The sequence below is a fragment of the Oceanobacillus caeni genome, assembly GCF_019037185.1.
GTDB classification, from domain to species: domain Bacteria; phylum Bacillota; class Bacilli; order Bacillales; family Amphibacillaceae; genus Oceanobacillus; species Oceanobacillus caeni.
Map to the genome: position 1 here is coordinate 57,672 of NZ_JAHHXM010000009.1, position 40,687 is coordinate 98,358.

At 36.4% G+C, this 40,687-nt stretch carries 36 protein-coding genes and 1 riboswitch (1 of these 37 running past the window's edge); of the genes, 13 read left to right on the forward strand and 23 right to left on the reverse strand.

From position 1 onward, the window contains the following. The 3 genes from KM885_RS07500 to KM885_RS07510 form a co-directional block, all read right to left on the reverse strand. Positions 1–682 carry the 5' portion of an MFS transporter gene (locus KM885_RS07500; protein ID WP_216883740.1) on the reverse strand. The gene continues 503 nt to the left of window position 1, outside the view, so only the first 682 of its 1,185 coding nucleotides appear in the window; it begins with the start codon at positions 680–682; its stop codon lies beyond the left edge, outside the window. A 979-nt stretch (positions 683–1,661) separates the two neighbouring features. After that, positions 1,662–2,243: a superoxide dismutase family protein gene (locus KM885_RS07505; RefSeq protein WP_216883741.1), complete on the reverse strand. Its 582-nt coding sequence runs from the start codon at positions 2,241–2,243 to the stop codon at positions 1,662–1,664. A 131-nt stretch (positions 2,244–2,374) separates the two neighbouring features. Further along, complete coding sequence (locus KM885_RS07510; RefSeq protein ID WP_216883742.1) at positions 2,375–2,893, reverse strand: DoxX family protein; 519 nt, start codon at positions 2,891–2,893, stop codon at positions 2,375–2,377. 235 nt (positions 2,894–3,128) lie between these two features. On the opposite strand from KM885_RS07510, the gene KM885_RS07515 reads away from it, so the two are divergent. The 6 genes from KM885_RS07515 to KM885_RS07540 all read left to right on the forward strand — a co-directional run bounded on the left by KM885_RS07515 (position 3,129) and on the right by KM885_RS07540 (position 8,773). Further along, positions 3,129–4,061 (forward strand): ABC transporter ATP-binding protein, encoded by a 933-nt coding sequence (locus tag KM885_RS07515; RefSeq protein WP_047185151.1) that lies wholly within the window; start codon positions 3,129–3,131, stop codon positions 4,059–4,061. Next, positions 4,045–5,295, forward strand: coding sequence for an ABC transporter permease (locus tag KM885_RS07520; protein ID WP_338113672.1), 1,251 nt, complete (start codon positions 4,045–4,047; stop codon positions 5,293–5,295). The genes KM885_RS07515 and KM885_RS07520 overlap by 17 nt, the downstream gene beginning before the upstream one ends. Before the next feature lie 88 nt (positions 5,296–5,383). Then, positions 5,384–6,292, forward strand: a complete 909-nt coding sequence (locus tag KM885_RS07525; RefSeq protein WP_047185153.1) for a DMT family transporter — start codon at positions 5,384–5,386, stop codon at positions 6,290–6,292. A gap of 324 nt (positions 6,293–6,616) precedes the next feature. After that, positions 6,617–7,150, forward strand: a complete 534-nt coding sequence (locus KM885_RS07530) for a flavodoxin family protein (RefSeq protein WP_047185154.1) — start codon at positions 6,617–6,619, stop codon at positions 7,148–7,150. A gap of 240 nt (positions 7,151–7,390) precedes the next feature. Beyond that, positions 7,391–8,503, forward strand: a complete 1,113-nt coding sequence (locus KM885_RS07535) for an N-acetylmuramoyl-L-alanine amidase family protein (protein WP_244986944.1) — start codon at positions 7,391–7,393, stop codon at positions 8,501–8,503. Positions 8,504–8,614: 111 nt separating this feature from the next. After that, positions 8,615–8,773, forward strand: a complete 159-nt coding sequence (locus KM885_RS07540; RefSeq protein WP_165589182.1) for a hypothetical protein — start codon at positions 8,615–8,617, stop codon at positions 8,771–8,773. Between the two features lie 130 nt (positions 8,774–8,903). Here the strand turns inward: KM885_RS07540 and KM885_RS07545 are convergent, their stop codons facing one another. From KM885_RS07545 to KM885_RS07575, 7 genes are all read right to left on the reverse strand, one after another. Next, positions 8,904–9,083, reverse strand: coding sequence for a hypothetical protein (locus tag KM885_RS07545; protein ID WP_047185156.1), 180 nt, complete (start codon positions 9,081–9,083; stop codon positions 8,904–8,906). Positions 9,084–9,191: 108 nt separating this feature from the next. After that, the gene (locus KM885_RS07550) at positions 9,192–10,235 is read right to left on the reverse strand and encodes a ribonucleotide-diphosphate reductase subunit beta (RefSeq protein ID WP_047185205.1); all 1,044 of its coding nucleotides are present in this window, start codon (positions 10,233–10,235) and stop codon (positions 9,192–9,194) included. Then, a complete protein-coding gene (locus tag KM885_RS07555) occupies positions 10,207–10,662 on the reverse strand; it encodes a flavodoxin (protein WP_047185157.1) in 456 nt (151 codons plus the stop codon). The genes KM885_RS07550 and KM885_RS07555 overlap by 29 nt, the downstream gene beginning before the upstream one ends. Further along, a complete protein-coding gene (locus KM885_RS07560; protein WP_420874570.1) occupies positions 10,647–12,968 on the reverse strand; it encodes a ribonucleoside-diphosphate reductase subunit alpha in 2,322 nt (773 codons plus the stop codon). The genes KM885_RS07555 and KM885_RS07560 overlap by 16 nt, the downstream gene beginning before the upstream one ends. Before the next feature lie 32 nt (positions 12,969–13,000). Then, positions 13,001–13,192, reverse strand: a riboswitch (cobalamin riboswitch). A gap of 257 nt (positions 13,193–13,449) precedes the next feature. After that, positions 13,450–14,244, reverse strand: coding sequence for an ABC transporter ATP-binding protein (locus KM885_RS07565; RefSeq protein WP_204798380.1), 795 nt, complete (start codon positions 14,242–14,244; stop codon positions 13,450–13,452). Continuing rightward, entirely contained in the window at positions 14,237–15,223 is a 987-nt protein-coding gene (locus tag KM885_RS07570; protein WP_204798381.1) for an ABC transporter permease, read from the reverse strand. The genes KM885_RS07565 and KM885_RS07570 overlap by 8 nt, the downstream gene beginning before the upstream one ends. A gap of 108 nt (positions 15,224–15,331) precedes the next feature. Continuing rightward, positions 15,332–16,369, reverse strand: coding sequence for an ABC transporter substrate-binding protein (locus tag KM885_RS07575; RefSeq protein ID WP_216883745.1), 1,038 nt, complete (start codon positions 16,367–16,369; stop codon positions 15,332–15,334). 295 nt (positions 16,370–16,664) lie between these two features. Between KM885_RS07575 and KM885_RS07580 the strand changes: the two genes are divergently transcribed. Continuing rightward, the gene (locus KM885_RS07580) at positions 16,665–17,972 is read left to right on the forward strand and encodes a M48 family metallopeptidase (RefSeq protein WP_244986945.1); all 1,308 of its coding nucleotides are present in this window, start codon (positions 16,665–16,667) and stop codon (positions 17,970–17,972) included. Between the two features lie 36 nt (positions 17,973–18,008). On the opposite strand, the gene KM885_RS07585 is transcribed toward KM885_RS07580, so the two are convergent. From KM885_RS07585 to rlmN, 3 genes are all read right to left on the reverse strand, one after another. Further along, positions 18,009–18,578 (reverse strand): hypothetical protein, encoded by a 570-nt coding sequence (locus KM885_RS07585; RefSeq protein ID WP_047185163.1) that lies wholly within the window; start codon positions 18,576–18,578, stop codon positions 18,009–18,011. Positions 18,579–18,587: 9 nt separating this feature from the next. Then, positions 18,588–19,757 (reverse strand): ParM/StbA family protein, encoded by a 1,170-nt coding sequence (locus tag KM885_RS07590; protein ID WP_060668109.1) that lies wholly within the window; start codon positions 19,755–19,757, stop codon positions 18,588–18,590. 1,973 nt (positions 19,758–21,730) lie between these two features. Next, positions 21,731–22,798 (reverse strand): dual-specificity RNA methyltransferase RlmN, encoded by a 1,068-nt coding sequence (gene rlmN / locus KM885_RS07595; protein WP_060668107.1) that lies wholly within the window; start codon positions 22,796–22,798, stop codon positions 21,731–21,733. Between the two features lie 204 nt (positions 22,799–23,002). Between rlmN and KM885_RS07600 the strand changes: the two genes are divergently transcribed. Both KM885_RS07600 and KM885_RS07605 read left to right on the forward strand, forming a co-directional pair. Then, positions 23,003–24,040 (forward strand): YecA family protein, encoded by a 1,038-nt coding sequence (locus tag KM885_RS07600; RefSeq protein WP_216883746.1) that lies wholly within the window; start codon positions 23,003–23,005, stop codon positions 24,038–24,040. Between the two features lie 191 nt (positions 24,041–24,231). Next, positions 24,232–25,251 carry an LLM class flavin-dependent oxidoreductase gene (locus tag KM885_RS07605; protein WP_216883747.1) on the forward strand — a complete coding sequence of 340 codons (1,020 nt, stop codon included), beginning with the start codon at positions 24,232–24,234 and terminating at the stop codon, positions 25,249–25,251. A gap of 113 nt (positions 25,252–25,364) precedes the next feature. On the opposite strand, the gene KM885_RS07610 is transcribed toward KM885_RS07605, so the two are convergent. The 7 genes from KM885_RS07610 to KM885_RS07640 all read right to left on the reverse strand — a co-directional run bounded on the left by KM885_RS07610 (position 25,365) and on the right by KM885_RS07640 (position 32,160). Continuing rightward, the gene (locus tag KM885_RS07610) at positions 25,365–26,159 is read right to left on the reverse strand and encodes a carbon-nitrogen family hydrolase (RefSeq protein WP_216883752.1); all 795 of its coding nucleotides are present in this window, start codon (positions 26,157–26,159) and stop codon (positions 25,365–25,367) included. Between the two features lie 75 nt (positions 26,160–26,234). Beyond that, positions 26,235–26,834 (reverse strand): response regulator transcription factor, encoded by a 600-nt coding sequence (locus KM885_RS07615; RefSeq protein ID WP_047185168.1) that lies wholly within the window; start codon positions 26,832–26,834, stop codon positions 26,235–26,237. After that, complete coding sequence (locus KM885_RS07620; RefSeq protein WP_216883748.1) at positions 26,831–27,964, reverse strand: sensor histidine kinase; 1,134 nt, start codon at positions 27,962–27,964, stop codon at positions 26,831–26,833. Before KM885_RS07620 ends, KM885_RS07615 begins: the two co-directional genes overlap by 4 nt. Positions 27,965–28,295: 331 nt before the next feature. Beyond that, positions 28,296–29,348, reverse strand: coding sequence for a Delta(5) desaturase DesA (desA, locus tag KM885_RS07625; RefSeq protein WP_047185170.1), 1,053 nt, complete (start codon positions 29,346–29,348; stop codon positions 28,296–28,298). 204 nt (positions 29,349–29,552) lie between these two features. Beyond that, positions 29,553–30,233 carry a phosphoribosylaminoimidazolesuccinocarboxamide synthase gene (locus tag KM885_RS07630; RefSeq protein ID WP_216883749.1) on the reverse strand — a complete coding sequence of 227 codons (681 nt, stop codon included), beginning with the start codon at positions 30,231–30,233 and terminating at the stop codon, positions 29,553–29,555. Positions 30,234–30,516: 283 nt separating this feature from the next. Then, on the reverse strand, positions 30,517–31,608 hold the full coding sequence (locus tag KM885_RS07635) for a copper resistance D family protein (protein WP_047185172.1): 1,092 nt from the start codon (positions 31,606–31,608) through the stop codon (positions 30,517–30,519). 3 nt (positions 31,609–31,611) lie between these two features. Next, entirely contained in the window at positions 31,612–32,160 is a 549-nt protein-coding gene (locus tag KM885_RS07640) for a copper resistance CopC family protein (RefSeq protein ID WP_052771710.1), read from the reverse strand. Positions 32,161–32,355: 195 nt separating this feature from the next. On the opposite strand from KM885_RS07640, the gene KM885_RS07645 reads away from it, so the two are divergent. The 3 genes from KM885_RS07645 (at position 32,356) to KM885_RS07655 (ending at position 34,505) form a co-directional block, all read left to right on the forward strand. Beyond that, the gene (locus tag KM885_RS07645; RefSeq protein WP_047185173.1) at positions 32,356–33,183 is read left to right on the forward strand and encodes a sensor histidine kinase; all 828 of its coding nucleotides are present in this window, start codon (positions 32,356–32,358) and stop codon (positions 33,181–33,183) included. Beyond that, on the forward strand, positions 33,184–33,825 hold the full coding sequence (locus KM885_RS07650) for a response regulator (RefSeq protein ID WP_047185174.1): 642 nt from the start codon (positions 33,184–33,186) through the stop codon (positions 33,823–33,825). It abuts the gene before it with no gap. 62 nt (positions 33,826–33,887) lie between these two features. Next, the gene (locus KM885_RS07655) at positions 33,888–34,505 is read left to right on the forward strand and encodes an NUDIX hydrolase (protein ID WP_047185175.1); all 618 of its coding nucleotides are present in this window, start codon (positions 33,888–33,890) and stop codon (positions 34,503–34,505) included. A 40-nt stretch (positions 34,506–34,545) separates the two neighbouring features. Here the strand turns inward: KM885_RS07655 and KM885_RS07660 are convergent, their stop codons facing one another. The 3 genes from KM885_RS07660 to KM885_RS07670 form a co-directional block, all read right to left on the reverse strand. Beyond that, the gene (locus KM885_RS07660; protein WP_047185176.1) at positions 34,546–36,468 is read right to left on the reverse strand and encodes an ATP-dependent DNA helicase; all 1,923 of its coding nucleotides are present in this window, start codon (positions 36,466–36,468) and stop codon (positions 34,546–34,548) included. Between the two features lie 246 nt (positions 36,469–36,714). Further along, positions 36,715–38,232, reverse strand: coding sequence for an acetyl-CoA hydrolase/transferase family protein (locus KM885_RS07665; RefSeq protein ID WP_047185177.1), 1,518 nt, complete (start codon positions 38,230–38,232; stop codon positions 36,715–36,717). A gap of 204 nt (positions 38,233–38,436) precedes the next feature. Beyond that, positions 38,437–39,081 carry a LytTR family DNA-binding domain-containing protein gene (locus tag KM885_RS07670; RefSeq protein WP_060668098.1) on the reverse strand — a complete coding sequence of 215 codons (645 nt, stop codon included), beginning with the start codon at positions 39,079–39,081 and terminating at the stop codon, positions 38,437–38,439. 187 nt (positions 39,082–39,268) lie between these two features. Here KM885_RS07670 and KM885_RS07675 point away from each other — a divergent pair, with 187 nt between their 5' ends. After that, positions 39,269–40,330, forward strand: a complete 1,062-nt coding sequence (locus tag KM885_RS07675) for an NAD(P)/FAD-dependent oxidoreductase (protein WP_216883750.1) — start codon at positions 39,269–39,271, stop codon at positions 40,328–40,330. The last annotated feature ends 357 nt before the right edge of the window (positions 40,331–40,687 follow it).

The following is a 40,687-nucleotide window of genomic DNA, read 5'->3' on the forward strand; positions in this document are numbered from 1 at the left end:
TGATGAAAAACAGGAGAATAGAAGGTTGGATTGCTGTTTTCTCAAAAATATCAAATTTTATCGTAGTCGTTTTATGTTCGGATACTTCAACTTTTTTATAATGAATTTTAGATGCTAATAATAATGCAACCAACCCGAATGCTCCACATAATAAAAATAACTGTGTAAAGGATATTACTCCGACAAGGGTTAAGCCTAAGGATGGCCCAAAGGCTAAAGCTATATTTCCAGACAATCCAAAATAGCCTAGACCCTCCCCGCGCCGATTAGGAGGAATAAGGTCTGTCGCAACTGTACCACCTGCAGTTGTAGAAAACCCCCAACCAACACCTTGGATAATACGAAGAATAATTAACACGAGCATGCTGAGAGCAAAAGCAAATCCGCCAACAGAGAAAACAAAGATAATTAACCCTAGTAAATATACAAAACCTCTACCTTTTGATTCCAGAATATGACCAGCATACGGACGGATTAATAAAGCAGAAAATGTGAAGATCCCAACAATTATTCCTACTAACTGGTCACCCCCACCAAGTTCCTTCACAAATAACGGAATGGTAGGTAACGTCATTTGGAATCCTAAAAAAACAAAAAAATTGGCCATGCAGACTAATAAAAAGTCACGTGTCCAAATTTTACCCTCCTCTTTTAATTCCAATCCCTTCGATAAAGGTTCCATACATGCCACCCTCTCTAAAGACGGAAAGTTCATTTCCTCGAGAGACTCAAGCGGTTGCTATAAGGTTTTTGCGAATACTTTAGCCACAATTATACAGATAGAAGATTTGATTTCTTCTATCTGCCACTAGAGAAAATGAACTGTCTTTAACTATATTCTGTTTTTGTATATATTAGATACCCATCATCATTATACACAATTTTGTATTTACAATAAAGTCCAGGTATTCAGAATAATTTGTTATAAATTAAAATTGCACTGCTTGATAATTAACAGGTACCCTATTCGGGAGCAATACACCCTAAGATTTAAAACGGATATTTCAATTACTATTCCACATCTAAAATGTCGGCGATTTTGTGAGTTAAAAAGTAAAAGATTCTTGTCACGGACAAAATTTCCCTTCTTTGCGCTTCAAATGGCCGTGAGATCTCTTGTCACGGACAAATTTACTACTCTTTCACCTCAAATGGCCGTGAGAACCCCTGTCACGGACAAATTTACTACTCTTTACACCTCAAACGGCCGTGAGATCTCTTGTCACGGACAAATTTCTTACTCTTTGTGCTTCAAATGGCCGTGAGAACTCTTATCACGGACAAATCCACTACTCTTTGTGCTCCAAATGGCCGTGAGACCCCTCATCACGGACAAATTTCATATTCTTTGTACTTCAAACGGCCGTGAGAACTCTTATCACGAACAAATCCACTACTCTTTGCACCTCAAATGGCCGTGGGAACTCTCGTCACGGACAAATTTACTACTCTTTGTACTTCTAATGGCCGTGAGATCTCTTGTCACGGACAAATCCGCTACTCTACACACCTCAAATGGCCGTGAGACCTACAAAATACCCTTTCAATACTCAATTTGTCGTTATTCATTATAAAGTATAAATAGCAGAAGCAAATTCTTTTACGAATTGCTCTGCTATGGAATGGTTCTGTGATTAACTTTACTTTAAAAGTAGCGCTGTTTATTCAATTACTCCACACGCAATTCTATCTCCCGCATTTCCTGCTGGCTGGGAAACATAATCATCTGGATCCGAATGAATGACCAAAGATGTGCCACCTTCTTTAAGTAAGGAGTTTTTCTTCTCTTTTTCCAAGGTGACCATATCTGCCAACGCCTCTATAGAAAGCTTACCATTTGCTCCTACATTGATATTCTTTAAATCACCCGCATGTGGACCTTCTGGGTTTTCAAGTCCATGCTTTTTACCTGTTGGATTAAAGTGCGCTCCCGCAGATTCGAATGTCGGAGCAATACATGATCCATTTTCGTGAATATGAAACCCATGCCCACCAGGAGGTAAATTTTCCCCTTTAATCGAAATATTTACTCCACCGGATTCTGACTCCACAAGCGATGCGTTAGCAACCACTTCCCCATCACTATTTTTCAGGTCAACAAGGACATTTTTATTAACCGTTGAATTTACTTCTTGATGTTCTGGTTCTTGTGAATTCTGGTTTTCTTCCTTATCTTGTGTTGTCTGATTACAAGCCATTAGTACGGTTGATGTAAGAAACATTAGTAAAATAAAACGCTTCATGGCAAAATCCTCCATCTATTTTTAATACCATTTTTGCCATGAAGCATTTTTTTAAACAGAATGGGAGTAAATTCACTTTTCAATATATTTATACCAAAAGAACTAGCCCCTTTTTACAGGGCTAGTTCTTATTATACAACTACAACTTCTTCTTTTTTGACTTTGTTTTTTCCAAATGGAGTGTGGTCTTTTATGAATGGAATAACCCATCTATCTAAACCGTAACGTCCTGCGTTGAATCCTGCTACGATTAAGAATACGGTGATTAATACCATTTGTGCATTTGTGCTTACTGTTCCACTGAATAAAAATGCGAAGTTCATCGTGATACCCATTAATGCTGCGAAGTTAGTGAAAATACCTAAGATGAGTGCTGTACCAACTAATACCTCGCCCCACATAACTAAGAAACTAAATAGTTCCGCATTTGGTAGTGCTACCACTTCTAAGAATGTCGCCCACCAACCTTGGACTGCTGGATGCTCTCCACCCGCACTAGCTATCGCGCCTTGTAAAAAACCACTTGCATCAAATCCGCCACTTGTTAATTTACCAATTCCCGCCGTTATCCATGTATATCCAATATAAACTCTTAATACCGTTAAAATCGCTGCTACTATTTTATTATTGCGAATGAATTCCATAATCATGTTGATCCACTCCTTTATTTTATTGTTCAATGTTTCACAATATATTGTGTGTTTCTTATTACATTTTCATCATACAATCATTCATTACTTTTGGAAATGTGTTTGCTCACTATTTCACAATTAGGTCACAATGTTTTGAACAAAGTATGAACAATAATTTTGATACTTTTTGAAACCTATCCACTTTTCCTTTCGTACTACAAAGCATCAAGCCAAAAAGAAAGGATGAAATGACATGGAAGTTATGTTAACGGTTGAAGGCCTTGAGAAGTCATTTAAAGATAAAAAGGTTTTAAAAGGCATTTCATTCGAAGTACGGAAAGGGGAAATTATGGCAATCCTCGGTCCAAATGGTGCAGGCAAATCTACAACGATACGAAACATTATGGGAATTATGTATCCTGATAAGGGATCCGTTACATTTCATCAACATAACGGAAAAGGGATTCCAAGAGAAAAAATCGGATATTTACCAGAAGAACGCGGACTTTATAAAAATGTCAATGTCATGGATATTTTACTTTATTTAGCCGATCTAAAAGACTACCCACTACATAAAGCCAAAGAACGAGCACTCATGTATTTAAAAAAGTTTGATCTAGAAGGAAAGGAAAAGATATCTGTTGAGGAATTATCGAAAGGAATGGGTCAGAAAGTCCAATTCATTTCCTCCATTATCCATGAACCTGAGCTCCTCATATTGGATGAACCTTTCTCCGGACTGGATCCAGTTAGTCAAGAATTATTTAAAGAAGAGATTAGAAGTTTAGCAGATAATGGGACCGCTATCCTTTTATCCTCACATCAAATGAATTTAGTTGAAGAAATGTGTGACCGCCTCTTCATGATTCAGCGTGGTCAGAAAGTGATATACGGTACATTAAATGATGTAAAAACAGAGTATGCTAACTTCAAATGTACGATAAGGGGATTAAACAATCGCCATGAATTAGAGAACATCCCGGAAGTAGTTAGAGTAGAAGATAAGGGAGAATCCTCCATTCTTTACCTTGAAAAAGATGTTGATCCTGGGAACTGGTTAAAACAACTCCCCGATAAAATAAATATTCATGAATTAAATATCAATCGGATTTCCCTTCACGAAATTTTTATTGATATTGCCACTGACAAAAACTTAATGAAGGAAGGAAGTGAAGTTCTTGCGTAATTCAATGAAAGTTGCTAAATGGGAAATCAAGCGAAATATGAAAAATAAAACCTTCCTTATTGGATTATTTCTCACCCCTATTCTCATTGTTGCCTTTATGTTTATTGGCAGTTTATTCAATGATGACTCAGAGGATTTAACTACTGAGCAAGTTACAGTATTAGTAAATGATCAACTAAATACGTATGATAGCTTAGAAGAAACAATAAATCAAACAGCTTTAAATTTAGAATTAAAGAAAACTGATATTTCTGAAGGTGATGCCCAAGATGCTCTTATAGGCAGTGAAAATACAGCCTATATTTTTATAGATCAGCGTGCACTAGAACAAGGAATAGTACCCGTTTATACAAGTGAAGAAATAAATCCATATTTCATGGATCAAATCCAAGTTTTTGAAACTCCTTTAAAATCAATTCAATTAGAAAATTTGGGATTAACAGATGAACAGTTAGTCATGATTTCAAGCAATATTTCGTTTGAAAAGGTCGTATCAGGTGATAGGGATTCTGGTACAGAAAATAACTCGGAAGAAAGCTCTGGCCCTCCACTTGAGAAGATCATTCCAGGTATTTTTGCTGGATTTGTTATGCTATCTATTGTATTTACTGGAATGGCTATTTTCCAAAGCGCTTCACAGGAGAAAAAGGATAAAATTGCAGAAATTATCTTATCTTCATTAACTCCAGGAGAACTAATGAATGGGAAAATCATCGGTTACTTTGTTTTAGGTCTTATTCAAACGGTTGTATCGATTGCTATTTTACTTCCAGCAGCAATTTGGAAAATTGATTTCCCATTTATGGAGTACTTATTTGTACCTGAACTTGCTTTATACCTCTTTATTGCTATATTAGGATATCTACTCTTTGCTGCAATATTTGTTGGGGTTGGAGCAACAATGGCGGATATTTCAACTGCAGGGAACTTCCAAGGATTTGTCATGATGTTACCTTTTGCTACTTTTATATTTATAGGGCCTGTTCTAGGTGATCCTAGTGGTCTATGGGCACAAGTTGGTACCTATATTCCTTTTACATCGCCAGGAGTATTACTTTTAAGACTTGTATTACTTGATCATTGGCCTTGGCTAGAAATAATAATAGCTTTAGCGATTTTATTAGTAAGTATAGTCTTATTTATGAAGCTTGCAGGGAAAATCTTTAAAGTTGGTATTCTACTATATGGAAAAAATGCTTCCGTTAAAGAAATTTGGAAATGGATTCGAGCATAAGTGCCATAGGAATCTATTGCATCCCCTTTCTCCCTCCGATATAATTTAGAAATATTGATTACTATAAAGGAATCGGGAGGGAGTTTTTTTGGCTCAAGGCAAAAGTCCGAAATCGATTGGGTTGCCGTTAACCATTTCCATTATCGCTATTTCCTTTTCGGCGATCTTCGTAAAATGGTCTGAATCCCCCGCTACCATTTCAAGTATGTATCGGATGTGGATTGCTGCATTATTTTTATTACCAATCGTTTGGAAAAAGAGAAATGAATTTAAAAAAATAACAAAAAGGGACTGGAACCTTCTCCTTGTTTCCGGAGCTTTTTTAGGTCTCCACTTTGCCTTATGGTTTGGTTCGTTAAAATTAACCACAGTGGCAAGTTCTACGATTATTCTTGCACTACAACCAATTGTTGCTGTTATTGGTGGTTTTATTCTTTATAAAGAGAGAACAAATATTCAATCCTTATTAACGATGGGCATCGCAGTGATTGGTGTTGTTATGATTGGTTGGGGAGATTTTGCTTTAAGTACAGGAGCTATCATCGGGGATATTTTATCTTTCTTAAGTGTAATCGCTGTTGTCATTTATTTATTAATAGGTCAAAGCGTTGTCAAAAAGGTATCACACTGGATTTATAGTTTCTTAGTTTTTACCTTTGCTGGAATCTTCCTAACCTTATACAATATTGGAACGGGCGTAAATCTAGCAGGGTATGAATTTAAAGAATGGGGAATCTTTCTTCTTCTTGCAATTGTACCAACTATATCCCACGTCATCAATAACTGGCTGTTGAACTATGTCAATACAACTACGATATCTATGAGTATTTTAGGAGAACCAGTTGGAGCAAGTGCCTTAGCGTTCATCATATTAGGGGAACGCCTAACGGGCATGCAAATGATAGGCGGACTCATTGTTTTAGTCAGTGTCTTTTACTTTTTAACCCGTAAACATAACTTAGAATCTCAAAATCCAACCGCAGTGGATAGTTTGTAATTTATTATTTATGGTTTATGAGAGTACAATCAAAGAGTCAAGCTACCATGTTCTTTTTAGCAAGTAAAAAAGTATCAAAATCTTTTCTGTCCGGGGCTCCGATTACTCACCCTATCGTAAAGTTTGCATAAGTACAACTAAGGCATTCGCTAAAGCCTAGCGAATGCCTTCGTTTTCTAAATTCTTTACATGTTTTTCATTCCAAGTTCATATACTCTAATAACGTAATTATATATATTTAGGAATTGTTCTACAGAGAATATAGGAAACTTCGCCATTCTCTGTTACTTTTCAGGATCACAATCTACGCGGGGAGGATAATAAATGAAGGTAGTCACTATTCATGGATCAACGCGAGAGAATGGGAATACGGAATATTTGACATATAAAGCTGTTCCCAAGGATAAGGGGACTCATTTATATTTGCGAAATCATTTTATTCAACCAATAGTGGATGAACGTCATGCAAAAGATGGATTTAAACCTGTAAAGGATGAGCATAAAGACCTCATTCAAAAAATGTTAGAACATGATGTTATCGTCTTCTCAACCCCCATTTATTGGTATAGTATGTCGGGACCAATGAAGATATTTATAGATCGTTGGTCACAAATTTTGCGTGATCCGGAATTCCCTAATTTTAGAGAGGAATTGAAGAATAAAAAAGTATACTTAATTGCTGTGGGTGGAGATAAACCTACTATAAAAGGACTTCCACTCATCGAGCAATTTAATTATATCTGTCAATTCTATGATATGTCATTTGAAGGCTACGTGATTGGAAGAGCGAGTAAGCCCGGACAGATTATTAACGATGAAAGGGCTTTGAAGGCTGCATCTTCTTTACTAGAACTATAAAGAAGACTTCCATCAGTAGGGGGGTTTTTCTTCATCTCCGACTGATGGTTAGTCGCACTTATCGGACCTTTACGGCAGTTGATCTCCCGCCCACCTTCTTTGTTTTCCCGAAAGCTTAAGGCGGGATAAACGCTTATGTGAAACTAGGATGATTAAATTCATCCTTTTTTACTGTTGTCTTATCCTCCATTCCATAATATGATAGTAAATATTTCCAGTAATCATATAAAGGAGGTTATGATGAAGAATTTTCGACCAATCATTACAATCGGATTTATTTTATTAGTATTACTTATACCAATTACAGGACATGCGGAAAATGCAAAAACGTATGAAGTGAGTACTGGTGTCCTTAACGTTAGAAGTGAACCTTCACTTAACGCGAATACTCTAGGTATACTTACAAAAGGAAATCAAGTGGAAGTATTCCAAGAACAATATGGGTGGGTTCAAACATATTATCAAGGAAAAGAAGCTTGGATTGCAAAACACCATCTTATTCCATTAGGTGAAAGCCAAGTAAGTCAGGTAAAACAAGCAACTGTTTTATCTATTGAAACGATTACTATTACAGCGGATGGAGTAAATATTCGCTCAGGTCCAGGTGAAGAATATCCCGTTATCGGTTCCGCTTCATCAGGGAAAACATATGAGCTTATACATACGGAAGGTAATTGGCATAAGGTTTCCTTAAAAGGCGGTAAAACTGGTTGGGTTGCTTCCAAGTTAACGAATAAAAGTGCAGTAAATAATAGTGGGAATAGTGAAAAACCTAAAATAAATGCCAAAACATTATCTCCGAAGAAACAAAGTGGCTCCTTATCTGACCGTCATATTGTACTTGATCCAGGACATGGTGGTCGTGATCCGGGGGCAATTGGACTCGGCGGGATTTACGAAAAAAGCTTAACGCCGCCAATAGCAAATAGAGTTGCAGACAGGCTAAGAAATGCAGGTGCAAACGTAACGATTACTCGCGAAGGCGATTACTATGTATCTTTAGAGCAAAGAGCAGCGATTAGTAACTCGCATAATACGGATGCCTTTATAAGTTTACATTTTAATGCTTACCCAATTCTGTCTGCACAAGGAATTAGTACGTTTTACTATTCCCGACCAGGACAACAATTGGCAAAAAGTGTACAAGCTTCCCTTTATTCTAATGTAACATTATATAACCGTGGTGTTAAAAGAGAGGATTACCACGTATTGCGTAATACAGCAGCACCAGCCATTTTAATTGAACTTGGTTTTATAACTAATCCGCATGATTTGAATATTATTCAAACGGTAGATTATGAGCAACAAGTGGCTGAGGCAATTACAAGTGGGCTTATTGATTATTTTAATTAATTAACGATAAATGGCATGCGTAAAGACGTATGCCATTTTTATTTTACATTTCTTGTAAGGTTATACTTAGAAATCTTTTGTAAATAATAAAAGGAAGGAAGGAGGATTTGTATGCAGCGAGATCAACAGGCTAATAAGAATTTGACTTCAAGTATGAAACCAGGATTTGCTGGAACCGACGCCAAAAAGGTAAAACAGGAAATTCAACAGGATATAAAAGAAGGACAAGGTGCAATGACTTCTAGAGAGGCTGGAGCAATGAGAGACTAAAAAAACAGTAAGAACAACGAACAACATAATGGTATGGATTAAACTTTTCCTAGTTCATTCTACCAAAAGAGGTGCTAATCGCTTATAAGCGATAGCACCTCTTTTGGTATTTACCTATATTACATTTTTTCTAATGAAACCACTTTTCTGGTTCCAGATCTATCGTTTTCTTATCGGATTTTTTTTCATTTAATTCCCTTACACCCTGTTGGAACTTTATGTATATATATAACTCACGCATAATTTCATCTAAAGAGGCATTCTCTGGTAAATCTTTAATAAGTTTTAGAACCTCTTCTTTCTCTGACATGTTAACCTCCCCCTTCTCTTATTTTCAGTATAGCATAGAAATTCTCTTACCTTACCATGCTATGATTTGAAAAAATAGATGATGCTAAGGGGGAGTTTGCTGCTTTACTTATAAGTCATCAAAACCGTTTAAATCGCTCGTCTTCGTATACTGTCTAGACTTTTGTTCAAAGAAATCTGTTTTAGTTCCGTCAATATTATCTGCATACGCGCGAATCCACTTCATCGGGTTCTCCGTGAATTCTGGATATATTTCACTTAACCCCATCATCCGAAGCATTTTATTGGCACGATATTTGATATATCCCTCCATCTCGGCTAAATCAAAGCCGTCGACATCCTTCAGAACATAATGGGACCACTCTGTTTCTAGTTCAACAGATTCTTTGAAATGATCATATACCCAAGTGATAAAGGTTTCGTTGTTATACTCTGGGTTTTCAGCTAATGTGGCACGGAATAATTCGGTTATGAATCGGCCATGCTCCAGTTCATCACGATTAATATAGCTAATCATCGTTGACGTACCTACCATCTTATTATCCCTTGCCAAATGATAAAAGAATGCGAAACCAGAATAGAAAAACATTCCTTCTAATAGGGTTGTATAAACTAAAGTTTTTAATATATTTTCAAGTGTTGGTTTCTCTACAAAATCATTATATTGATTCATGATCGTTTGATTCCGTTTAAGTAGTACTGGATCGTTTCTACCATGTTCAAAGGAACGCTTCTGTTCATCCAATGATACAACCGACGATAGGACATAGGAATAGCTTTCATTATGAACAGCCTCCTGTTGTGCAATGACCGCCATAATCGATTGAACAGAAGGATCTGTTGCATATAAACTTAGGAGTAAAGCTGTCCTTGTTTGAGGTCCATCCAACGTAGATAATAAACCAATAATTTTTAAGTATGCTTCTTGTTCAGCAGGTGTTAATCTCGGAAATTCCTTTACATCATTGGACATATTAATTTCATCCGCTTGCCAGTAATTCCCTACTAGACGTTTATACATTTTGTACCAATGGGGGTACGCAATATCATTCCAATTCAGAATTCCACTAGAAGTACCACCAAATATCCCGGTTGATTTATTTGGATGTATCGGCTCCAGTGTTTTAGCCTTGTTTAAGATTATATTTTGCACCATATAACACTCCTTCTACCCAATCGATCACCTTTTTCGCTTGGCTTCCTCTTGGTGACTGCTCAATTTTTAACTCCGGATAGGAACTATTGTAAAAGATAGCTAGTTTACTAGCTGCCAAACAAAATAAATCATCTCCACCAAACTGTGTATCTCCCGTACCAAAGACAAATATATTTGGCGGTTTATATCCTATTTCCAGGACAAAATCCTTAACTTCATCTGGTGTACTCCCTCTTTCCCATGTAAAAGTTCCAAGGAAAATATAATCATATTGCTCTGGGCTAATAGGCAAATCAATCCCTATCCGGTGCATCTCTACTTCAACATTTTCTTTTAGTAATGTTTCTTCAATTAATTCTGCTGTTTCCTTTGTATTACCGCTATAAGATAAATACGCGATTATTGCCTTCAACTTTGACACCATTCACATTCTTCTACGTCATTTGATGTAGATCTTACATAATATGTCGTTTTTAGTCCCTCACGCCATGCTTGTAGATGAAGGTCTAGTAACACAGATGCCCGTATTGTATTTGGTACATAAAAGTTAAAAGAAATACTTTGATCAATATGTTTCTGTCTCGCAGCATTTTGCTTAATGGACCAACGTTGATCCACGATGTAAGCAGAACGACGGTAAATATCATACGTACGATGGTCGATGTCTGGTGCAGTTACGGGAATTTTAAAATCCTTCTTTTCTTCGTAATAGAAAGGCTTGAAGATCGGATCAATACTTGCGGTGGACCCAGCGATCATAGCAGTCGTTGAATTCGGTGCTACAGCCATTAAATATGCATTACGCATTCCGTTTTCTTTTACCTCTTCCATGAGTTTTATCCAGGTATCATCTTTATATCCTTTTTCCTCAAAATAAGCTCCTGTACTCCATTTACTTCCATGGAATTCAGGATAATGTCCCTTTTCTTTACTTAGTTTCATACTGCTCTTAATGGTCAAATAGGCTATTTTTTCATAAAGGGTGTCCGCATATTGAACGGCTTCTTCCGTTTCCCACTTGATTCCCATTACTGCTAATAAATGATGCCAACCAAATGTCCCCAGCCCAATAGCGCGGTACTTTTTATTCGTTCGTTCAGCCTGTTTAATTGGTAATGTATTAATATCAATAACATTATCCAGCATCCGGACTTGAATAGGGATAAGACGTTCTAATACCCCTTCTGGAACAGCCTTACCTAGATTAATAGAACTTAAATTACAGACAACATAATCACCAGGTTTATATTTTTTAACGATGGTCTCCTCATTCTCCACATACTCCTCTAGAAACTCAGATGGAGATTGATTTTGCGTAATTTCTGTACATAAATTGGAACAATAAATAATCCCTGTATGTGCATTACTGTTCTTTCGATTCACTTCATCCCGATAAAACATAAATGGGGTTCCGGATTCAAGTTGCGATCTCATAATCCGTTTTATGATATCGATTGCCGGCACTTTTCTTTTGGATTGAAGTGGTGCTTCGATACACTGTTCGTATTTTTCTCGAAAACTCCCACTTCCCTTTTGCTCATCAAAATAGTCTTCTAATGAAAAGCCCATAACCTGACGAATTTCATGCGGATCAAATAAATACCATTCCCCTCTCTTATCTACTTGTTCCATAAAGTAATCAGGTAGACAAACTCCGGTAAAAATATCATGAGCACGCATTCGATCGTCGCCATTATTTAACTTAAGATCTAAAAATGCCTCAATATCTCGATGCCATACATCTAAATATACTGCGATTGCGCCTTTCCTCGTTCCTAACTGATCAACACTTACAGCTGTATTATTTAACTGTTTAATCCATGGAATTACTCCACTGGACATCCCCTTAAAACCTTTTATATCACTACCTCTGGAACGAATTTTACCCATGTAAACCCCGATTCCACCGCCATTTTTAGATAACCTAGCAATGTCTGTATTACTATCATAAATGGACTGAAGGCTGTCATCGACTGTATCAATGAAACAACTAGATAGCTGACCATGGGTTTTGCCGGCATTTGCTAGCGTTGGGGTTGCTACTGTCATATACAAATTACTTAGTGCCCAGTATGCCTCTTCTACTAGTTGCGTCCGTCTTGATTTATCTTCATTTTGCATTAAATGCATCGCAATAATCATCCAGCGTTCTTGTGGTAGCTCATGTGTATTCTTCTCAAAATCTGTAGCCAAATATCTAGTAGCTAAAGTATAAATCCCTAAGTATGTAAAATTCATATCCTTATCTGGGTCTATTAAATCCCCAAAATAATTAATTTCATCTTCCGTATACTTTCCCAGGAAATGACTGGAATATATACCTTTATCCGTTAAACTCTTTATTAATTTAAGAAATGATCCGTAGTTTTTATTTTTATCATCGTAATTTCGGTTTATTGCTGCCTGTTTATATAATCTTTGTAAATAAAGTCTTGCGGCAAAGAAGGACCAATCTGGGTTTGCCTCATCTATTTCTTCTAGCGCCTTTTTTATTAGAAAATCTAATCCTTTTTCATATTCTTGATAATGGTTAAGACTTGTCTCTACTTTTTCTATGAATAAGCCTATGTCTAAAGATAGGCCTTTTGCCGCCTTTTCTATCACCCTATTTAATTTTTCATTTTCTTTAACCATTTCTACAATCATCATAGCCCTCCTCTTGTAATTAAACACCAAAAAACCGTTCACCAGAGCATGAACGGTTATAAACGACAGAAAGTATGTACCAATCTATCATTTCACCATCCCTCACCCCGGGGATTTGAAACTAAAGAAAAATGGCAGGTATCCTGACTTGTGTATCAAACCTACTAGAGCCCTTCCCATATCACAGTCTTTAAAGCCTGTTAATACAGTGGGTTTCTCTTTCGTAACACTTACAGTTGCGGGGGCAGTTCTAGATTTACACTAGATTCCCTATTAAGACTACAGTCACCATTCGTCTATTCACTATATATAGTATTTGCTTTTGCTGTTATGTACAATATATTGATGAATCAAACATATCATAGAGTTTAATAGAAAGCAATACAAAAAATACATAAAGAAGACTTCCATCAGTGGGGGCTTTTTCCTTCATCCCCCACTGATGGTTAGCCACACTTATCGGACCTTTACGGCAGTTAATCTCCCATAGAGGCTTGAAGTGGAATAAAAAGGCACAAAAGCATTTCAAAATGCCCTTGTACCTTTAATTTTAATAGATTTGATACTAGTTTAACACCGCACGGTCACTGCCAAATTGTTCGCCACGAATGCGTTGGAATTCGTGCAGAAGGTTTTCGATAGTAAGATTTTGCTTTTCTTTCCCACGAACATCGAAAATAATTTGCCCTTTATCCATCATAATTAATCGATTTCCTAAATCCAATGCTTGTTGCATATTATGGGTAATCATTAATGTTGTTAATCCGGATTCTTTGACAACCTTTTCTGTCAAATTCGTAATTAATTCTGCACGTGACGGGTCTAGAGCAGCTGTATGCTCATCTAAAAGAAGAATATCTGGTTGTGTAAAAGTAGACATTAATAAGGATAATGCCTGCCTCTCCCCACCTGAAAGTAAGCCAACCTTCGCAGTTAATCGATCTTCTAGACCTAAGTTAAGAGTCTTCAAATAATCTCTAAACATCTCTTTTCGCTGTTTTGTAACACCTAATTTAAGTATTCTCTTTCTTATACGAGAATACGCCATCGCCAAATTCTCTTCTATCGTCATAGATGGTGCTGTTCCGGCCATAGGATCCTGAAAGACACGACCAATATATTTAGAACGCTTATATTCCGGCAAATCTACAACCTGTTTCCCATTAATAAACACATCCCCGACATCAGGTATTAGCACTCCAGAAACGATATTCATAAGTGTTGATTTACCAGCTCCATTACTACCAATTACTGTGACAAAGTCCCCTTTTTCAAGTTCTAGATTGATGTTTTGTAAAGCTTTCTTTTCATCCGGAGTGCCTTCATTAAATGTAATAGAAATATCTTGTAGTTTAAGCATGGCTATCTCCCCCTGCCTTAAGTTGCTGACGTTTCATGATACGTCGTCTTTTTTCTTTTCTAGATTGAATGATTCTGGGAGCAACGAGGGCAACAACAACTATTATTGCAGTAATCAACTTCATGTCCCCAGTTTCAAGGAAGTCAAAACGTAAAGCTAGTGTGACGATAATTCGATAAATGACTGCTCCAAGAATGACCGCTAAAGTAGCTCGAACAATCGTCTTTGTACCAAATAATGCCTCACCTATAATGATAGAAGCTAAACCGATAACAATAAGTCCTAGCCCCATATTAACATCTGAGAATCCACCTAATTGAGCTATTAATCCGCCACTAAGGGCAACAAGCGCATTCGAGATACCGACGCCAACGATAATAAGTGAATCCGTGTTTGCGGAAAGACTACGGATCATTTTCTTGTTATCACCAATTGCTCGTAATGCAAGACCGACTTCTGTCTTTAAAAAGTAGTCCGTTAAAAGTTTAATAGCGAGGGTGACGAATATCATAACGATAACGATGGACCAAGTCTTAGGGAATCTTTCCATTCCTATCGCAGAAAGGAGGCCATTAAATACGGAGTCAAGTCCAATAGCATCCCAAATAGATGTTAATTGTTGAAATAACGTAGTCTCATTTAATAAAGATAAAGTTGGCTGATCCATAATCCGTAGATTAATAGAATAAAGTGCCGTCATCATTAAAATACCGGCCAATAATGAATTAATTTTTCCTTTCGTATGCAAGACACCTGTTACACAACCTGCTAAAAATCCAGCAACTGCTGCAAGTAAAGTAGCGATAATTGGAGGAACCCCATTGATAATAGAAAAGGCAGCAACCGATGCGCCAGTTACAAAACTTCCTTCTACAGTTAAATCTGGAAAGTCTAAGACACGAAAGGTTAAATAAACACCTAAGGCCATGATGGCATAGATGACTCCTGATTCTACAGCTCCAAATAATGATATAAACATAATTTCCATTCCTTTCGTGCAATTAACATGTTGTATGATTCTTCAGGGGGTAAAAAGCACTATAGAGCCAGTTCCTGTACTGGCTCTAACGTACTAATATGTCGGTAATTACTTTTCTGCTTCAACTACAGATTCATCCCAATCGGAATTCCATTCAATTCCTTGTTCTTCAGCCGCATCTTTATTGATGAATAATTTAATTTCTGGCGGAAATTCTGGAGGAATTTCGCTTACCTTTTTCTCTCCACTTAAGATATCAGCGGCCATCTCGCCAGTTCGATATCCTAATGTATAATAATCAATTCCAAATGTTGCAAAGCCACCTTTTGCTAATGAATCCGGCTCACCAACAATTAATGGAATGTCTTGATCATTTGCCACACCAACAACACTATCAAGAGCAGATACAACCGTGTTATCCGTAATAATATAAATAACATCTGCTTCTCCGACTAAAGTAGTTACAGATTGTTGTACTTCAGCAGTATTCGCTACTGTACGCTCAACGATTTCAAGGCTTGTATCTTCAGCAGCCTTCTTGACTTCATCTACCTGCGTTACAGAGTTTTGTTCACCTGCATTATAAACCATTCCTACTTTTGAATCCGGGAAATATTGATCTATAAATTTAACTGTTTCACTGATTGCATCTGGATGTAAATCTACATTACCTGTAATATTCTCTCCCGCCTGATCCATAGATGGCACTAATTTAGCTTCTACTGCATCCGATACAGATGTAAAAACAATGGGAATATCACTTGTTGCTTGTAACGTCCCTAATGCACTTGGAGTAGAATTGGCAAAAATTAAATCCACTCCGTCTGCTACAAATGAATCAGAAATGGTTTTAACGTTATTTTGATCATTTTGTGCACTCTTAAAGTCATATTCAACGTTTAAACCAGCGTCTTTTATTGCTGCTTGGAATCCTTCATAAGCTTTGTCTAATGATGGATGCTCCAAGATTTGCGTTGCACCAACAGTAAACGTTTCTCCACCATCAGAACTAGTTTCTCCTTCTGTTTTACTAGAATTAGTTGCATCTTCATTTGATTCCGCTACAGTATTATCAGAATCAGAGCCGCATGCCGTAAGTATTGCGATAAAAGTAATGATAGCAAGTAATTGCAAGAACTTTTTCATCTTTCTTCCCCCATCTTATACGATAAAATTTTCTAAATATTTAATCGTGATTATACCATACTATTTTCCCAACTGCGATAGTTTTTGAAATATTTTTTCATTTTATTATAACTACTAAAATAACCACCATTAATCTATCGACTTGAGGTTTCACTTTTTATACAATTCCCTTTGCAAAAATAGCACCACTTCATTTACACAAATTTTCCAAAGATTATATAGCTATTTAATTAGCTATCACTTATAATCTTATTGTTATAAATAAAAAGATTAATCGTTACAAGGAGGGAGTAAAATGCTTGATGAAAGTGATTTGAAGAATAGATTAGTTCATCGTAAAGAAAACGTTTATTTTATTATCACTTTATTGTTTAGTATTTTAGTTTATGTTGTTCTAGTTTTTTCGATTATTGGAATTGCAATTATTTTAGGATTTATGCTTATTTCTTACTTTTTTCACGCATTATCGATGGCATCCATTCGCCGAAATGGGGTTCAACTGAGTGAACAGCAATTTCCAGATATTTACCAAAAGGCGGTAAACCTCGCCAAAGATATGGAATTAGAGAAAGTACCTGCTATTTATATAATGGAATCTATGGGGGTACTAAATGCATTTGCGAGTCGTTTCTTTGGTAAGAACATGGTTGTTGTATATTCGGAAATATTCGACCTCGTTGAAGATAATCGTGAAAAAGAATTGATGTTTGTATTAGCTCATGAGTTTGCTCATCTAAAGCGACGTCATGTGTTGGTTCATTTACTGCTTCTTCCGTCCATGTTCATTCCCTTTCTCGGTAATTCCTATTTACGAGCTTGTGAATACACCTGTGATCGTTATGCTACTTACTATGTAGGTAATATGGACGCGGCTAAAGAAGCACTATCCATGCTAGCGATAGGCAAAAGGCTTTCGGCAAAGGTGAATGAAGAAGCTTATGTAGAACAATTAAGTGAGGAATCTGGCTTTTTTGCTTGGCTAAGTGAAAAGCTTTCCAGCCATCCTGATTTACCGAAAAGAATGAATGCATTAGATCATTGGGCTCATCCAGAACAGTATCCACTTCACCGCGAAAAGAAAACAGGGATCATTTTAGGGATCCTCATTTCTATCGTATTAGTTGTTTTCCTTACAGGGGCAGCCGCGTTATTCTTAGAAAACTCAATTGCTCTACCTACTTTTTCTGATTCTTCCTTATTGGAGGATGATGAGTACATTTATGATGAGGAATCGTTTGACTATCCACCTATTATCGAAGCACTCATAAATGAGGACTTGGGACTTCTTCAAGAGCTAGTAGCTGAAGGTGCGGATATTGATGAAAAAGATAGTGATGACTTCACTGCACTTCAATATGCGGTGATTTGGGGAGATATAGAGGCTACTCAGTGGCTCATCGAAAACGGGGCCGATGTTAATACAACGGATAGCTGGGGATCCACTCCTTTAATGAATGCCGTTTACAGTGACGCCGGTGTTGAAATAGTCAACCTATTACTAGAAAACGGTGCGGATAAAACATTAACAGACTCTGAAGGGAAAACTGCCTTTGACTACGCTGTTGAAAACAGAGATACCCAGCTTAGAGACCTGTTAAAATAAAATAATAGCCAAATAAGGCATCTAACCCTTATTTGGCTATTTATTCATACTAGAAAAGAAGTCCCCTAATGGATCAAATTCTTCCTCTTCCACTTCTTGTTCTTCTTCGTTATGAATTTCTAACATATCTATCTTAACATCATCTAACCGATTACTTTCTTCATCAATAGTTGGTAATTCATAGACCGATTCTAGTTCTTGTTCTTGTTCCTGATCTGGTCCAGATTCCATTTTCTCTTCTTCAAAAGCAAATATTTCATCCACATTCATCGTATTACTATTTAAAGAAGACAAAAGAGAAGTAGCACGCATTGGATCACTTAATAGATGATATAGAATACTCCCTATCATTGCTTCTGAATGTTCATGCTTAAGCCAACTTCTTTGCTCTTTCGTAAGTTTTTTAGGCAAAGGAACGGAAATAACTTCCCGTTCCTTTGAGAATGATTCATTGACACCTTTTAAAACAAAACTAGCAATGGTGCTGGAAAAATTTCTCCGTTCTTTTTCTTTTAAATCCGATAACTTTTTAAGTAGATAATCAGGCGTATCTGACGGGACACGGAATGTAATAGATTGTCCGCGTTCTATACCTTTCTTCACCATTTAATCACCCTATTTTGATTCAGTGACAACTTTTTCTTCTTTTTTATCTTTATTTAATGTACCAACAAATTGATTGATTAATTTATAATAAGCATTCGCCATCATCCAAATACTTTCTTCTTCATTTTCAAAGAATTCAATGTTAAATCCATCCAATTTATTATTTAATGCTTTAATATAATCTTTAAGTACAGCAGAGCCTCCACCAACAAAGTAGCAGATTTCAGATTGAGAGTTTTTCGCCCATGTATTTCTTAAAAAGCGATACTCCTTCTTAGCTAATTCTAATAAAATGTGGTCTGTTATATCATTGACATTCGTTCTGCTACCTCTTACCATAATATGGTTGCGGTCGTTTTTTCGAGTAATAATATCTACTACATCACTACGGCTATCTAGTTCCACACCATGGCGAGAGCGAATTTCCTCACGAATTTGTTCTAATGATTCAGAAACCCCTAAGTTATAACCTTGGGCCTTATCATCATCGACATTACGGTTTTTAATGACTGCAATATCTGTTGATAACCCACCAATATCTTGGATTAAAATTTGCTTATCTAATAATTCTTTGTTAATTACCTTCAAATCATTATCCATAACAAGGTTTACATAAGCAGCGAAACCTTCTGGATAAACTTTAACATCTTCAAATTTTAAATTTATCTTCTTACCTTGATGCTTCGGTGTTACTAAAAATTCAACCTGATGAACAGAGCTTAATAATTGAGAACGATAACCTACATCTTTACCTTCTTTTACCTCTCTTAACGGAAGCCCGGTTCCTAACATGTAGTTAGCTTCTATAACACCGTTTCTCTCTCTGAAATCATCCGATTCAACCGCATCTAATGCTAATGCAGCAAATAACATTACTAAGGTTTGGTCTTCTTCTGATTTACTACTTCCTGGGTCAAGTTCTTGAGAATTGGTAGTCTTAGCTGCTAGATTACCAACACGATAGATAACATTATTTTCTTCTAATGCTGGTGAGTGAACACGAATATGTATGTTATCTAATACTTCCTTCTTATCTAGTTCTTCTATACCAATAACAGGTCGATCTTCTAAATCAGGAGCAATAATGTTAGGAATGTACAACTGATTTTCTAACTTCCCAAACAATCCTTTCAAAGCATCGTTACCTACATCAACTGCAGCGATTCTAGATTTTATCATAGTAAAACTCCCTTCAAAAAACTACTTACTATAATAGAATAATAGTTTTTTTCCCATTTGACAATCCAACTTTTGAAGTATTCTTTTTTGTGTACATGTAATCTCTTGCGCAAACACTACTAAATCAACATGTACACTTATTTATTTACATGTAATCATTTATCGTAAACAAAACTACTATAGACGTAAACATGTATTCATTTTTGTAAACATGATATTTCAACCCCTACCCTACCAAAAAAGGGGGGCCACTATATCCTTCTAGCTACATAAAAAAGCCATGCTATTTTCTAACATGACTTTGGATAAAGTGAACTTCTAATCCGACGATATCTATCATCGTCTTTCTTTTCTCAATAAAGGATCTATCTTAGAGAGAGCACTCTAAAAGTGATAAAAGATAATAGAAGAAAAACAAGTATTTTTTATAGTAGGAAATATGCTTTGAAAACCAGAGCTGACCAGTAGCTGCATTGGATAAGGCAATCTCGCTAGCCTCCCCTACCAAATACAACAGTGAAACATCAATCGGTACTGCCAAATATGTAAAGAATCTTACTTTTGATTAAGAAAAAAGAAGAAATGCTTGATAGTTCCAAACAATAACTGATTCTCAACGAAGATAAGCTGCAAAGAGAAGAGGAATTGGATGGATGCTACACCATTATGACGAGTGAACATCAGTATCCGATAAACGAATTGTTGAACTATGCAGATGGTCAGTGGAGGAGTGAGCAATCCTTTAAAGTCACAAAAAGTGATTTAGAAAGCAGACCGGTCTATCTTTCCAGACAAGAACACATCACAGTCCTTTTCCTCACCAAATTACTTAGTTCAAAAAGCATTGATAATATATTTGCATTTTTGGTGTCTTTTAACTATATATAATTCAAACACATATTTTGAAATTTTATTAAGGGAACAGGAGATGTCAATTATGAATAAACTAATCTCAACCATAGTTTTGGCTATCATTTTAGGGATAATATATTACCTGTTTACCCCTATACTCTCCGATGCTTTATTCGTCACTTTCGGCGCACTAATTGTATTAACACTTAGAGAAATAATAGTTTCATATTTCAACAAATGAACAAAGGCGCAAGCGCCCGTTTAGCGACGTACGGACTGGACTGAGCCGCAGGAGATAAAGGAAACACGACGAACGGAGTGAGTCGATGTTGACTTATCGTACGGAGGTGAAGGAAGTCTCGCTAGTCGCTGGGCGCTGGAGCCGGACGTGGCCCTCCCTATGACAAGATTTAATAAGCTACTTTTTTATACTATCTTATCTTTAGAAAAAATAACCAACCTTATTAGATGGTTATTTTAATTTAAATTACAAATACGTTGAGTACATACCGATCAGACCTTTACGGGCAGTTGATCTCCCACCTACCTTCTTTGTTCCCCAGAAGATCGAGTAGGGATAAACTAATTAACAGTATACGGTAGTTTTGAAATAATCTAATTTGTCTCTTTTGTCATTGCGAGAATTTTGGAACGACCTCTAAAAAAGGTATTCGGTTACAGCCATTCTTGATTGTCTCAGAGTAGTTTTATGCAACTAAATATAGGAAAACTATTGTCGGTTTGACTTTTATGATGAAGTGTTTTCCTATGTTAAGAAAAAATCGGGGATAGATTTGGGCCAAAAAAGAGTGATTTTCACTACAACCTTCCGACAAACAGAAGCAGCCAAGTATCCAATAACCATATGGATGCTTGGCTGCTTTTACTTCATTGCAAAAATCAAAGTACATATACTCATTCGCGCAAATGCTTAAACACCAAAATGTACACGTATTTGAATACTTGTATTCATAATTTGTAAACAAAACTACTATAAGTGTAAACATGTATACATATTCGCAAACACCACATTTTACCCCTCCCCTACCAGAAGGGAATCTTCTATATCCTCTTAGCCACATAAAAAATAAGCCGCGCTATTCTCTAGCACGACTTATGCATTATACTACTTTTGATTTTTTCATTTGTTTACTTCTTAATTGTCCGCATGCTGCATCAATATCAGCACCGTTTTCCCAACGTACACCGCATTGGATACCATGTTCCTTCAATATTTCAAAGAACTGCTGGATGGAGTTAGAGTCACTACGTTGATATTGAATATGCTCATCTACCGTATTGTAAGGAATTAAGTTAACATAGGCTAAATGACGGTGGTCTTTTAGTAACTTAGCAAGCTGTATAGCTTCTTCTTTATGGTCATTGACGTCTTTAAGCATAATATATTCATACGTAATTCGGCGATTTTTCTTCTCTAGATAATACTTAATTGCTGGCATTAACTTTTCTAATGGAAATGCCTTATTAATCTTCATAATACTAGTACGTAATTCGTTATTAGGTGCATGTAGGGAAACAGCAAGATTCACTTGAATATCTGTATCAGCAAATTCATAAATCTTATGAGCTAGACCACTTGTAGATACCGTAATATGTCTAGCACCAATATTTAACCCACGATCATCATTCACTACATATAAGAAATTCATTAAGTTCTTGAAGTTATCTAAAGGCTCCCCTATTCCCATAACTACGATATGACTAACGCGCTCTTCTTTTCCTTGTTCGTCTAGGTGTTTCTGTACATTCATGATTTGTTCTACAATTTCGCCACTAGTTAAATCACGGCTCTTTCTTAATAAACCACTTGCACAAAATGAGCAACCAATGTTACATCCTACCTGTGTCGTAACACAAACAGATAAACCATAACTAAAACGCATAAGGACTGTTTCAATTAAATTTCCGTCTGTAAGTCTAAACAAGAACTTTTTCGTACCATCTTTAGATTCCTGTCTAATTTCCTCATCTAGTGTGTGCAATACAAAATTATCTTCTAACAATTCTATCGTTTGCTTGTTCACGTTTTTCATTTCATTAAAGTTATTCACACGCTTTTTATATAGCCAATCCCATACTTGATTAGCTCTAAAGCGTTTCTCACCATGCTCCATTAGCCAATCTTCTAATTCATGAAAAGTTAGCCCATATATGGATGTTTTGTTCACGATAAACCCTCATTTCGATTCATTAAAGTCCTACCATACATCATACTCCATGTGGTATAAGGAAATCAAATTGAAAATAGTGGATATTATGGGGTACTCTATTGTATATTTTACAATACATGAGTCTAATGAAATACTTGAAGGAATACAAGGTTTAATTCATAATTAAAGATAATACTAATAGATAAAGTAGGTATATGAAATATGAGTAAAATACGAAGAAACGATCCATGTCCCTGTGGGAGTGGTAAAAAATACAAAAAATGTTGTGGCGCTTCTAATGTAATTGCTTTTAGCCCAGACCTTTATAATATAGAATTAGATAAATTACATACAGAACTTATAAACTTTACTAAATTTAAACACCAGGATGCTTTTATCGAGGCTGTTAGCGACTTCCATCAACCCTTTATTAAAGAAGATGATGAACGATCAGATATTTATATTAAGAGTATTTCATTATGGACTGTCTTTAATGTACCGTTTATAGAAAATAAACAAACCCCTTTTAATGCCTTCTATGAAAAGTATAAGTCTAATATAAAATACAAAAAGGTAGTAGAAACATTTTCGAAATGGGATCAATATAAACCAGGCGTTTTCGAAATCATGTCGAAAAGCGAACAGGAAAACAAGATAACTTTACGCAATGTTGTTTCTAATGAATTATTCCATATCGCCTATAGAAACGCAGAAATGCTAAATGAAGGTAACCTTGCTGTCGGTATACTAGTTCCATATGTTCAGAAATATGAATTCTTCTCCACGATGGTTCTACTTGGAGATGCTAAGAAGAATCAAGTAATCGATATCGCATCCCGATATACGAAAAAATACGGTTCCCTCGTTCAACATTATCCCGATTTTCTAGCGGAAATTCTTACGTTGGATGAACAAGAGGAAGATGAGAAGTTGGAGTGGGATAATCCCTTGCATGAACATGTTGTACAAGAGTTTACCAATCACATGCGGATGAAAAACATCGAGGGAAAATATACAAGCATCGGAGAACAACTATGGAACGTCTATTGCAAAAATGAAAACCCTAATTTTAAAAAGGCAGCAGGGTATGCTGGAGCATTAGATTACCTCGTTCAAAATCTAATTCTAGAAAATGAAGTTACTCAAAGTGAAGTCGCAAAAGAATACGAAACATCAGCTACAACCATCTCATCTAATTTCAGAAAGCTTCAGACTGCTTTAGATGAAGAGATTCAACAAGTTATAAAGGAACTTAAATAGCCAAATCTATGGGCTACTGTAAACATATGAAGTAAATAACAGCAAATATCGCAACACCTTAAGGGCCTGATAAATATTGATTTATCAGGCCTTTAAACTTTAGTCAAGCCTTTCTTAAGCTAAAAATTGGACTCTACCAGAGGAAGTCTTTATCATTGCTTATTAAGAAAACACTTATTGAGGTGAATAGAATGAGCATACATGCAAGAGCAAGAAAGTTTAATGATATACCATTATCTATTCTAGATTTAGCACCAATTGTGGAAGGAAGCACAGCGGCAGATTCCTTTAAAGAAAGTGTAGAACTTGCACAACATGCTGAAAAATGGGGATATAATCGTTATTGGCTAGCAGAACATCATAATATGCCTGGAATTGCAAGCTCCGCTACTTCTATTCTAATTGGTCATATTGCGGAAAAGACAAATTATATGCGTATTGGTTCAGGTGGAGTGATGCTACCTAACCATGCAACCATCGTGGTGGCAGAACAATTTGGAACATTAGAATCCTTGTATCCAGGACGTATCGACCTAGGTTTAGGACGAGCACCAGGGACAGACCAGGCAACTGCTTATGCATTACGTAGAACATTAAATATGGGGCCTGAAGAGTTTCCAATGCAAGTAAATGAATTACAAGACTACTTTAAAGAAGAGCCCATTTCTAGGGTACGAGCTATCCCTGGACAAGGCTTGGATATCCCCATTTGGCTACTAGGTTCTAGCGATTTTAGTGCAAGACTAGCAGCTGAAAAAGGTCTGTATTTCTCATTTGCAAGTCATTTCGCACCAGCATATTTACTTCAAGCGCTTAAGTTATATCGCGATAACTTTAAACCGTCTGAAACGTTAGAAAAACCACATGCAATGATTGGCGTTAATGTTATTGCAGCTGAAACAGATGAAAAGGCACAGTATTTAGCTTCCTCTCATCAAATGCAATTTTTAAATATTCGTAAAGGGATCAGTTCCAAATTGCAGCCACCAGTTAAGAATATGGATGAAGTTTGGTCTCCTCTTGAAAAGGCAGCTGTGGAAGAATCACTTGATCCGAATACAACGATTATTGGTAGTCCTGAGACAGTAAAAAGAAAGCTTGAAAGAATCCAAGAAGTAACACAAGCAGATGAATTAATTATTAGCTCACAAATCTATCATCTTGAAGATCGCTTACGTTCTTATGAAATTATATCGGAACTAATGGATTAAAAATAACCGTGGCCAGTAAAAGCCACGGGTATTTTTTTATCCACCTAGAGTTTTTGAAGCTACTTCCGACATCTTACCATCCTGTCTTTGCGCAATACATGTTTCATTCGGATTCAATATTCATCATACATCTCTGGTCTTCGGCTTGAAAAGATGGGAACATTTTGACGTATTTCAGGTACGGATTCCAATGAAACTGATTCAACGATGGTTTCTTCTGTCTCTTCACTACCAACTTGCAGGTGATTCCCCCATGGGTCTATTACCATGGAAGTGCCGGCGAAGTCCTCGCCATCATAAGAGCCAACACTGTTACATGACACAACATAAAATTGATTTTCGATCGCCCTTGCAATCTGAAGTGCTTTCCAATGCTCTTTGCGGGCTGTTGGCCATTCCGCAACAACATATAAAATTTGTGCACCTTGTAGTGCCAAACTTCTTGCCAATTCCGGAAATCTTAAGTCATAACAAATAATAAATCCCATTTTTATACCGTCTAATTCAAATACCTTTGCCTTCTTCTGACCACCAGTTAAATATTTAGGCTCATCTAACATAGGGACAAGGTGGATCTTATCGTAAGTATAAACTACCTCTCCTTGGCGATTAAGAGCGATACTCGTATTGTAGAACTTTCCATCCTTTTTATTTGCAAAAGAACCACCAATAATATTGATTTGATAGGTTCTTGCTAATTCTTTTAGAAAAGATGTGGTTGGTTCACCGTCTATGTCAGCTAACACATCCAATTCAGGAAGAGTATATGCCGTCGTCCACATTTCTGGTAGAACAATAGTGTCCGGTTTCTCTTCCTTCACTGTTTCTTTTACCCAATTTTTAACCTTTTGTCTGTTTTCTTCCGGTTTCCCGGCTACAACATTCATCTGATAAATGGCATGTTTCATTACCATTGCCTCCCCCAATTTTTGTGAGTAAACTTATGCAGTATTTATTTCTAAACTTTCCTGTCTGCGAAAAGATTACTTAAACCAACCTTTTTCCTTAAAGCGCGATATTGCCTCTATTCGATTGCTTACATTCAATTTATCTAGAATAACCGAGATATAATTACGTACGGTGCCCGTTGTTAAGAACAACTGATTGGCAATTTCTTTCGTGTTTTTACCATCTGCAATTAACTTGATAACTTGCTCCTCTCTTTCCGTCAAAGGATTCTCTTCTTCATAGACCATATCCACTAACTCAGGTGCATATACTTTTCTCCCACTCATGATAGTCCGTATCGAATTTGCTAGTTCTTCACTAGGGCTATCTTTTAATAAGTAACCATTGACTTTCGCCTTTCTAGCACGATCGAAATAACCGGAACGGGCAAACGTTGTTAGAATAATTACTTTACAAGGATCATCCACTAATTGTTCAGCTGCATCTAATCCACTCATAACAGGCATTTCTATATCCATAATACATATGTCTGGTTGATACTGCTTGACGAACTTCAAGGCTTCCTCCCCATTTTTCGCCTTCCCTACTACTTCCATATCTTCTTCTAAATCAAGAAGAGCACCCAGAGCGCCAAGCATCATTCCTTGATCTTCAGCTATGACAATACGAATCATACTACCCCTCCCGTTTGATTTGGTCCGGTTATTTTTGGTACTTGAACGGTAATTAACGTGCCTTCAAATGCTTCCGCTTTCAAATCTCCGTTCACAAATTCTAATCTTTCACTCATTCCACGTAACCCATTCCCAACTGACCACTCAGGGTTCGTGATTCCAATTCCATTATCCCATACTGTAATGGATATTTCACTTTCCGATTGTAGAATAGAAATTTTACAAACAGATGCTTTACTATGTTTTACAACATTTGTAACTGCTTCTTTTAAACACATACTTAAAACATTTTCTACTAATAAAGGTGTATCTAAAAGCCGAGTACTTCCATTAATAATACAATCAATTTGCGCAGCCTTTAATACTTGTTGAATATGTACCATCTCGTCCTCCAGTTTAACAGCTCTCATCGTAGAAACTATGTCTCTTACTTCCTTTAATGCTGTCCTAGCTGTTTGATGGATGTCATTTAATTCATTTGTTGCTTTATCCGGATCCCGATAAATTAATTTCCCCGCAAGATCACTTTTTAAGCCGATAAGAGAGAGTTTCTGACCTAATGTATCATGTAAGTCCCGTGCAATACGTTGGCGCTCCTCTGCTACTAATAATTCCGAAATACGCTCATTGGCATCTTGCAAATCACTTTCCAACTTTTCTCTTTTATTACGGTTATACATATTAAATGGTAGTAGGATAACACCAATAATACTTACAATGACAAAAGGAAGTTGCGTTAGGTACGTTGCACTATCCACGATGAACCCAAGGATAACAGCCCCTAAGGTAGTAACTACATGTACAATATATAACGTGATAAAACCTGCCCTTTGTTGAATATTACCGATAAAGAAGGCTAGAAATAAGGAAAAATATACATATCCAAAATAAATGGTCATGACGAAACTAATCGTCATTTGGACACCTACAGATACGTAAACAGTCCAACCTTTTTTAATAAATGCCAAGCGATATGTAGCGAAAAATAAAACAACCATAAAAAGCCCGATTGAAATTTCCATCCATCTGAATGTACGGAAAATAAAATAGAATGGTAGTACACAGAAAATGATCCATGCGTATAAACTTAGACCCGTATTTGTAGGAAAAAGATGATACCAATTTTGCATAAATGTACCTCCATCCAAAAGCCAATTCTTTCATTTTAAGTAAGTATATCAGATTAGTGAAAGATACGCGTAGCAATGAGCAAAGGCTCCAGCGCCCGTTTAGCGACGTACGGACTGGACTGAGCCGCAGGAGATAAAGGAAACACGACGAACGGTGTGAGTCGATGTTGACTTATCGCACGGAGGTGAAGGAAGTCTCGCTAGTCGCTGGGCGCTGGAGCCGGACGTGGCCTTTTCTGAATAATTATCCACCTGAGGCAAATTTTATAATTTCCTAAACCACTATGAAAAGAACCCTTTACACCAATTTATTGGTAAAGGGTTCTCCTCATTATTCTTCCTGGAACTTTGCTGTGTTTACTTTTAACGAAACTCTTAAATCCTTTTGCCTTTGCATTGCTTTATATTCTTTAAAACTTACGAATGTTCGACTTGCTTGGTCATAAAGGCGGAAGCGAATCGATTGTAGGCTTGTTTTTAATGTTATGGTTGTTGCTTTTTGTAATGGCGGAGTAGATTCATGCGCTTTTTCCAGTTGGTAATTCGGAACTCTCGGACTTAAATGATGCACATGGTGAAATCCTATATTCCCTGTTAACCATTGCAAGACTTTCGGAAGTTTATAATACGAGCTTCCATCAACAGCAGCTTTTACATAATCCCATTCTTCCTCATTCTCAAAATAGGAATCTTCAAATTGATGCTGCACATAAAACAGCCAAACACCTAGTGATCCGGCAATAAATATAATCGGTAGTTGAACCATTAATAATGATTGCCACCCAATGAACCAAACCAATAATACATAAATAACAACAAGGGAGACATTGATTAAATAGGTATTCCACCGTTCCTTACGTTTTGCACCTTTACGATTAAAACGGTTCGAAATGAGGAAAAGATAAAAAGGGCCTAATCCAAACATAACAAGGGGGTTGCGATACAATCGGTAACCTAATCTCCCCCAAAAGGACGCTTCCGTATACTCATCCACTGTCATGACCCAAACATCACCAGTTCCACGTTTATCTAAGTTGCTACTAGTAGCATGATGAATGGAATGATCCCGTTTCCACTTTTCAAAAGCAAAGTGAGTAATAATCCCCGTAATCGTTCCCAGTATACGATTCGCTTTTCCACTTTTGAAAAAGGACATATGCGTACAGTCATGAAAAATAATAAAGATTCGGACAACAAATCCCGCTGCAACAATAGAAAAAGGCAGGCTTAACCAAAATGAGATAGATAGACTTTGATATGCCAAAAACCACAGTAAGAAAAACGGTACAAACGAATTAATAATCTGGATAATACTAATTTTCATATCAGATGTTGCAAATGGAGCAACACTTTTTCTTAATTGTGCTTGCTTTTGTTTGCTCATTTTTTCCTCCTAAGAACTAGTACTAATAAAGTTACTATTAGTTTAAAAGAAATGAGCAAGTAATATAAGTCATAAACGTCAAGAAAGTAATATGACAAATGTCATATAGGGAGTGAAAAATGAGCTAGTCTATCCTAAAATCAAACATAAAGAAAGTCGCAACTCGATTGGATTACGACATATGTTTCATGGTTAGTTAAAACCTTAGTCTAGCAATAATTGCTCCAAATCTAATGGAAGAATATACTTGCCATCTTTATAAACTCTCATATTTCCACCAGATATTTCATCTATTAAAATGATTTCATTTGCTTTATTTCTACCAAATTCTAACTTAATATCATAAAGTTCCATACCTTTTTTACCTAATTCCTCTCTCACGACAAAAGAGATATCTTTTGTTAAGCTTTTAAGAACTTCATATTCATCTGTAGTTAAAATACCTAGCATGTCTAATGCATCTTTACTAATCGGTGGATCTTGACGTTCGTCGTCCTTAATCGTAACTTCAACGAATGCATCAAGGGGTTGCCCTTCTTCTACATATGCCCCGTATCTTCTTAAGAAACTTCCGACAGCACGGAAACGACAAATAACTTCTAGTCCATTGCCAAATACAGTAGCTGGTGCAACCTTCATCTCTTGTTTTTCAATATCCGCATCTATATAATGAGTTGGAATATTTCTTTCTTTTAGTTTTTCAAAGAAAAATTGTGTTAATGTTAATCCTGCCATACCAGCACCTTCAATGGATAGCCCTACTGAATTTGCACCGGGGTCAAAAACGCCATCCTCACCGGTAACGTCATCTTTAAACTTTAATAAATAATTTCCATCTTCTAGTTCAAATACATCTTTCGTTTTACCAGTGTATACATGCTTCATCTGCAGCACCTCTTTGGTAGAAATTTTTATCATATGGTTATTATGACATATTTTAAATAATATGTCACTATAACTTCTCCTTTTCCCCCAATTCCCTTAGGAATAGTTGTTCGCAATCTATTAATGTTTGGTTTTTGCGCCTCCTGTATGTCAGTTTAGAAGAGCGCTTGTTTTAAATTAAAATGAACAAAACAAAAAGAAAGATCATGTTTAAAAAACTTATCAAAACATGATCTTTCTTTCATAATTTATAAGGACTGTTTTATCCAACAAAATAAGCATTTTAGCGAACTACTACAGCCGTCATTAACATGGAGTATATACTCATTACAAATAGGCAACTAAATAGAAAAGATACAATAAGTGATGCCTTTTTATAAAATGATAATACCATCAACCCCGTAAATAAAATAGATAGGATAAGTAAAAGTACAGTATTTAAATTTATATCCAACCCGATGGTACTACTTGAGTCGATAATCCCATTTTGAAACAAACGGAAAATAGGCGATACTACATCACTTGTTAAATAGTTACCATGGGGTGGTGATTGCTGTGAAAATACAGCTGTAATCATAAAGATGACAAATAATATAAGACTCTCCACTCGAACCCAAGGAATAGGATTAAATGTCGCATCGTTGGACAGTTTATATTTCACGATAAAACCATTAATGAATGCATAAAAGACAAGTGGTAGTAAGAATAAATGTTTGATTAATAACCCTTGTCCGTATGAAACCATCCATGCATCCGTATATCCTTCGACTAATACATCTGTTAATAACAAACCACTAAGACCTGTCGCAACTAAACACCCAAAAGCAACCTGTGAAAACCAGCTTAAAAATTCAATCCAATTATTATAATTGATCGCACACCAGCCAACAACAAACAGAATACCTACCCATAGGCTAACTGCAGTGAGATGGACAAAGTGGCTTATTATCCCTGTAGTTGGATTAATAGACCCCGCATGGCTGGACCAAGCAATAGTAAGTATTAATCCAACTGTTAGAATCATCCCTAAAAAGGCGAAAATACGCTTCTCGTTAGACCTAGCAACAACGATTAAAAATACTAAAATAGCGGAACCGAAAAGCGTAAAGTTCCATGCATCCCCTACTGAGTAGGTGGTTAACACAATTTTGATTGATTCAAATAAACCTAAGCGCGGTGCAATCAATACAATAATATCAAGGACAGGAATAAAGGCGAAAATCGGTAGTGTTATGGCACTAATAAATAACATACGCTTTCGAATAATTACTTCAGGACGATTATTGCTTGGCACAAGTAATAGTAAAAAGCTCCCTAGTAAAACCGAAAAACATACATATAAAAGTACCTGACTTACCATCACTACGATATCCATTCACTATTTCTTCCTTTTAATAAGTAAGATGAAACCAACGATAACAATAACAACTAAAATGACAATAAGAATGGTTGTCATAGAAGATGATTCTTCATCATCCGTTGTTTGTTCGGCTGTTTCTGTCGCGTCTCCAACCTCTGTCTCTTCTGTTTCAACAGGGTCTTCAGTTACCTCTTCCCTTGATTCAGGAACTTCGGAATCAACGGTAAATGAGAACTCCCCTTCCATTGGGTGACCATCTGCACTAATAATATTCCAATTTACCTGAAAATCCCCATTTGTAAGTGGCTCAGCAACCGTACCTGTCAATGTACTTTCATTAATAATAATTTCTTCGAGTTCAACATCTTTCCCATCTGTGGTTGTAACATCCATAAAGCTACCTTGTTCAATATCACCATCAAATTCAAGAACAATTTCACTTAATGGCTCTGATAGAACGTCACCATCTGTTGGATTGGATTCCGATAAATGTGAGTGAGCAAACACAGTAGTAGAAATACACATAGCACATAAAAATACCGCTACTGTTGTAAATATACGTTTCAAAGTAATTCCTCCCTTATTTGTATAAGCAACTTTATGAATCATTATTTCGTGATTCAAGTTACATCAAACATTATAAATTAAAATTGCAATATGAAATAATCCCCCAAAAGAGTGATTTAAGGGGAAAATTGTTAATAAAGTTCGAATAAATGATAAGATAAACTAAAACTTACTTTGCCAAAAGGCGGTGAAGACATGAAATATAAACAGATTAAATGGCTCATTTTAACGATACCAACTATCACCATTGCCTTGTGGGAATATATCCGTCATAAATTTCTACTTTCTTATATTTCAATGGACATGGGGAATATTCTTTCCCCTATACTAGTTTTTATTGTTACACTCGTCTTTTTACGTCACTTATTTTCGATTTTAGAAAAAATTCAAGAGGAACTAAGGCAGGAGAAGACTAAAAAGGCCGCACTAATTGAGAGAGAAAAATTAGCTAGGGAACTCCATGATGGAATTGCTCAATCGTTGTTTCTATTGTCTGTTAAAGTGAATAAATTTGGTAGGAATAATGACCTCAAAGATGATCCAGATTTTCAAAAAATCAAACAAACCTTACAACATATTCATGAAGATACTCGTCAGGCGATTACAAATTTGAAGTATATACCAAATGAAGAACCATTTAATTGGACAGAAACTATTTATCAGTACGTAGCGGAATTAAAAAATCAACATTTAATGGATGTTCAGTTAGAGTGGGAAATTAAAGAAAATACATTATCGCCAAAAGAGAAAGTGGAGATTTTCGCCTGTATAAAGGAAGCCGTTGTAAATGTGATTAAACACGCAAAGACGAATCAAGTATGGATTCATGCAAAGGAAATAGATAATGGATGGACTTGCCAAATTAGGGATCAAGGAATAGGTTTCACAAATAAAACGATTCAATCTAAAAAAGGCTATGGACTACAAATCATTAAAGATAGAGCCAAAGATATGGAATGGGATTTTTCTATGAAAAGAATGGATAATCAGACAATCATCGAATTAAAAAAGGAGAACATATAGATGCAACCCTTTCGAATATTAATCGTAGACGATCATGCCCACGCAAGAGAAGCTATTCGAGAAATCTTAGAAGAACACACCGACTTTGTTATTGTAGGAGAAGGAAAGAACGGAGAAGAAGCAATTAAACTAACTGAAGAATTAATGCCCGACATTATTCTCATGGATATTCAAATGCCCGTAATGGACGGTTTAGAAGCAACCAAAAGAATCAAACTCAAATTCCCCTACGTAAAAATTGTCATGATTACCGTATCTGATGATATCACCGACTTGTTTGATGCATTAAAGAAAGGAGCTCAGGGTTATTTATTAAAAAATATTCAACCAGAAGCATGGAGTGAACATTTACGTGCCTTTGCCTTAGATGAAGTACCAATGTCCAAAGAAATCGCCTTTCAGATTTTAAAGGAATTCCCTCAAAACAAAACCAAGACTATAAAGAAAACACCTTTATCCACCCGGGAAATGGAGGTGCTACAATTAGTAGCCAAAGGTTTTTCCAACAGAGAAATTTCCGAGTCACTCTTTATTTCGGAGCATACGGTTAAAAGTCATTTGAAAAATATATTAAGTAAGCTTCATTTAGAAAATCGAGTTCAACTAACAAGCTATGCCTTTCAACAGGGACTATTGAATTAGCCATAAGCACTTCACAGTATTTTCTGTATAATAGATTATAAAGATGGGAAAGGGGGAGAAAGATGGATATAAACCAAATGATACAAAAGCTTAAAAATAGAGAACCCTCTATTTTAGGGGAAGAACATTTTTTTAAGTCTGCTGTACTGCTTCCTCTTGTTGAAGTAAATCAGGAATTACATATATTATTCGAGGTAAGATCCATGAATTTACGGCGACAACCAGGTGATATATGTTTTCCAGGCGGCAGGATTGATGAAGAGGACCAGACACCTATGCATTGTGCGGTTAGAGAGACAACAGAGGAATTGGGTATCAAGAACACGGATATAGTTGACGTTTTTCCATTGGATTATGTTGTCGCCGATATGGGGCGTATCATTTACCCATATGTTGGCCGAATTAAAAACCCCGAGGAAATTGTTCCAAATAAGGATGAGGTCGGAGAGGTATTTACGATTCCTTTAGACTATTTACTAGAGAATGAACCAGACGTATATAAAGTACATTTTGAAGTTAAGCCAGCTGATGACTTCCCATTTGATTTAATTATTGGTGGAGAGAACTACCAATGGCAGATGAGGCATATGAATGAAATGTTTTATCAATATGATGGGAGAGTCGTTTGGGGGTTAACTGCAAAGATACTTTATCATTTTATAAGTTTGGTAAAATGTTAAAACGAGCATCTTTTTATCAGATGCTCGTTTTACAGTTTCATTAAAACTTAATTTCCACAGGCAATACCGCTTTAACTTCCTGCAGGTATTTCTGTTCTTCATCTTCACTCATCCAAATGTGTACGATCCCGCTATCCTCACTCGTACGAATTAGCCTACCAATACCTTGTCTTAAGCGTAGTAACATGTATGGTAAATCTACTTCCTTTTCAGGATCTTTTGCATGTTTCCTTTTCGCTTTAAAAACAGGGTCATTTGGTGGGAACGGAAGAGAGGAAATGATCACTTGTGTAAGTGACTTTCCAGGAACATCAAGACCTTCCCATAAATGATACGAACATAGTACAGCTGTCTCATCTACTTGGAATCGCCTTACCATTTCACTTATTTCTTGATCTCCTTCGAAAAGGATCGTGAAAGGTATATCCCTGTTATGGATAAAACGGCGGAATTCATCCATTTCCTCTCTTGAAGAAAACAATAATAATGAACCGCCATTATTTTCAATGATGGACGAAATCATTTTATCCCACTTATCGTCCCTATTTACAGACCCAAAAATTTGCATTTGTCTTTCATAATCAAATGGCGATGCCACGGAAAAAGAGTCCACGTTTTCTATGCCAAGACTCTTGGCGATGTAAGAAAAATCCCCTTGATGAGAAAGGGTGGCAGATGAAAATACAAACGGAATCTTTTGTGTGAATACCTCTTTTTTAAGTACATCTTCCACAAGGCGCGGCATAATGACAAGACTTATCGTATCTTGAATTTCCTCTAACCAATAAATGCCCTCATCATCTCTTGAAATCGTACGTAACCCGTTGGAGAAGAACTCCAAAAACTCTTCAATAATCTTGATGTAGTAATCATCGATTGTAAATAATTCCGAATCGAAGACAAGCTCTTCCAATAATTGATTGACCTTAGCATCAAGCTTTTTAATATCTTCAAGGATTTCTTTCGTTAAAGTGATCTCCTGCCTATTAGAACCCTCCACAACATGGGCTGTGTCGGCTAACTTATCGAATAGGATATCATTGTCCATTAAGATATCTTCCACTAATAATAGGGATTCCTCGCGTACATCTTGCCCTATATATCCTGTCAACACTTTTGTAATCGTGTCGAGGTTATATCGGTACGTTAATCCTTTTTGAGCTGCGAATTCTAATAAATGACCTTCATCAAAAATAACAGAACTAGCCTCAGGTAAAAGTGGCAACTGCCCTTCACGTTTTCGGGATTCCTTTGTCCAAATATGCTCCATATAAAAGTCATGTGAACAAATGATAATATCGCTAGCATGTCGGTAATATTCCCTATTCAACGTCTGACCACTGCGGTGTCTCCACTCACAAGTAGGGCATTGTTGCAATGGGTCCCAGGCAATTTTCTCCCAGGTCTCATCCGAAACCCAAGGATATTCCTTCCGATCCCCATATCGTTCAAAGGTTTTTACTTTGGACTTCGAATCGAAAACAAATTCCGGAATAGCATCATATACCTTCATGATGTCCTCGTCATCAGTATTGTCTATCAATGCATCTAGTTTTCGCACACAAACATATTGTTCCCGTGACTTTGCCAACCTTACATCGACATTAATTCCTAATGCTTTTTCCAGCTTTTCTATATCTCCGCCTTTTTTCACAAGCTGTTCTATTAATGTTTCATCCGCACAAGAGATGATGGCCGGTCTTCCCATATAACGTGCATAACAAATCGCATAGATAAGATAAACAAATGTTTTCCCTGTACCAACACCTGCTTCAGCAAAGATAGCTCTCTTATTCTTAAAAGCTTGCTCTAGTTGAAATGCCATATATATTTGTTCATCTCGAAGTTCATAGCCTTGTTCTGGGAGAATGTCATAAAATACGTCCCCAACATAATCACCCAGTCTTTCAAAGAAATTCTCCGTTTTCGAAACGGTAAACGGTAATGATTGATTTCTAGTCATTATATACTCCTTTATTTCAACATTGTTAACCCATTCATTGTAAAGAATACATTTAGAGATAGCAATTACTAAGATAAATATATAGTCATTCGTGAATAAAAGTAGATTTAAAATTGTATATCCCTAAATCCTTTCAAGAACAAGTCTAAAGTTGAAAAATAGAGACTGATCCTCTCTCCCCCAAGAGAAAATCAGTCTCTAATATTCCGTATTATAATTAAACCCCTTTTAAATGATCATAAAACCTTATATTTGAGCTTTTAATGGCATCTTCATCGTTCCATGCTCTTTAAAGCTTATATGCCATGAGAATGCTTTTTCAAGCACATGTGGGGTCTGCCCTCCCCGTTCCAGTGCTTCATTATAATATTCCCAAAGCTGTTCACGATACATTGGATGGGCGCAATTCTCAATAATTAACGGTACACGTTCCCTTGGTGCAAGGCCTCTTAAATCTGCATAGCCTTGTTCGGTAACAACAACATCCACATCATGTTCAGTATGGTCGACATGCGATACATAAGGCACGATACTAGATATATCGCCATCCTTTGCGATTGATTTAGTTACGAAAATTCCTAATCTCGAGTTTCTAGCAAAATCCCCTGATCCACCGATACCATTCATCATCTTCGTCCCACTAACATGAGTAGAATTAACATTTCCGTAAATATCAAATTCCAACGCCGTATTAATGGCAATCAACCCAAGTCTCCGGATAATTTCCGGATGATTTGAAATCTCCTGTGGACGTAAGATTAACTTTTCACGATATTTCTCGAATTCACCAAAGACTTGCTTCATTTTTTCCTCAGATAAGGTTAGGGAACAAGCCGAAGCAAAGTTTACTTTCCCCGCATCAATGAGATCAAAAACGGCATCTTGCAAAACCTCAGAATAAACAACTAAATCATGAAACTCTGAATCAATCATTCCGTGAAGAACCGCATTAGCTACAGAGCCAATACCAGATTGTAATGGCATGAGACTTTCTGTTAGTCTACCTGCCTTCACTTCTTCCTGTAAGAAGTTTAATAGATGATTCGCAATCATTTGTGTTTCCTCATCAGGTGGAACGATTGTGGATGGTGAATCTAATTGGTGAGTAAATACAATCCCTTTCACCTTATCCATATCAAGTGGAATCCCCATTGTTCCAATTCGTTGATTAGGTTGGGTTAAAGGGATTGGTTCCCTATCCCCTTGTTGATTCGGACTATATAAATCATGTATTCCTTCTAACTCTACTGGCTGTGCTGTATTAATTTCGATAATAATGTTATCGGCAAATTCAGCAAACGCTTGTGAATTCCCAATGGACGTACTAGGAATAAGCAATCCATCCTCTGTAACCATAATCGCTTCTAAAATAGCATAATCAATTGAATCAATTGCGCCTGCCCTAAGTAATTCTGAAGTATGGGATAAATGCTGATCTACAAAGAAGTGCTCCCCAGTATTAATTTTATTTCTCATAACAGGTTCAGCTTGAAAGGGTAATCGTTTGTTTACGATTCCAGCTTCGGCAAACATCTTATCAATGTTAGATCCTAATGAAGCGCCTGTATACACATTTACTTTAAACCGCTCTCCTGCTTCTGCCCTATTCACGAGCGCGGTTGGTACAGCTTTCGCATCACCTGCACGTGTAAAACCACTTAACCCCAATGTCATTCCATCTTCAATCCAAGTTGCCGCCTCTTCCGCTGTAACAACTCGATTAACTAACTGCGGGGCTTTAATCCTTTGAATTTTCTCCTGCATCCTCATCCCCCCACATATTATGGTCAACACCATTATAAGCGCTTTCATATTCATTTAGGGGAAAAAAGGATAAAACAAGAAATATAGGTCTAAATCATTATACTAACGGAATAATACAGCATTTTTCCGTTTAGAACAATCGGCATTTGCCAATCCTTTAGGCAAATGCCTTAGTTGCTATATGCTGTTTTATGAAAAGGAAAATTAGAACCCCAATAACTTTCTAAAATAACTGGAGTAGGATTGACTTACAGGTATTTTGGCACCATTATCCATTTCTAGAAAAAAGGTAGAATGTGTATCCGGATAAATGTGCTTGATATGATTTACGTTCACGACAAATGAACGGTGACAGCGTATAAAGTGTTTACGAGGCAAAAGATATTCAAATTCTTGCAACGTATTGGAATGAGTCCCCTCGTATTCCTTTGAATAGACATGTGTTTTTCTATCTTTTGTTTCTATGTATTGGACCATTTCAAATGGGACGGGTTTCCATCCATCACTTGTTTTCATAGTTACGACAGATTTACCTTCCGTATAAGCCGGATAAATCGCTAATACACAGCCAACTAACTCCGTATCCTGATGAAAAGGAACAGCCATTCCATGATATGGGATCCCATAAACCTCTCGATTGATAAATTCAGAAACCTTTTGTTTGGAAGATATTGCTTTATAGGCAATCGTTCCTTCCTTGATGGGGTCACCAGGTTTAATTTTCAAATCAATACGCTTACTCCTGCGGTAATAGATATATTCCTTTGTATTTGTTACTGCTATCGATATTTCATCAGAAAAAAGCTCCCCTATGACATCTAATAAAGTAGGGAAATTTAATTTCTCCATAATAACCTCCTGAAAAATGGAAAATATTAATTAAGAGTTGTATTTATATATGCATTCATAGTATAGCATGACCTTGATTTATTAGGGATATCGTTATTTTTAAGTCCTTAATAAAGTGACACTATATCAAAATTTTGTTAATCTATTAAATGGAACATAGTGCGATAACAACATTGGGGGTAGGAAAATGAAAAGGCTAGTTATTTTAGGTGGGGGCTATGGCGGTATTAAAGTATTAAATGGTTTATTAGATCATCAATTGCCAATAGATTTACAAATCTATGTTGTGGATCGTAATCCATTTAGATCACTAAAAACTGAATTTTATGCCATCGCTGCTGGTACTTCTGCTGAAACAGACGTACGTGTAAGTTTTCCAGAAGATGATCGTGTTACCTATCTTTTCCGAGAGGTATCCAAAATAGATATAGAAAATCAGCAAATTATTTTTGATGATGAAGATGAAAATCTCCCGTTTGATTATTTAGTCATCGGCTTAGGTTGTGAAGACAACTATCATGGGGTTCCTGGGGCTGAGGAATTTACCAAAAGTGTTCAAACCTTTGCAAAAGCATGTGACGCAGGGCTACAAGTCGCCAATTTAAAACCTTATGGAAAAGTTTCTGTAATTGGTGCTGGACTTAGTGGAATCGAGGTTGCATCAGAGATAAGAGAAAGTAGACCAGATTTAAATATTAAACTGTTAGATCGTGGACCAACCGTACTAAAAGCATTTGATTCTAAAATACAAGAATACGTTGAAAAATGGTTTATTGAAAATAATGTGGACGTGGTCCATCACTCTAATGTAGAATATGTTGAAAAAGATGGGGTTTGTAATAATGGGGTATGCTATCTTAATGATGTAACCATTTGGACGGCAGGAGTACGACCAAATTACTTAGTTAGAGAACTTCCTTTTGAAAAGGATAAACATGAGAAAATAAAGACGAATGAATTTTACCAAGTACCAGCACAGCCTAATGTATATGTGTTGGGGGATTGTGTAGCGTCCGAACATTCACCAAGTGCACAATTGGCAATGCAACAAGGTGAACAAATTGCGGAGATTTTACTTGCGGTGCTCCACGATAAGGAACCGAAAAAGCCAAAACGAATTAAACTAAAAGGAACATTAGGTTCACTAGGTAAATCAGATGGATTTGGAAATATGATGACCTACCCAATGATTGGCTTTTTACCTAGATTAGCGAAGTCGGGTGTACTTTGGTTGAGTAAACGACATTAATTGTAAGCATTCATACTATTCCCGTATGGTGTGTAAAACATATTACTTATACCCAAAATAACAAAAACTCGTAATAACTTAATTACAAAGGCTTGGTTCATTTTTAGAACCAAGCCTTGCTTTCTTTCTAAATACCTTTGACACCTTCAACAATCTAAAAGTTCTTTTCCAACTATCTTATCAAGTACATTTCAATTGGGTTTTTACTTCAATTTGTCCCTGATAGCTGTTTTCACGGACTTTTCCTTGGGTTTTTTGCTTCATTTTGTCCCTGATGGCCTGCACCTGGTTCTGTCAAGTAGACAGTACTGAAGTGTCTCTAAATTTTTGCCTAATACATTGTCTTACCAAATATTT

Excerpts from the sequence above, each read along its gene's own strand:
- KM885_RS07580 (WP_244986945.1), top strand. The coding sequence starts at position 16,665 with ATGCTTGATGAAAGTGATTTGAAGAATAGATTAGTTCATCGTAAAGAA.
- KM885_RS07590 (WP_060668109.1), bottom strand. The coding sequence starts at position 19,757 with ATGATAAAATCTAGAATCGCTGCAGTTGATGTAGGTAACGATGCTTTG.
- KM885_RS07515 (WP_047185151.1), top strand. The coding sequence starts at position 3,129 with ATGGAAGTTATGTTAACGGTTGAAGGCCTTGAGAAGTCATTTAAAGAT.
- KM885_RS07505 (WP_216883741.1), bottom strand. The coding sequence starts at position 2,243 with ATGAAGCGTTTTATTTTACTAATGTTTCTTACATCAACCGTACTAATG.
- KM885_RS07630 (WP_216883749.1), bottom strand. The coding sequence starts at position 30,233 with ATGAAGCATGTATACACTGGTAAAACGAAAGATGTATTTGAACTAGAA.
- KM885_RS07600 (WP_216883746.1), top strand. The coding sequence starts at position 23,003 with ATGAGTAAAATACGAAGAAACGATCCATGTCCCTGTGGGAGTGGTAAA.
- KM885_RS07535 (WP_244986944.1), top strand. The coding sequence starts at position 7,391 with ATGAAGAATTTTCGACCAATCATTACAATCGGATTTATTTTATTAGTA.
- KM885_RS07620 (WP_216883748.1), bottom strand. The coding sequence starts at position 27,964 with ATGCAAAATTGGTATCATCTTTTTCCTACAAATACGGGTCTAAGTTTA.
- KM885_RS07615 (WP_047185168.1), bottom strand. The coding sequence starts at position 26,834 with ATGATTCGTATTGTCATAGCTGAAGATCAAGGAATGATGCTTGGCGCT.
- KM885_RS07670 (WP_060668098.1), bottom strand. The coding sequence starts at position 39,081 with ATGGAGAAATTAAATTTCCCTACTTTATTAGATGTCATAGGGGAGCTT.
- KM885_RS07645 (WP_047185173.1), top strand. The coding sequence starts at position 32,356 with ATGAAATATAAACAGATTAAATGGCTCATTTTAACGATACCAACTATC.
- KM885_RS07675 (WP_216883750.1), top strand. The coding sequence starts at position 39,269 with ATGAAAAGGCTAGTTATTTTAGGTGGGGGCTATGGCGGTATTAAAGTA.
- KM885_RS07575 (WP_216883745.1), bottom strand. The coding sequence starts at position 16,369 with ATGAAAAAGTTCTTGCAATTACTTGCTATCATTACTTTTATCGCAATA.
- KM885_RS07655 (WP_047185175.1), top strand. The coding sequence starts at position 33,888 with ATGGATATAAACCAAATGATACAAAAGCTTAAAAATAGAGAACCCTCT.
- KM885_RS07540 (WP_165589182.1), top strand. The coding sequence starts at position 8,615 with ATGCAGCGAGATCAACAGGCTAATAAGAATTTGACTTCAAGTATGAAA.
- KM885_RS07665 (WP_047185177.1), bottom strand. The coding sequence starts at position 38,232 with ATGCAGGAGAAAATTCAAAGGATTAAAGCCCCGCAGTTAGTTAATCGA.
- KM885_RS07635 (WP_047185172.1), bottom strand. The coding sequence starts at position 31,608 with ATGGATATCGTAGTGATGGTAAGTCAGGTACTTTTATATGTATGTTTT.
- KM885_RS07555 (WP_047185157.1), bottom strand. The coding sequence starts at position 10,662 with ATGGTGTCAAAGTTGAAGGCAATAATCGCGTATTTATCTTATAGCGGT.
- KM885_RS07545 (WP_047185156.1), bottom strand. The coding sequence starts at position 9,083 with ATGTCAGAGAAAGAAGAGGTTCTAAAACTTATTAAAGATTTACCAGAG.
- KM885_RS07585 (WP_047185163.1), bottom strand. The coding sequence starts at position 18,578 with ATGGTGAAGAAAGGTATAGAACGCGGACAATCTATTACATTCCGTGTC.
- desA (WP_047185170.1), bottom strand. The coding sequence starts at position 29,348 with ATGAGCAAACAAAAGCAAGCACAATTAAGAAAAAGTGTTGCTCCATTT.
- KM885_RS07510 (WP_216883742.1), bottom strand. The coding sequence starts at position 2,893 with ATGATTATGGAATTCATTCGCAATAATAAAATAGTAGCAGCGATTTTA.
- KM885_RS07610 (WP_216883752.1), bottom strand. The coding sequence starts at position 26,159 with ATGAAACATGCCATTTATCAGATGAATGTTGTAGCCGGGAAACCGGAA.
- KM885_RS07605 (WP_216883747.1), top strand. The coding sequence starts at position 24,232 with ATGAGCATACATGCAAGAGCAAGAAAGTTTAATGATATACCATTATCT.
- KM885_RS07570 (WP_204798381.1), bottom strand. The coding sequence starts at position 15,223 with ATGTTTATATCATTATTTGGAGCTGTAGAATCAGGAGTCATCTATGCC.
- KM885_RS07660 (WP_047185176.1), bottom strand. The coding sequence starts at position 36,468 with ATGACTAGAAATCAATCATTACCGTTTACCGTTTCGAAAACGGAGAAT.
- KM885_RS07565 (WP_204798380.1), bottom strand. The coding sequence starts at position 14,244 with ATGCTTAAACTACAAGATATTTCTATTACATTTAATGAAGGCACTCCG.
- KM885_RS07650 (WP_047185174.1), top strand. The coding sequence starts at position 33,184 with ATGCAACCCTTTCGAATATTAATCGTAGACGATCATGCCCACGCAAGA.
- KM885_RS07530 (WP_047185154.1), top strand. The coding sequence starts at position 6,617 with ATGAAGGTAGTCACTATTCATGGATCAACGCGAGAGAATGGGAATACG.